The following is a 56,665-nucleotide window of genomic DNA, read 5'->3' as shown; positions in this document are numbered from 1 at the left end:
TAGCGGATACCAATCCCAAAAAGTACACGACCGCGTTCGATGCTTTTACCGATCGTGTTTTGCCGCCGGTACAGGAGGCGCTGCTGGCTGCAATGCCGAAGCTGGTCTATGCAGGGGCGGTGGATAACAATGGATATTTCCCTACCCATAATAAAAAATTCTCGCAAAAGCTGACGGGAAACTACGAAAAGGACCTGATCAATAACCGTACCAAGCGCATCTTTGACGATCGCACAGGGTCGCGCTGCGGTTCAAATACAAAACCCTTCCTGCTACAGACCTATAAGCGCGATACCGGCGAAGTGATGCATGACCTGTCGGTGCCTATCTATATAGCGGGAAAACACTGGGGCGGCTTCCGAATCGGTTACCGTTCCATGGAATAAAAGCGAAAATGGCGGACCATCTCCTCGATAGGATTTGGAGCTGGCAGATGTTCGGGCTCATAATGGCTAATTGTTAAGAATCCGGTGAGTTAAACGGGTTCCAAAAGAAGGATGGTTTTAATGACAAAGCCTTTAGAAAAAAGTAGAACTGAAACATCGAAAGAGTTCGATTTCACGCATCGCGATTTTGACCGCGTCCGCGACCTGATTTATAAAAAAGCCGGCATTTCCCTGGCGGACAGCAAACAGGAGATGGTCTACAGCCGTCTGGCGAGGCGTTTAAGGGCAACAGGCCTGAGCTCCTTTGTTACTTATCTGGATGACCTGGAAAGGGAGCCTGCGGGTGCGGAGTGGGAAGCCTTCACCAATGCGCTGACCACCAACCTGACTTCATTTTTCCGCGAAGAGCATCATTTTCCTATCCTCGCGGAGCATGTAAAGAAAAAACGCGACAACCTGACCATCTGGTGTTCTGCCAGTTCGACAGGGGAAGAACCGTACTCCATCGCGATGACGCTGTGCGAAGCCTTCGGCACAATGAAGCCGCCGGCCCATATCATCGCCACTGACATTGATACGAATGTGCTCGCGACCGCCTCCAAGGGAGTTTACAATCTGGACCGCCTGGACAAGATGTCGCCGGAACGCGCGCGCAAATTTTTCTTGAAAGGGAAGGGCGCGCAGGAGGGTCTGGTACGGGTCAGGCAGGAGTTGCGCGACATGATCACGTTCAAGCAATTGAATTTGCTGGCCGACAGCTGGCCGGTGAGTGGCGAGTTCGATGCGATTTTCTGTCGCAACGTCATGATTTATTTCGACAAACCAACGCAGGGGAAGATACTTAAAAAATTCGTGCCATTAATGAAATCGGATGGTTTACTTTTTGCCGGGCACTCCGAAAACTTTCTATATGTGACGGATGCCTTCAAGTTAAGAGGTAAAACGGTGTATGAACTGGCGAGCCTGCATGAAGCGCGTCAGAGAGCCATGCCGCGTCCAACGGATAAGGGCTAATATGAGCCAGCTAAGTGAAGAGCATTTCGCAACCAACGTCTATTACGACCGGACCTTCGATTGCGACGCCGCTAAAATTTTACCTGGTGAATTTTATTTCACCGGCAAGGATATGTTGATCGTGACTGTCCTTGGATCTTGTGTTTCAGCCTGCATCCGCGACCGTATTTCCGGCGTCGGCGGCATGAACCATTTCATGCTGCCGGATGGCGGCGCGGATACGGATAATCCGGTGTCGGCATCAATGCGTTACGGCACCTATGCAATGGAAGTGCTGATCAACGAACTATTGAAGGCCGGCGCCAGGCGGGAAAACCTGGAAGCCAAGGTTTTCGGCGGCGGCAACGTGCTGCGCGGTTTTACCGCGATCAACGTCGGTGAGCGCAATGCAAAATTTGTACTCGATTACCTGCGCACCGAAAAAATGCGGGTGATCGCTGAGGATCTGAACGACATTTATCCTCGCAAAGTGTATTTTTTTCCAAAGACAGGAAAAGTCCTGGTCAAAAAACTAAAAGTTGAACATAACGATACGCTCAAAAAACGTGAACTGGATTACGCCAGCCGCCTTAAAACGGCACCTGTTGGCGGTGAGATTGACCTGTTTTGACGTGGATGATGCGTATTGTGCGTACGTGACGGCGGAGTATTTTTTATGAAAATTAAAGTATTGATAGTGGACGATTCGGCATTGATCCGTAGCGTCATGAGTGAAATTATCGGCAGCCAGCCGGACATGGAAGTGGTCGGCGTTGCGCCGGATCCTCTGGTCGCGCGCGAGCTGATCAAGCAGACCAATCCCGACGTGCTGACGCTGGATGTCGAGATGCCAAAGATGGACGGCCTGGATTTTCTGGAAAAGCTGATGCGCCTGCGACCCATGCCGGTGCTGATGGTATCGTCGCTGACAGAGCGTGGGTCGGAGATCACGATGCGCGCCCTGGAATTGGGCGCGGTCGATTTCGTCACCAAGCCCAAGCTGTCGATCAAGAGCGGCATGCAGGAATACACCGACCTGATCGCGGACAAGATACGGGCTGCGTCCAAGGCCCGTCTCAAGCCGCGCGCGGCGCACCTGACCGAAGCCAATAAAGGGCCGCTCAACGAGTTGCCCCTGGTGCGCAATCCGCTGACCAGTAGTGAAAAGCTGATTATCATTGGAGCCTCCACTGGCGGCACGGAGGCGATCAAGAATTTCCTGGTGCAGATGCCATCGGATTGTCCGGGCATCCTGATCACCCAGCACATGCCGGAAGGTTTTACCCGTTCTTTTGCCAAGCGGCTGGACAGCCTGTGCAAGATCGCGGTGATGGAGGCCGCCGGCGGCGAACGGGTCTTGCCGGGGCATGCCTATATCGCGCCCGGCCATTCACATCTGCTGCTGGCCAGGAGCGGCGCCAACTATGTGACCAAGCTGGACGATGGCCCGCCCGTGAACCGGCATCGGCCTTCCGTTGACGTGCTGTTCCGCTCCGCCGCCACTTTTGCGGGTAAAAATGCGGTGGGTGTGATTTTGACCGGCATGGGCAAGGACGGCGCCGCAGGCATGTTGGAAATGAAGAACGCCGGTGCATACAATTTTGCTCAAGATGAAGCAACTTGTGTAGTATTTGGGATGCCGCGCGAAGCAATTGCCGTGGGCGCGACGCATGAGGTTGGGCCCTTGAACGAACTGCCTGCCAAGGTATTAAACTATCTTGCCACGCATGGAAGTCGAGCTTTACGGGTTTAATCCGGTTCAATATCCGGTATAGCACCCCTTAAGCTGACCAAATTCAGACAAATTTAACTTGTTCTGCAATTTGGACACCACTTCCCTGCAATTTGACCGATAATACTAAATACTGTCTTTAAAGAAATAATGGAGTAATTCATGGCCGATCAGAATCTCAAGTTTTTAGTTGTTGACGATTTTTCTACAATGCGCCGCATTGTGCGTAATTTGCTGAAAGAACTTGGATATTCCAACGTCGACGAAGCAGAAGATGGCGCGATGGGCCTCGCCAAGCTGAAGTCAGGCGATTTCGATTTTGTCATTTCAGACTGGAACATGCCCAACATGGACGGCCTGACCATGCTGCAGCATATTCGCGCCGACGCTGCGCTGGCCAAGCTGCCTGTGCTGATGGTGACTGCGGAAGCCAAGAAAGAAAACATTATCGCCGCCGCCCAGGCAGGCGCCAACGGTTATGTGGTGAAACCTTTTACGGCTGCGACGCTCGATGAGAAACTGACCAAGATTTTTGAGAAGCTTGAGAAGGGCGCTTAATAATAATTAAAGCAGCATTGCAGCCAGCCCTGACGGATATTCGGGTATTGCGGCAATCAAGCTGGTAATGGGGCAGGCATGGGGATGCCCCAACAAGGAGCGAAAATGAGTCCAATTAATGGCGATAGCGCCCCGCAAGACGAACTCCTGACGCGCGTAGGGCATATGACGCGCTTGCTGCATGATAGTTTGCGCGGGCTAGGTCTGGATAAGTTGCTGGAACGGGCAGCTGACGATATCCCGGATGCACGGGACAGGCTTGAATACGTAGCGCGCATGTCCGAACAGGCGGCGCAGCGGGTGTTGAATGCAACGGACGCCGCGATTCCCTTGCAGGAATCGATTGACGCTGGTGCAAAGAAAATTTCTGCCGGTCTGCAGGGCCTGCTGGATCAGTCGGCAACGGTAGAGCAATACAAGGAGGCTGCGGGCCAGACTCTGGAGTACCTGAAATCGGTAAGCGGAAGCAGTGTGGAAACCAAGTCGCATCTGATGGATATCATGATGGCGCAGGATTTCCAGGATCTGACCGGGCAAGTGATCAAGCGGGTAACTGAACTGGCGCAAAACCTGGAGCAGCAACTGGTGCAGTTGCTGATCGATTATTCTCCGAATGAGATCAAGCGCGACACGGGCGACGGACTGATGAACGGTCCGCAAATCAACCCGACAGGGAACGCCGAAGTTGTTGCGGACCAGAGCCAGGTGGACGACCTGCTGGATAGTCTGGGCTTCTAAGTCTTTATTGAGTATTTGCTTAATAGCGGGTCCTGTTTGGCCGCTATATGCTATTTTTAGATCATCCCACTATGAATGAAGTAAACTTCATTGTCAGAGAACCCCTGCTAGACCCAAAGCAGCGGGTCATCGGTTTTCAATTGTCATGGCAAAAACCGTCTGATCCTTCCGGTAGCGAAAGCGTGGAAGATCTGGATTCCCTGATGACTTTTGTCGCCGAGCAGCTTCATGACGACGACAAGGGTTTCCTGCTGGGCGATAACCTGCTGTTCCTGGAAGCGGTTCCCGCGCTGTTGCAGACCGAAGGCCTGAAACTGCTGTCGCCGAAAAATACCGTATTGATTTTGTCCAAAAGGTATTTTGTGGAAGGCCCGGAGCTGGAGCTGATCAAGGAAGTTCGGCAACAGGGATATGGCATCTCGGTGCGCGGCGGCGACCTGAGCGGCCTGGACCGTAGCCTGCTGTCGCAAATTTCGCATATCGAAGTACAACTGGGCGCCGCCAATTTCGCTGCACAGGCAAAAACCTATGCCGCGTTGAAACAGTCGTCGGTACGTATGATCGCCAGGAAGGTCGCAACCTGGCAGGACTATGATGCCTGCTCTGCGCTCGGGCTGGATAGTTTCGTTGGCAAGCTGCATCTGACGCCACGGCCGAGCACCAACCAGAAAGGTCTGAATTCTTCGCAAACTACCATTTTGCAATTGATGGAAATGGTCAGGAAGAATGCCGACATCCAGCAACTGGAAGCAGTGGTGAAGCGCGATGCGACGCTGGCCTACAAGCTGCTGCGTTATATTAATTCTGCCGGTTTCGGCTTGCGCACCGAAGTGCAGTCGCTGAAGCACGCTGTGCAGATTCTCGGTTATAGCCCACTGTACCGCTGGCTTTCGCTATTGCTGGCCACTGCCAGCACCAGCGGCTATTCTCCGGTACTGCTGGAAACGGCAATCGTCCGCGGACGCCTGGCGGAGTTGCTGGGCCAATCGCAGATGAGCAAGAGCGAAGCGGAAAACCTGTTCGTCGCAGGCATGTTCTCCTTGCTGGACAGGCTGCTGGGCCTGCCGATGGAAGAGGTGTTGTCCACGATACAATTGCCTGATGCAGTCACCGAAGCGCTGATTTCCAGGGGCGGTGTCTATGGACCCTACCTGGCGCTGGCGGAAGCTTGCGAATTGAACAGCATGCTGGTCGGCTCATTGGCCGAATCGCTGCGCATCAGTCCTGCCGACGTCAACAAGGCGCATTTGTCCGCGCTGGTTTGGGCTAAAAACATCGCATCAGCTGCCTGATGCGATAACGCAGCTACATAAATCCATAAAGCCGGAACCGCTAAGCGGTTCCGGCTTTTTTATTTGTTTGACACAAAATTCCCTTGCACACACGCAACTCATGCAATCCTCACGCATCCAGGTGCGGCATTTGCCTAAAAAAGCGACATTTTCCACATGGAAAGAAATTTTTAGTATTTTTACTGGATTGGTGCAGTGAAATAAAGGGGTAATTTTGATCCTGTTCGCTGCATGAGCTTGCGTTGCTTTCCTCAATAATCGTACCTGTAAAACTGTCATGCGACATGTTGTACGCAAGGCATGAAATAACGGGAGTCGGCAATGGCCGAAGAAAGCGATCAGGAAAGAACCGAGCCGGCCTCATCGAAGCGCCTGGAACAGGCGCGTGAAGAGGGCGACGTTCCCCGTTCGCGGGAGCTTTCCACATGCACGATATTATTGGCCGCCGGCGCTTCGCTGTGGGGGATGGGTGGCGGCTTGATCAAGCAATTGAATCACCTGCTGGTCACCGGCCTCAGCATGGATCGCGCACAGGCATTCGACCCCGCGGTGCTGTTTGCGCACATTGCCGACAGCCTGCTGGACGTGCTGATCGCATTTGCCCCTATCGCCGGGCTGCTGATGCTGGTTGCACTGGCTTCCCCCTTGCTGATAGGGGGCTGGCTGTTTAGCGGCAAGGCGCTGCAGCCGAACTTCGGCCGATTGAATCCGTTGAGCGGGCTGGGCAATATGATATCGGCCCGCGCCGGTGTGGAACTGCTGAAGGCAATCGGCAAAACCATTCTGGTCGGCGTCGTGGCATGGATCGCCATCATGGGCCAAAAAAATGCCATCTTCGGACTGGCCGTGGAGCCCCTGAAGCAGGGGCCTGCGCACGTCGGCCACATGTTGGCGGTATGTTTCCTTTCCATCGTCGGCGCACTGGTGGTGATCGCGGCGATCGACGCGCCTTACCAGATGTGGCACTACGCCAACAAGCTCAAGATGACGCACCAGGAAGTCGTGCAGGAATCCAAGGAAGCCAACGGCAATCCGCAGATCAAGGCCAAGATCCGCGCGCAGCAGCGCGAAATGGCCCGCCGCCGCATGATGTCCGAAGTGCCGACCGCCGACGTCGTCGTCACCAACCCGACCCACTTTGCCGTGGCGCTGAAGTACTCCGACGGCGCAATGCGGGCGCCGAAGGTGGTTGCCAAGGGCGCCGACGCCGTCGCCGCCAAGATTCGCGAGCTGGCCAAGGAAAACAATGTGCCCTTGCTGGAAGCGCCGCCGCTGGCGCGTGCGCTGTACACCCATACCGACCTGGGAGATGAAATCCCGGAGAAGCTGTATGCCGCCGTCGCTGAAGTGCTGGCCTACGTTTTCCAATTAAAAGCCTTCCGTCAGCGTGGCGGAAAATACCCTGAGCAGCCGAATGAAATACCTGTCCCTCCAGAGCTGGACCCGAATAATCCTGCCGCTACAAAAACTGCAGCCGGCAATGATGCTGGAGCGATAGCATGAACGGACTGAAACTGCCCAGGTGGATGAAGATATTCAACAACAAGGCCATCGCTGCGCCGTTGCTGATCATCATGATGCTGGCGATGATGGTGCTGCCGCTGCCGGCCTTCGTGCTGGATATCTTCTTCAGCTTCAATATTGCCTTGTCCATCATCGTGCTGCTGACCAGTTTGTATACGGTCAAGCCGCTGGACTTCATGGTTTTCCCTACCGTGCTGCTGGTGAGCACCATGCTGCGCCTGTCGCTGAATGTGGCCTCCACCCGTGTCGTGCTGACCGAGGGGCATACCGGACCTGACGCCGCCGGCAAGGTGATCGAGGCTTTCGGCCATTTCCTGATCGGCGGCAACTACACCGTCGGTATCGTCGTCTTTATTATCCTGACCATCATCAACTTTACCGTCGTGACCAAGGGTGCGGGCCGCATCGCCGAAGTGGGTGCGCGTTTTGCCCTGGATGCGATGCCGGGTAAACAGATGGCGATCGACGCCGACCTGAACGCCGGCCTGATCGCTGAACAGGAAGCCCGCCGCCGCCGTACGGAAGTCGCGCAAGAGGCGGAATTCTACGGCGCGATGGACGGTGCCAGCAAATACGTACGCGGCGATGCGGTCGCCGGCATCATGGTCACCGTCATCAACATCATCGGCGGCCTGATTGTCGGCATCGTCCAGCATGACCTGGATTTTGCCGCTGCGCTGAAGAACTACACGCTGCTGGCCATCGGTGATGGCTTGGTGGCGCAGATCCCGTCGCTGATCATCTCCACCGCGGCAGGTATCGTCGTGTCGCGCGTGGCCAGCGAGCAGGATATCGGCGCCCAGTTCATTACCCAGCTGTTTGCCAAGCCGCAGGTGCTGTTCATTACCGCCGGCATCGTGGGCGGCATGGGCATTATCCCTGGCATGCCGCACGTTGCTTTTATACTGCTGGCAGGCTTGCTGGGGGGCTCGGGCTACCTGATCAGCAAGCGCGGTACGGTGGTTGAAAAAGAAGAGGAGCCGGTCAAGGCAGCAGCCGCGCCGGAAATCGAAGAAGCCACGTGGCAGGACATCATGCCGGTGGATACGCTGGGCCTGGAAGTCGGTTACCGCCTGATACCGTTGGTGGACAAAGGGCAGGGCGGTGAACTGCTGCGCCGTATCAAAGGCATACGCAAGAAATTCGCGCAGGAGGTCGGCTTCCTGTCGCCGCCCGTGCATATCCGCGACAACCTGGAATTGAAGCCTTCTGTTTACCGTATTACGCTCAAAGGCGTCGAGGTCGGCACCGGCGAAGCGATCACAGGCCAATACCTGGCGATCAATCCAGGCATGGTGTCCGGTCCCTTGCCCGGCGCCGAGACCACGGACCCGGCCTTTGGCCTGCCCGCCGTGTGGATCGATGCCGGCATGCGCGAACAGGCGCAGGCGATGGGCTACACCGTGGTGGATGCCGGCACTGTCATCGCAACGCACTTGAACCACCTGATTACCTCGCACGCCGCCGAGTTGCTGGGCCGCCAGGAAGTACAGTCGCTGCTGGACCACGTTGCCAAGGACGCGCCGAAATTGGTGGAAGACCTGGTGCCGAAACTGATCCCGGTCTCCACGCTGCAGAAAGTGCTGCAAAACCTGCTGCTGGAAGGCGTGCATATCCGCGATATGCGCACCATTATTGAAAACCTGTCGGAACATGCAATGCAGACGCAGGACGCGGCAGAATTGACCACGTTTGTCCGTATCGCCCTGGGCCGCGCGATTGTGCAGCAGATCTTCCCGTCTACCAATGAGTTGACCGTGATGACGCTGGACAACCGTCTGGAACGTCTGCTGATGCAGGCGCTGCAAACCAGCGGCGCGGATGGCGCTGGCATTGAGCCGGGCCTTGCTGACACGCTGGCTACTCAGACCGAGGCAGCAGCGCATAACCAGGAAAAACTGGGCCTGACGCCGGTGCTGCTGGTGCCCGGACCGCTGCGGGCCTTGCTGTCCCGCTTCCTGCGTAGATCCTTGCCTCAGCTGAAGGTGCTGTCGCATGCCGAATTACCTGAAACAAAAACGATTAGAGTTACCAGCCTTGTTGGAGGGCAATCATGAATGTAAGGAAATTTACCGCTAACACATCACGTGAAGCGATCAGGATGCTGAAGGAGGCGCTTGGTCCCGATGCGGTGATCCTGTCGAACCGCAATGTGGGCGGCAAGGTGGAGATACTGGCGATGGCGGACGAAGCCATTTCTGCCGCCGCCACGCCCGAACATGAGCGCATGATGGTGCCGGAAGAAACCCGGGTGACGCCGCCGCGCTTTGCGCCTGCGCCGCAGCCGCTGTTCCAGCAGCCATTCCAGCAAAAGGCGCATGAGCCGCAGCCCGTTCACCGGACTGCCCAGGTCCAGCACCAGTTTGCCGCGCCTGCACAGGCTGCTGTCAGACCTGCTGCGATGCCGGGTTTCGCCGGTGCGGACATGACCGGCAATGCCAGCGCGGCTGAAATGTCGAAAATGATGGGCGAGATACGCTCCATGCGCGGCATGCTGGAAGCGCAGTTGGCAGAGTTGTCGTGGGGCAATACCCAGAAACGCCAGCCGCTGAAAGCAGAAATCCTGAAAGAAATGCTGGCCACAGGCTTCAGCGCCAGCCTGGCGCGCTACTTGGTGGACAAGCTGCCCGAGCAGGCCAGCGTTGCCAGCGGCATCGCCAGGATCAAGGCCATCCTCGCCAACAACCTGCCTACCATCGGCAATGAAAACGAAATCCTGGAAAAAGGCGGCGTATATGCCCTGGTGGGGCCGACAGGCGTGGGAAAAACCACGACCACGGCCAAGCTGGCAGCCCGCTGCGTCATGCGTCACGGTCCGGCCAAGCTGGCGCTGATCACCACGGATGCCTACCGTATCGGCGGCTACGAACAGCTGCGCATCTACGGCAAGATACTCGGCGTCATGGTGCATTCGGTCAAGGACGAGAGCGACCTGCGCATTGCGCTCAGCGAGCTGAAAAACAAGCATACAGTGCTGATCGATACGGTCGGGGTAGGGCAGCGCGACAAGATGGTGACCGAGCAGGTGGCAATGCTGTCGGCCGCCGGCAGCGATGTCAAGCGCCTGCTGTGCCTGAACGCCACATCGACAGGAGAAACCCTCAGCGAAGTGGTGCGCGCCTACCAGGGCAACGGCCTGGCCGGCTGCATCCTGACCAAGCTGGACGAAGCGGCGACCATAGGCGGGGCGCTGGACATCATGATACGCCAGAAGCTGAACGCCTATTATGTCGCCAGCGGCCAGCGCGTGCCGGAAGACCTGCACGTCGCCAACAAGCATTATCTGATCGACCGCGCTTTCAAGCTGAAGCGTGAAACCGCGCCGTTTGCCTTCCGGGATGACGAGTTGCCCATGTTGATGGCGAACGCCGCTGCAATGAACAACCGCAGGAACCACATGGAGGTGAGCCTTGGCTAGATTCGATCAGGCGGAAGGATTGCGCCGCATGCTGGAAGGCCCTAAACCCAGGGTGGTGACGGTATTATCCGCATTGCGGGAAGACGAGAAGAGCGGCATGCTGGTTAACCTCGGCGTGTCTTTGGCGCGCCAGGGTAAAAATATCCTGATGGTCGACGCCCGCGCGTCTGCCGACAGCATAGGAGCGTGGTTAAATGCAAATCCGGACCAGACGCTGTTGGACGTTGCAAGACAACAGCGTACAATGCAAGACGCGATTAAAATAGTGTCTGCTGGACTATCGGTGGCGATGCTTGCAAAATATGCCCCTGTGTCGTCCAGTATTCCAAGCGAAAATGCCCGGCGCCTGTCGCGGGTATTCGATATCGCGGTTAATCGCTCGGACTTGGTGATTGTCGACAGTGAAATCGACATCAATGACGCATTTCCTCTTGCATCCCTGGATGAAAGCGAGGTCGTAATGCAGGTATCGGCAAATCCGGCAACAATTAAAACAGCCTATGGCCTGATCAAGCGGGTGAACAGTCGGGTAGGCAGGCGCTCCTATGGAATCATCGTTTCCGGGGCGACAGAAAAAGAAGCAAAACTGGTGTATACCAATATGGCGCAGGCGGCGAGCAGATACCTGGCCGTGCCTTTGCATTTTGTGGGATATGTGCCCGAAGACGAGCATATGAAAAAAGCAGCGCACCTGGGAAGATCGGTCATCGACGCTTTTCCGCTGGCAGGTGCATCGCTGGCTTTTTACAAGCTGGCAGAGCAGATAGCGCTGACCGCCCGTTCGACTTTAAGTTTGCAAGGATTGCCAGAGATAGGTGTTCGTCTCGGAACGTAATGAATATGTACACCGCTAGCGGAAAATCGGATAAAAATTTCTTACTTACGGAGCATGCTTCGCTGGTCAAGCGGCTCGCTTACCAGCTGAAAGCCAGGTTGCCGCCCAGCGTCGAGGTGGATGACCTGGTGCAGGCCGGCATGATAGGCCTGCTCGATGCGATCAACCGCTATGAAGACAATCACGGCGCCCAGTTCGAAACCTATGCCATACAGCGGATACGGGGCGCCATGCTGGACGAGTTGCGCAATAGCGACTGGCTGCCGCGCGGCGTGCGCCAGAACATGCGCAAGATAGAAAACGCCATGAATGCCTTGCAGCAGAAACTGGGCCGTCCACCGCTGGAGACCGAAGTAGCCAAGCAGCTCAAGCTTTCGCTTGGCGATTACCAGGACATGCTGGGAGATAGCGGCGGCCACCAGCTGGTGTACTACGAGGACTTTCATGATGCGGACACCAAGGAGCATTTTCTCGACCATTACACGTCCGACCAGTCCGGCGATCCTTTGCAGGACTTGCTGCACGGCGATTTCCGCGATGCCGTCATCCATGCGATCGACAGCCTGCCGGAGCGAGAGAAACTGCTGATGGGCCTGTATTACGAGCAGGAACTGAATCTGAAGGAAATAGGCGCGGTCATGGGGGTTTCCGAATCCCGCGTATCGCAACTCCATAGCCAGGCGGTCGCCCGCCTCAGGGCATCTTTAAGGGACAGAGCGTGGACTGGTCTAGCCTAGCAGGACTTTTACTCGTCGCCGTCGGCATCCTGTTCGGCCAGGTGCTGGAAGGCGGCCGCATCTCTTCGCTGATCCAGCCGGCGGCGTTTGTCATCGTCGTGGTGGCAACGATAGGCGCCGTGATGCTGCAGAGCCGGATGCCGGTCTTCATCCGCGGCGTCAAGATGCTGCGCTGGATATTTACCGCACCCGAAGACAATACCAAGAAGACGATACAGGATGCAATGATCTGGAGCAGCGTTGCGCGCCGCGAGGGTTTCCTGAGCCTGGAGCGCTACATGGAGTCTTCCAAGGATCCGTTCATTGCCAAGGGGCTGCGGCTGGTGATTGATGGCATTGACCCCACGCGGCTGAAGGACATACTGGACGTGGACATCTCGCTATACGAGATGGAGCAGCGCCAGGCAGTCAAGGTATGGGAATCGGCCGGCGGCTATTCGCCCACGGTGGGGATCCTGGGCGCGGTGCTGGGGCTGATCCATGTGATGGAAAACCTGACCGACCCCAGCAAGCTAGGCGGGGGTATTGCGGTGGCGTTTGTGGCGACGATCTACGGTGTTGGGCTGGCCAACCTGTTTTTTATCCCGGTTTCCAATAAACTCAAGGAAATCGTCATACGTGAGGTGACGCGCAGGGAAATGCTGGCGGATATCTTCTTCAGCATCGCATTGGGCGACAGTACGCGCATTGTGGAAGAGCGGCTGGCCAACCACCGCCAAGCATAGCGCCAGGCACAGATATGGCGCGCAAAAAATACCAGGAAGAACCTGAAAACCACGACCGGTGGCTGGTGTCTTACGCCGACTTCATCACGCTGCTGTTTGCTTTTTTCGTCGTGATGTATGCAATCTCTTCCCTTAATGAAGGCAAGTACAGGGTGCTGTCGAATGCGCTGACCGGCGCCTTCGGTAAGGTGCTGATCACGACAACCGCGAAGCAGCCCGAGGTACCGCCTTCTCCCACCATCAAGTTGGACCCGCTTCCCATTGTCAGGAAAAATACCGAGGCCTTGCACAAGGAGCGCGAGCAGATGACCGGCGTTGCCAGGGACATTCTGGCTGTGCTGGAGCCGCTGGTAAGGGAGGGCAAGGTACGCGTTACCCAGACCAGCCGCGGTGTGACGATCGATATCAATGCCAGCGTGCTGTTTGCTCCGGGCGAAGCCAAGCTCAATGAAGATTCCAACCAGGCGCTGAAGGCCATCGCCTCTGTGCTGAAGAGCGATAACCACGCGATTCAGGTGGAAGGTCATACCGACAATGTCCCCATCAAGAATCCGGTCTATCCGTCCAACTGGGAATTGTCGGCGGTACGTGCCAGCACCGTCGTCAGGCTGTTTTCCGAGAACGGCGTTGACGAAGGACGTTTGACCGCGGTAGGGCAGGGGCCGAAGCAGCCTGTGGGCTCTAACGATACACCGGACGGACGCTCCCGGAACCGCCGCGTCACCGTAACGATACTCGCGCTGCTGCCGGATACTGCCGTGGATGTCCCTGTCGCGCCGCCGGCAAAGAAAGCACCCGGCCCTTAACCTGAATCGCCAGCAAGCCAGTGCAAAGCATGGCACCTTGAATCAAGCGCATTATCCCCCCCCCAAGCGGACTGCCAGCAGGATAGCAAAGCGTTGACGCAGATTGCGGCGCAGCTTTGTCAATTCAGGGTGATCTGTGGCAGGCAATGCACGGCATATTTCATGCACGTGCTACGCTCAGTGGCGCTATGCCCGCAGTGGCTTAGCGCGCGGCGAAACCGCGGCCGGAGGTCTTGTTGATAGTGGTGTGGCCGCTAGGACCATAGAGTGAGCCGGCTACCGGATCATTTTGCTGCAGTATCTTGAGCGCACTCTGTGTGTAATTCATGTGCTTGTTGATCAGGATGCCGTTGGTGCGGTTGTTTTCGTTCGCCTTCGAAGTGATTTCCAGCAGCTTGGTCCAGCAGCGCCCGGTATCCGATTCGGCCGGCACTTGTTTCAGCCACGCCTGCATGCCTTCCTTGTCGGCCTTGAAGCCCAGGGTCATCAGCTGTCTGGCGCGAATTTTTTCCAGCTCGGAAATGTCCGTGATGACGCGCACTTTATTGACGGTCACCTTGGACAGATCTTCCACTTTTCCATCGACGAGCGCAGCCTGTTCTTTCTCCAGCAATTCAGCCAAAGATGCCATCGCTTTTACTTCTTCTTCGAGGCATTGATGCAGACTGGTGATCGTCGTATTCATTATCAGCGTTTTCTAGAATTTAACAGGTCTTTAACGGTATCCAGGAGTCCGTCAGCGACCTTTTCAGAATTGACCTGGAACCGGCCCTCTGAAATTGCCTGCTTGATTTCTTCCACCTTCTTCGTCTCAAATACGCCACTGCTTGCCTGCGCACCCTGCAGGCCTTGCAATTGTGTGGACAGATTCGAAATCTGCACGTTATGAGACGGGGTAGTGGCTACCTCCGCCTTGTCGGCAGTCTTGTCGGTACGGGCTTGCGCCGGACTGCTGGCGGGCAGTCCTCCGGTTTTTTTCAGTGCGTCATCAATTTTCACAGCGTTACCCTCACTTATGGGATTCATATACATCTACAGCATGTATATCGGCTGTGTTATTTTAAACTTTAACATTACTTGCGGAAATATTTTGCCGGTTGTCCTGGTATGCATGGGGTTTTAATGTGTTTGTTACTTTTAGGAACATATCTTTCAATAGCTTACTTCTACGAGTCCACCCGCTTTTGCAACCCCGCTCAACACCGCTCCGGATGCAGTCCTGGCCTTCACCACCTGGCCTTCGCCTGCATTGTTCAACGCCAGCGCATCGGTGGAAACCTGGAAACCTGTTCCTTTGCTGGTCACCCTGACCGACTGGCCTTGCTGGATCACTGGCGCACTGCGCAGGTTGTCCACGCGCAATAAACTGCCGGATACCACTGACATCGACATGGTTTTGCCCACTGCCTGAGAGGGGGTCGTGACTGCGACGGAGGGCAGGGAGGACAGATCCCCTTTAACCTTGCTCAGATCCGACGCCGTAATGACCTGACCCTGGGAAATTGCTCCGGCGGCAACATAGTAATCGCCCGTGACCTGGACATTGGCCGTCATGTAGATGGTCCAGGAGACAGGAGCCGTGCAGCGCACGCCGACACTGATCTTGCCCCACGGTTTGCTGCCCTGTGGCAAAAAAGGCATCAGATTGGCGCATGCCGCAAGGTTCAGGCGGCTATCGATCTGGCCTAGGCTGATATTGACTTCGCCCGGTTGTCCGATAGACTGGGTTTTCAGGAACTCTTCCGCAGCTTGCCGGACGGCAGCCTTGTCCTGTGCCGGCGCAGCGGTCTGCGGCCACGCAAATGGACAAATTGCCATCAACACCAGTGTGCATAGTTTTTTCATCATTGCCTTCGATCTTGCCTTAATGCTAAATGCCGGAAACATAGATCGTGCCGGGGCAGGAGGCATGGCTAGATTCTATGATTTGCCTGCCGATTCGAACCATTGAACAGACAGGTTTTTGCGGTCTTTATCTGCCGATCAAGCTTGAGGCCGGATACTTAACATGCAAGGTATCGAAAACCGTTTGATGGTCGGCGACACAGGCAGTCTGCGGTAAGGAAACAGGGAGAAAATTATGGTGAGCAAGCTTGATGATTATCTGCGCTTTCAAACGACCGCACTGAGCGTGCGGGGCGAGCGGCAGCAGCTGATTGCATCCAACATCGCAAATGCGGATACGCCTAATTATAAAGCCAAAGATATTGATTTTGCATCAGCAATGAATAATGCGCTGGGCCGCGCCAATACCGGTGCAGGCAATGGCAACCAGGCGGCGTCGGAGCTGGCCAAGACTTCGCCGCAGCATCTCGATATCAGGGGAAGTACCGGCGGTGGCCAGCCGCAGTATCGCGGCACCATACAGGGCGCGGTGGATGGCAATACCGTGGACATGGACGTAGAGCAGAATCAGTTCACCGACAATGCGCTGCGCTATGAAGCCAGCCTGACGATGATCAGCGGCCAGATCAAAGGCATGCTCGCCGCAATTCAAGGGTAATCATCATGTCGCTATTTAATGTGTTTAACGTCGCCGGTTCTGCAATGAGCGCTCAGTCGCAGCGCTTGAACGTGGTTTCCAGCAACCTGGCCAATGCGGACAGCGTCACGAGCTCCAATGGCCAGCCTTACAAGGCCAAGCAGGTCGTGTTCAGTGCCACGCCAATGGCCGGTACGCCCTCCACTGGCGTCGCGGTAAAGGAAATTGTCGAAGACGGCACGCCGCCCAAGCTGGTGTACGACCCCAAGCATCCGTTGGCGGACGAAAAGGGCTATGTGGCGATGCCCAACGTGAATGTAGTAGAGGAAATGGTCAACATGATTTCCGCATCGCGCTCGTACCAGACCAACGTTGAAACGATGAATTCCGCGAAAACCATGCTGTTGAAAACCCTGACTATCGGTCAATAAGCTTAAAAGGTAAATAATATGTCCGTACAATCCCCAGGCGCCGTCGATCCAGCTTTGCTGGCAGCCATGAACGGCAAGCCCGCCGCTACCAATACGACGCAGGATGCGCAGGATACCTTCCTGAAGCTGCTGGTCACGCAGATGCAGAACCAGGATCCATTGAATCCCATGGACAATGCACAGGTGACAACCCAGCTGGCGCAGTTGTCGACCGTAACCGGCATCGACAAATTGAACACGACCGTGCAGTCGCTGGGCACCAACATGCAGTCGGCCCAGATTCTGCAGGCGGCCGGCATGATCAACCACGGCGTACTCGCTGCGGGCTCTGCGATGACGCTGGCCAAAACCGGCACGGCCGACGACAGCCCAAGCGCCGCGATCTACGGCGTCAGTCTGCCGCAGGATGTCAGCGACGTCACAGTCACCATCAAGGATTCAACCGGCGCGGTCGTTCGCAAGCAAGACCTGGGCGCGATGAACGCCGGTGTCAACGCATTGACCTGGGACGGCAAGAACGATGCCGGCACGGCCGCCAAGGATGGCTCCTACACGTTTGAGATTTCTGCGACGTCGGCGGGAAAATCGGTGGATGCGACTTCGCTGGGATTCGGCGTGGTCTCCAGCGTATCGTCCAGCACTTCCGGCGTGAAATTATCCGTCGCCAATATCGGCGAAATCGGCTTGTCCGACGTGATGCAGGTTTATTGATCAGTTTTTATCCGTCTTGTTTGGTTTATTGAATTATCCGCGTGCCTGCCGGCATGCAAATTAAAGGGAGTTAATCATGGGTTTTGGACAAGGCTTGAGCGGCCTGAACGCATCTTCCAAATCATTGGACGTCATTGGCAATAACATTGCCAATGCGCAGACTGTAGGTTTCAAGGCGGCGCAGGCACAGTTTGCCGACGTCTATGCAAACTCCCTGAATGGATCGGGAGCGGGGCAGGTCGGTATCGGTGTGAAAGTTGCAGCGATTGCGCAGCAGTTCACGCAGGGGAACATCACGCCTTCCGACAATCCGCTGGATATCGCGATTAGCGGCGCGGGCTTTTTCCGCATGTCGGACAATGGCGCGATCAGTTATACGCGCAATGGCCAGTTCCATCTGGATGACGACGGCTTCATTACCAATGCACAGGGTTTGCAACTGACCGGCTATCCAGTATCCAGCACAGGCCTGATCCTGGCTGGTACGCCGGTGCCGCTGCATATCGACACCAAAGACCTGGATCCGAAAGTGACGACAGAGGCCGATACGCAGGTCAACCTGGATTCCCGGGCGACTCTGCCGACGGTAACCCCATTTAATTCGGCTGATCCGAACAGCTATACCCAGTCCGAACCGGTGGATGTCTACGATACCTTGGGCAATAAGCATAGCCTGCAGGTTTTTTACGTCAAAACCGGCCCAGCCGTTGGCGCAACTGGCCCAGGAACCTGGGATATGTTCGCCACACTGGATGGGGTTGCAGTTCCATCCACGGACCCCGCTGCTCCCGCTGGTGGCCAGATCGGACAACTGTCCTTCGATACCCTGGGCAAGCTGGATCCCGCCGCTACGGTGCCGGTTACCTCGCCTTTGTATAACTTCGGCATGGACCTAAGCGCGATTACGCAGGCATCGGGCGCTGCGGCACAGCAAATCACGTTTAGCGTCAACAACAGTACGCAGTTCGGTGCGGCCTACAGCCTGAATGCGCTGCATCAGGATGGTTTCACCTCGGGTAAATTGTCCAAGTTCAATACCGGCAAGGACGGCACCATCTTGGGTACCTATACCAATGGCCAGACCGCCAAACTGGGCCAGGTTGTCTTGTCCAATTTTACGGATGATAACGGCCTGCAGTCTATCGGTAACAACCAGTGGCTGGAAACCTCGGAATCCGGACCTCCATTGTCCGGTGCGCCTTCCGTCAGCGGCCTCGGTAGCCTGACTTCTTCAGCCACTGAAGATTCCAATACCGACCTGACCGGCGAACTGGTCAACATGATCACGGCGCAGCGCAACTACCAGGCGAATGCGCAGACGATCAAGACCGAAGACCAGATCATGCAGACACTGGTCAATCTCAGGTAATCCGGCTGGATCAGGTTAGATAAGTAAGCTAAGCAACAGGCAATGGCCAACAGCAAAGGGGAGGCAGGATGGATCGCTTAATTTATACGGCGATGACGGGTGCGAAGCACATCATGGAGCAGCAGGCGACGACTTCGCACAATCTTGCCAACACTTCCACTACGGGTTTTCGCGCACAGCTGGATTCTTTCCGGGCGGTTCCCGTCATCAGCGATGGCCTGCCCACGCGCACCTTTGTCGTTGATTCCACCGTGGGCACCGACTTTTCCACGGGCGGCATGCAGATGACAGGGCGCACGCTGGACGTCGCCATTCAAGGCAAGGGCTGGCTCGTCGTGCAGCAGCCGGACGGCAGCGAAGCCTATACGCGCAGCGGCAGTCTCAAGCTGAATGAGAACGGCGTGCTGCAAACACAAGGCGGCCTCAACGTCATGGGCGATACCGGTCCGATCACGATACCGCCGGACGTCAACCTGACGATAGGTGCAGACGGCACGATTTCCAGCATACCCAATACCGGCCAGCAGAATGCAGTCAATGTGCTGGGCCGGCTGAAGCTGGTCAACCCGGATGAAAACAACCTGGTGCGCGACGACGACGGCCTGTTCAAGACCAAGGATGGCGTGCCTGCACAGGCCGATGCCAATGTCACTGTTGCAGACGGCACGCTGGAAAACAGCAATGTCAATATTGTCGAGGCAATGGTGTCGATGATCAACCTGGGCAGATCCTTCGAAATGCAAATGAAGATGCTGACAAACGCTGAGAGTAACGCTGCAAAAGCAGATCAGATCCTCGCTTTGAGCTGAACATAAGCGGGTTACAGTAAGGTGTCGTCATGGCTCGGCTTTCCGGCAGCAATTGTTCTCGCAGCGGCCTGTCGATAGTAGTAATGAGGCAATTTGAAGCAATCGTGTTAGCGGTGTACTTGCAGAAGCAACAAGGAGAAAGAAAATGATACGTTCACTATGGATAGCCAAAACAGGGCTGGATGCGCAGCAGACCCAGATGGACGTTATCAGTAACAACTTGGCTAACGTCAGTACGACCGGCTTCAAGCGTTCGCGCGCGGTGTTTGAGGATCTGCTATACCAGAACATACGCCAGCCCGGCGCCCAAAGCTCGCAGCAGACGCAGCTGCCTTCCGGTTTGCAAATCGGCACCGGCGTGCGTCCGGTAGCGACTGAACGTATCCATACGCAAGGCAACCTGCAGGCCGCCGGAAGCAAAGACATGGCGATCCAGGGCGAGGGTTTTTTCCAGGTGCTGATGCCGGACGGTACAACCGCCTATACCCGCGACGGCTCCTTCCAAACCGATAACCAGGGTCAACTGGTGACTTCCAGCGGTTATGTGATCCAGCCGGCGATCACCATTCCCGCCAATGCGCTGACGATTACCGTCGGGCAGGATGGCACGGTATCGGTGACGCAGCCGGGTACAGTTGCTTCCACCCAGGTAGGCTCCATCCAGGTCGCAACCTTTATTAATCCCACCGGCTTGCTGTCGCTGGGACAAAACCTGTACACCGAAACATCGGCTTCTGGCGCTCCCAGCACCAATACGCCCGGCACCAACGGCGCGGGTTCGGTCGCACAGAATTATGTCGAGTCATCGAACGTCAACGTGGCGGAAGAGCTGGTCAACATGATACAGACGCAGCGCGCCTACGAAATCAACAGTAAAGCGATCACGACGTCCGACCAGATGCTGCAGCGCCTGACGCAAATGTAATGTGAGTGTGCCATGAAATTATTTTCATCTTTTTCCGCAGGCGCAGGTTTTGCTCAACTCGCCGTAGTGCTGGTTGCAGGACTGGTATCAAGCGCATGCTCCACTGTGCCTGAACCTATCGTGCGTCAGCCAATGACGGCAACGCCGCCCAGCGCATTGCCGCAGCGTGAAATGAATGGCGCTATCTTCCAGAATGCTTCTTACCGTCCATTGTTTGAAGATGCGCGGGCAAGGCTGGTCGGCGATACACTGACCATTTCGATCAGTGAAAATACTTCGGCGGGCAAGACAGCGGCGAGCTCCGGCAGCAAATCCGGTTCGGTGTCCATTGGCGCGCCGTCATTGCTGGGCTTGCCCAGTTCCATTACGTCCAGGGCGAGCGCGTCCAGCACCGGTTCCAACCAGTACAGCGACAAAGGCGCCCAGACTTCCAGCAATACCTTCAACGGCGTCATTGCAGTGACAGTGATCGATGTCATGTCCAACGGCAACCTGATGGTCAGCGGCGAAAAACAGCTGGGCTTCGACAAGGGGGCCGAATACGTGCGGTTTTCCGGCGTGATCAATCCCCGGACCATCGCCGCCGGCAACGTGGTCGCGTCGACACAGGTCGCCGATGCCCGCTTTGAATACCGTTCTACAACCAAGGTGGATAAGGCGGAAATCAATTCCATGCTGAACAGGTTCTTCCTGAGCTTTGTTCCGCTATGACAATGTTTGCTGATGTGCCACGGTTTAATTGAGAATGATGATGAACGCTGTAACCCCTTCCAGATTGATCAAGCTCGCCATCCTCGGTTTGGGGCTGGTTTGCGCCGTCGCCGGCCCGTTTGCGCATGCCGAACGCCTGAAGGATCTGGCCGGCATCCAGGGGGTACGCCAGAATCAGCTGATCGGTTACGGTCTGGTCGTAGGCCTGGACGGCAGCGGCGACCAGACCACACAAACTCCGTTTACCGTGCAGAGCGTGGTCAATATGCTGCAGCAGATGGGTGTCAGCCTGCCTGCAGCGACGAGCCTGCAGTTGAAAAACGTGGCAGCGGTCATGGTGACGACGTCGTTGCCGCCGTTTGCGCAGCCGGGCCAGGCGCTGGATGTAACCGTATCTTCAATGGGTAATGCAAAAAGCCTCAGCGGCGGCACTTTGCTGCTGACACCGCTGAAAGGCGTGGACGGACAGATCTATGCGATGTCGCAGGGGAATATTGTCGTTGGCGGGGTAGGCGCTTCCGCCAACGGTAGTTCCGCGCAGGTCAACCACCTGAGCGTAGGCCGTATTTCCGCCGGCGCCACGGTGGAAAGGGCTGTTGCATCGCCGCTGGGACAGGGCAACTTGGTGCATCTGGAATTGAATACTACCGATTTTTCTACCGCCAGCCGCGTCGTTGATGCGATCAACCGCCGCTTCGGCCCCGAGACTGCGGCGGCACTGGACGGCCGCGTGATACAGGTGCGTGCACCGGTGGCCAATGACCAGCGCGTCAGCTTCCTTGGCAACCTGGAAAGCATAGACGTCACACCGGCGCAGATGCAGGCCAAGGTAATCCTCAATGCGCGTACCGGCTCCATTGTCATGAACCAGGCGGTCACGCTGGATTCCTGCGCGGTCGCGCATGGCAATTTATCCGTCGTGATCAATACCGACAATGCCGTCAGCCAGCCGAATGCACTGGCCGGCGGCCAGACTGCCGCCACGGCAAATTCCACTATTTCCATCAACAAGGAAGCCGGCCAGCTGGTCGTGCTGAAAGCCGGCGCATCGCTGGCGGAAGTGGTCAAGGCCCTCAATGCCATCGGCGCCAAGCCGCAGGATTTGCTGGCGATTTTGCAGGCGATGAAAGCCTCCGGCGCCTTGCGCGCCGATCTTGAAATTATCTAAGGACGGGAGCACAGGATGATTTCTCGCGCAGACATCAGCGACAAGGCCGCCTTCGACAGCAAAAGCCTGGACAGCCTCAAGCAATCGGCCAAGGACAATTCGCCCGATGCGCTGAAAGCCGCCGCGAAGCAGTTCGAAGGCCTGTTCATGAATATGATGTTGAAATCCATGCGCCAGGCCAGCGCTTCGACCGAGAGCCCTTTCGAAAACGAACAGACCCGCATGTATACTTCCATGCTGGACCAGCAACTGTCCCAAAACATGGCAAGCAAAGGTGTCGGTCTGGCCGATGCACTGGTCAGGCAGCTGTCGAACAATGCGGCCAGCAAGATGATGCAGCCCGGCAATGCCGCTGACAGCAGCACCAATGCCAAAGCGATAGAGTCTTACCTGACCAGCCAGAGAGCAAGTTCGACCGCAACGACCAGCGTTACTGATATTTCAGGCAAGTCGGCGCGGCTCAGCCACGTAAGGGAATTCCAGAACAAGCTGGCCGACGACGCCGAAGCCGCCAGCCAGGAAACCGGCATTCCTGCCAAATTCATGATAGGCCAGGCGGCGCTGGAAAGCGGCTGGGGCAAGAAGGAGATCAAATCCGCCGACGGCAGCGCCACGCACAACATTTTCGGCATGAAAGCAACCAAGGACTGGAAGGGCAAGACCGTTGACGCCGTCACCACTGAGTACGTGAATGGCGTGGCACATAAGAAAGTGGAGAAATTCAAGGCCTATGATTCGTACAGCGACGCCTTCAAGGACTATGCAAAGCTATTGACGACGAATCCGCGTTATGAAAATGTCATTGCAAATGCCAAAGATGCCACCAGCTTTGCTTATGGGCTGCAAAAAGCCGGTTATGCAACTGATCCGCAATATGGGAATAAACTGAGCAAAATCATCAATCAAACCTTGTCGGCGTGACATCTATTTGCAAAAAAATAAGATGGTTTAACAAGGCTTATTAAAGTTTTCGTGGATCAGGCCGAAAACTCGTATGTAGGTTACCGAGAGAACGCAACAATATTATGTCAAACATTTATAGCATTGCATCCAGTGCGTTACAGGCCGCCCAGATCGGCATTGCCACCACCGGCCATAATATTGCCAATGCATCAACTCCAGGATATAACCGCCAAGTCGTTATCCAGGCTTCCAATCCAGCGCAACAATACAGTTTTGGCTTTGTAGGCCAGGGCACGCAGGTTGCCACTGTCAAACGCGTCTACGACCAGTTTCTGCAGCAGCAGGTCAACGCTGCAACTTCTTCCAAGAGCGAACTGGATACCTACGCCAGCCAGATTACCCAGGTTGCCAACCTGGTTGCAGATGCTTCTGCAGGCCTGTCGCCGGCTGTCAGCGATTTTTTCAGCGCTTTCAGTACGACGAGCTCGTTTAACAGGACCGATATCATTTCCAAGGCGCAGACGCTAGCCTCGCGCTTCCAGAGCCTGCAAGGCCGCCTGAATGAAATCGGCGCCGATACCAATGGCCAGATTACCAGCAGCATTACCACCATCAACGGTTATGCGCAGGGGCTTGCGCAGCTGAATGACGCAATCCAGAAAGCAGAAGCCGGCGGCTCCAGCAACGGCCCGCCGAATGATTTGCTGGATCAGCGCGACCAGTTGGTGACCCAGTTGAGCCAGATCGTCAACGTCAATGTCGTCAAACAAGGAACTGCCTACAATATAACGATAGGCACCGGCCAGCCATTAGTGCTTGGCTCCGATGCGCAGGTCTTGCAGGCAACGACTTCGCCGACCGATCCGCAAAGGGTGGAGATCGCGATTTCCGGAGCGAATGGAAGCTTTACCCAACTGGGTGAAAATGCGATCCAGGGTGGATCGCTCGGCGGTTTGCTGCAATTCCGCGCCAACACGCTGGATGTGGCGCAGAACCAGCTTGGCCGCGTGGCAATCGGCCTGGCGACCCAGTTCAATAATCAGAACAAACTGGGCCTGGACCTGAACGGCGTTCCGGGCGGCGATATTTTCTCGGTTGCCCAGCCTTCCGTGGCACCGAGCAGCCTGAATACCGGTACCGGCGCGCTGACCGCGAGTTTCGAGCCGACCACTGGCGGCAATACCGGTGTCAATGCCTTGACCGGCAGCGACTATAGCGTGCGCTTTGACGGCACCAACTTCAAGATCACCCGGCTTTCCGACGGCAACGCCACGACCACGGCCACCTTTCCTGTGACAGTGGACGGCGTGGTGTTCGATATGCCCAGCGGCACGCCTAATGCCAATGACAGCTACCTGGTAAGGCCTACTGCGAACGGTGCATCCGCTTTCAGCGTGGCGTCAACCGATCCGGCAAAGATTGCCGCAGCGGCCCCTATCAGCACCTCCGTTCCCTCCACCAATACCGGCACAGGCAAGATCAGCGCCGGTTCGGTCGATTCCACATTTGTGCAAGGCAGCGTGGTGGCCGGCACACCGCTGGAATTCAGCTTTGACTCGGCGACCAATACGCTGGTGCCGAATGCCGCCATGGCGGCCTATCCGATCACTGCGACAATCAACGGTACTGCTACCACCTATCCAGCAGGCACCAGCGTCCCGTATGCCAACGGCGCGACCTACAGCTTTGGCGGCATGACCGTGAGCCTCTCCGGTACGCCGGGCGATAAGGATGTGTTCGATGTATCGCTGAATGCCAATCCCGTCGGCGATCTGCGCAATTCCAATCTGCTGGCGGGCCTGCAGGACAAGAAGGGTTTGATCGGCGGCACGGCAAGCTATACGGATGCCTATGCGCAGATGGTTGCGCAGATCGGTAACAAGACTGCCGAAGTACAGACGACCGGTGCTGCCCAGACGGCCTTGCTGGCGCAGGCGACGGCAGCGCAGCAGTCGGAATCCGGGGTCAACCTGGATGAAGAAGCAACTAATTTGCTGCGTTATCAGCAGACATATCAAGCAGCGGGAAAAGTGATGCAGATTGCAAGCCAGATGTTCCAGACGCTCCTCACCATCGGCGGTTGATTGGCGTTAATCGTTGATGCATCGTTGATCAAGCAAGACGGCAGTTGAAAAGGTTTTATTATGCGCATCAGTACGAACACGATTTTTGAAACAGGCGGCTCCCAGATCAGCAACCTGCAGTCCAATCTGTACCGGACGCAGCAAATGATCTCCGCCAATACCAAGATACTCAATCCGGGCGACGACCCGATCGGTTCTGCGCGCGCATTGGTTATTTCACAATCCGAAGCCATCAACGATCATCTGGCTGCAAACCGCAATACCGTCAAAGGTAGCCTGAATACAACGGAAGGCGCGCTGGCCAGCGTGACGACGCTGCTGCAGAATGCCAAGGGCCTGGTCGTCAGCGCCGGTAGCGGCGCGTTGTCCGCCAGCGACAGAGCGTCTTATGCGACACAGCTGCAAAGCACCATGAACGACTTGCTGGGCCTTGCCAATTCTCGCGACGGCTTTGGCGACTATATGTTTTCCGGCTATGCGACGACCACCCAGCCGTATACGCAGACGGCCGGCGGCGCTACATACAACGGCGATCAGGGACAGCGTACGCTGCAGGTGGATACCTCAAGACAGCTGGCGCTGAGCGATATCGGCCCAGCAATTTTCGGCAACATCCGCGCTTCTGCAGGCAGCTTCAATACACGCGCCAATGCCGCCAATACCGGCACGCAGACGATTGCTGCAGTCAATACCGCGACCCCAACGGTTCCGCCCGCCGTATTGACCGGTCATAACTACAGTATCGTATTTACGGACCCGGCGACCTTTAACGTCACCGACACGACGACTGGCAATGTCGTTGCTTCTGCACAGGCATATACCAGCCCCAGCACAACGGTGACGGTGGATGGCATCGACATGACGCTGAGCGACACCACAGGGCCAGGCGGTACGACAGTGCCACCGGCAGCAGGAGACCGTTTCTCAGTGCAGCCGGGTAACCAGAATATTTTTGAAACCTTCCAGGACATCATCAATGCATTGAACGGGCCTGGAACCAATCCCCAGGACAAGGATGACCTGCAGGCTGCGCTGGCGCAGGCGAATACGAATATCGACAAGTCGCTGGACAATGTCAGCAATTCGCGTACGACGGTAGGCTCCAGCCTGGCTGAGATCGATGCGCTGGACGATGACGGCTCCAGCAAGAATATCAATTACAAATCTGCGTTGTCGGACATCCAGGATCTGGACTACGCAAAAGCCATTACATTGCTGACGCAGCAGCAGATTACGCTGCAGGCTGCACAGAAGTCGTTTATCTCAACGTCTTCGCTGTCGCTGTTTGCGCTGCTGTAAAAGACGCCGTTTTCTTTTTTGCTACGGCCCGGACTGAACATCCGGGCCGTTTGCTTTTTTGGATGGCCAGCCGACTTTCAAGAGCGCCGTAGTACCGCTTCCACCGCCAAAGCCACGGCGAGGATGCGGCTGTCCGCATTGGCCGTTCCCGCGATACTCAGTCCCACGGGCAGGCTGCCGGCTTCATGGCAGGGGATGGAGATGGCGCAGCCGTCGAGGATATTGATGGTTGCGGTATTGCGCAGCAGCAGTGAGTTCGCGGCAAAGAAGGCATCGTCGGAAGCTTCCAGTTCCGCAATCAGCGGCGCGACGATGGGGACGGTGGGCATGATGACTGCGTCGAACAGCGAGAACTCCGCTTCCATGGCTGCGATCCAGCGTTTTCTTGCTGTGTGCAGATCGATATAGTCTGCTGCGCTCAAAGCCGCCCCCAGCTTGATGCGTTTGGAGACGCGCCGGTCGTAGCCTGTTTCCCGGCTGGCCAGCAGCTGCCTGTGCCATGCATAGGCTTCTGCGGCAGAGAACATGCCTAGCGGACGGTAATCCGGCAACATCGCCATCGTTGCTTCAATGATGACGGCGCCAGCAGCGGACAGACGCGACAGCGTGCGCGCAAAGGTAGAGGCTACGTGGCTGTCCAGGTCATCCAGCATCAGGGTTTGCGGCACCGCCAGCCGCAGACCTTTTAGCGGAAGTACCGGGATGTCCAGAACCTTGTCGGCGATGATGCGGTCCATGGCGATGCAGTCGCCGACGGTATGCGCCATCGCGCAAATCGTGTCCAGCGTGGTGGACAAGGGCAGGGCGCCCGTGGCGGGAACCCTGCGCGCAGTCGGTTTGAAGCCGGTCAGCCCGCACAGTGCCGCGGGAATACGTATTGAGCCGCCGGTGTCTGAACCGATGGCAGCAACGCAGATGCCGGCGGCTACCGACACCGCTGCGCCGGAAGAGGAACCGCCGGGTATGCGCTGCGCTTGCCGGTCTGCTGGATTGGCGGCGGTGCCGTAATGCGGGTTTAGCCCCACACCCGAAAATGCGAATTCCGTCATATTGGTTTTGCCGACGATTGCCGCCCCCGCGCGGCGCAGGCGGCTGACCACCGCGGCATCTTTTATGGCAGGTGCCGCATCCTTCAGAACGACAGAGCCCGCCAGCGTGGGTTCGCCTGCGACATCCAGCAAATCCTTGATCGAAACCGGCAGGCCCGCAATGGCCGACAATGGCGCTGCACCGGCTGCCTGCATGTCGTCCGCATAGACGGCGGCAGCTGTTGCGGCTTCGGGGTACAGCCTGGTGAATATGGACTTGCTTTGCGCGGCGGCATGCAGGCTGGCTTCAATGCCGGCCTGGCGCGAATTCCCGCCTGGTGCGTTGATGGTAGGGAGGGGAAAAGTGGTCATGGAACGCCTGACGGAAAAGGGAAAAGGAAAAAGAAAAAATAGCGGATGCCAAAAATATACCGGATTTCCGCCGGCTTCGGTAGAAGCCCGGCAAGTTAGTCTCAACAGCCTGGGGGTACAACTGTTTGCTTTGGCAGCAGCCGGATTGGCTATGTCAATCCCGGCAATATTGGCTCTTTCATCCTGCGGCCTTTGCGTTTATCGTCTGCCTCACGATGCTCCTCTCCACAGGGCAAGGGCAGTGTCGAAGACAATATTCTTTAGAGAGAAAGCAGGCACTATGAATGACCACGTCACCGTGCGCCCGGCGCAGGAGTCAGACTACCCATGCTGGAAAATCCTATGGGAAAAATACAATGCGTTTTATGGGAGGCATGGCGACACTGCGTTGCCGCAGGAAGTGAGCGACATGACGTGGAACCGTTTCTTCGATTCCCATGAGCCCATGCATGCCATCGTGGCTGAGCTGGACGGCAAACTGATCGGCATTGCACATTTCCTGTATCACCGCAGCACTACACACATTGCCCCGACCTGCTATCTGCAGGATCTGTTCACGCTGGAAACGGCGCGCGGTAAAGGCTTAGGCGGCGCCCTTATCGCCCATGTATACGCACACGCAAAAAATGCAGGTTCCCAGCGCGTCTACTGGCAGACGCATGAAACCAATGTACAGGCGATGCGTCTGTACGATCAGGTCGCCGAAAAATCCGGTTTTGTCGTTTACCGCAAAATGCTATGAGCCTGCGAGTGTCGGCGATATTCGATGACATCCGGCGATACTATCCAGTCGGTGATTTTGGTATCAAAATTGCACCTTTAATGCCAGGAGTCCGCTAAAAGCCGCCAATGCAGGCGATTTTTAGGACGAGTTTGCCCGCCACGGGGTATTTCACCTGACAGCGGGTGGAGCTTAGGGGCGTCGTCGCGGTATAATCCCGGTTTCTGATCCAACCCGCGATGTTGCTTGCTGCAGGCTTATGTTTTACCCGCGCTGCTTTGCCCGGCTGCAAGCACCTTGCATCACTTTCTCTCTCGCCATGTTGATATTGCCAGGTTCTAATGCCCTGTCTGCCTTCCGTACCCAAGGTCTCTTGTCCAAATTGCAAGCTGTCGATGCCAATATTAACGGCGTCACCGGACGCTATCTCCATTTTGTCGATAGCGCCGCTGCGCTGAGCGCCGATGACCAGGGGCGCTTGAATGCCCTGCTGACCTACGGTGATGCGTTTTCTGCCATTGAAGACGTTGAAGCCTTCATCGTCATTCCCCGTTTCGGCACGATTTCTCCATGGGCGAGCAAGGCGACTGACATTGCCCATAATTGCGGCATGTCGCACATCAAGCGGATAGAGCGTGGCGTCAGCTATGCGGTGCAGTTGAAAACCGGCTTGCTGGGCGGCGCCAAGAAATTGACTGAAGAGGCAAGGCAGGCCGTCATGGCGATCCTGCATGACCGCATGACCGAGATGGTGCTGCAAGATAAAAACGCTGCTGCCGGCCTGTTCAAAGAACTGGAAGCCAGGCCGCTGGAGTCTGTTGACGTGCTGGGCGGCGGCAAGGGCGCGCTGGTTGCCGCCAATACCGATCTGGGCCTGGCCCTGTCTGATGACGAGATCGATTATCTGGCGGATGCATTCATCCAGGCAAAACGCAATCCTACCGACGTCGAACTGATGATGTTCGCGCAAGCCAATAGCGAACATTGTCGCCACAAGATATTCAATGCGGACTGGACCATCGACGGCGAAAAGCAGGACAAGTCGCTGTTTGCAATGATCAAGAACACCCATCTGCTGCAGCCCAAAGGCACAATCGTCGCCTACAGCGACAATTCCTCGATCATGGAAGGCGCCAGTGTGCAGCGCTTTTATCCGCGCGGCGCGGAGCAGGGCAATACCTATGCTTCGTCGGAAGAGCTGACACATACGCTGATGAAGGTGGAGACGCATAATCACCCGACTGCAATTTCGCCTTTCCCCGGCGCGTCCACTGGCGCCGGCGGCGAAATCCGCGATGAAGGTGCGACAGGGCGCGGCGCCAAGCCCAAGGCCGGGCTGACCGGCTTTACCGTTTCCAATCTGATGTTGCCGGATGCCTTGCAGCCCTGGGAAAACGCAAGCGACACAGTCTCCGGCGAAGCCGGTAAAGCCGTGTACGGCAAGCCTGACCGCATCGCCTCGGCATTGCAGATCATGATAGAGGGCCCCCTGGGCGGCGCAGCGTTCAACAATGAATTCGGCCGGCCCAACCTGGGCGGTTACTTCCGTACGTATGAGCAGAACGTGGGCGGCCAGGTGATGGGCTACCACAAACCGATCATGATTGCCGGCGGTATCGGCAGTATCTCGGACAAGCACACGAAGAAAAATGACCTGCCTGTAGGAAGCCTGCTGATCCAGCTGGGCGGCCCCGGCATGCGCATAGGCATGGGCGGCAGCGCCGCTTCGTCGATGGCGACGGGCACCAACACAGCCGACCTCGACTTCGATTCGGTACAACGCGGCAATCCAGAAATGGAAAGACGCGCGCAGGAAGTGATCAACGCCTGCTGGCAACTGGGTGATGCCAATCCCATCCTGTCCATCCATGACGTAGGGGCGGGCGGCCTGTCGAATGCTTTCCCTGAGATCACCAACGACGCCAAGCGCGGCGCGATTTTCGACCTGCGCAAAGTGCCGCTGGAAGAAAGCGGCATGGCGCCTAAGGAAATCTGGAGCAATGAATCCCAGGAACGTTATGTGCTGGGCATCGCGCCCGAAAGCCTGCCGCTGTTCCAGTATTTTTGCGAACGCGAGCGCTGCCTGTTTGCAGTGGTCGGCACGGCGACCGAAGAACGCCAGCTGAAAGTCATCGATCCCGAGCATGGCAATTCACCGGTGGATATGCCGATGGATGTTTTGCTGGGCAAACCGCCGAAAATGCACCGCGACGTCAGCCACGTCAATACTGCGTTCCCGGCGATAGACCTGACCGGCATGGACCTGCTGGACGTATCGCAGCGCATCCTCAGCCTGCCTACCGTGGCCGACAAATCTTTCCTGATCACGATAGGTGACCGTACCGTCGGTGCGATGTCGGTGCGTGACCAGATGGTGGGGCCATGGCAGGTTCCGGTGGCGGATTGCGCCGTCACTGCGATGAGCCTGGAAGGCTATCTGGGCGAAGCGATGTCCATGGGTGAACGCACGCCGCTGGCGGTGATTAACGCCGCTGCGTCGGGCCGTATGGCAGTCGGCGAAGCCATCACCAATATCGCTGCCGCGCCTATCAGGGATATCTCCGACATCAAGCTGTCCGCCAACTGGATGGCGGCTTGCGGCCAGCCGGGCCAGGATGCCGCATTGTTCGATACGGTGAAAGCAGTCGGCATGGAACTGTGCCCTGCACTGGGCATCAGTATTCCGGTCGGCAAGGATTCGCTGTCCATGCGTACTACCTGGAAAGACGGCGACCAGCAAAAGTCCGTGACGTCGCCGGTATCGCTGATTATTTCCGCATTTGCGCCGGTCTATGATGTCAGGAAGTCGCTGACGCCGCAAATACGGCTGGACGCAGGCGATACCAGCCTGATCCTGATCGACCTGGGCCGCGGCAAAAACCGCCTCGGAGCATCTGCCTTTGCACAGGTCATGCAAAAACTCGGTGACCAGACGCCGGACGTGGATAGTGCAGAAGACCTGAAAGCCTTCTTTGCCGCCATCCAGCAACTGAACAGCGAACAAAAGCTGTTGGCCTACCATGACCGTTCCGACGGCGGCCTGTTCGCCACTTTGTGCGAAATGGCGTTCGCCGGCCGTAGCGGCCTGGCGATCAACCTGGATATCCTTGCAATGGAAAGCGAACATGCTTCCGACTGGGGTGACTCCAAGAACTGGGCAGGGCAGGTGGCTGAACGCCGCAACGACCTGACACTGCGTGCGCTGTTCAATGAGGAACTCGGTGCAGTCATACAGGTGCGCACTGAGCAAAGGTCGGAAGTCATGGACGTGCTGCGCACCCACAAGCTGGGCGCTTGTAGCCATATCATCGGCAAGGCCAATGACAGCGGCGTGATCGAGTTCACGCGTGACGCCAAGCAGATCTATAGCCAGCCGCGTGTCAAGCTGCACCAGCTGTGGAGCAAGACCAGCTGGCAGATTGCGCGCTTGCGCGACAATCCCGCCTGTGCGGACGCTGAATATGCTCGCCTGCTGGACTCCAAGGATCCTGGCATACAGCCGAAGCTGACTTTCGATCCGCAACAGGACATCGCTGCCCCTTACATCGCTACAGGTGTGCGTCCAAAGGTCGCCATCCTGCGCGAGCAGGGCGTCAATTCGCATATAGAAACCGCCTACGTCATGCACCAGTCCGGTTTCACTGCTGTCGACGTGCATATGAGCGACCTGATCGCCGGGCGTGCAAGGCTGGCCGATTTCAAGGGCCTGATTGCAGTGGGCGGATTTTCCTATGGCGACGTGCTGGGCGCTGGTGAAGGCTGGGCAAAGACCATTTTATTCAATGCAAAAATGGCGGAGCAGTTCTCTGAATTCTTCCATCGCGGCGATACCTTTGGCCTTGGCATCTGCAACGGTTGCCAGATGATGAGCAATTTGAAATCCATCATCCCTGGCGCACAGGCCTGGCCTAAATTCACGCGCAATAAATCGGAGCAGTTCGAGGCCCGCTTTGCCATGGTGGAGGTCATGGAGTCTTCGTCCATCTTCATGCAGGGCATGTCCGGTACGCAAACTGCGATTGCCATAGCGCACGGTGAAGGCTTTGCCGATTTCTCCACGACCGGAGATATCGCGCGGGCGAACGTGGCAATGCGCTTCGTCAATAACCAGGGCCAGGCGACCGAAGCCTATCCTTACAATCCTAACGGTTCGCCGCAAGGCATTACTTCCGTCACTACCGATGACGGCCGCTTTACGGTATTGATGCCGCACGCTGAGCGCGTATTCCGCTCGGTGCAGCAATCCTGGCATCCGGACTCATGGGGCGAGTATTCGCCATGGATGCGCATGTTCCGCAATGCGCGCCAATGGGTGGCTTAAGCTCAGCAAGGGAAAGGCGCCGCAAGGCGCTTTTTTTATGTGTTTTTATTTTTTGCCATCGTGTTCAGGCATTTTGAGCCGATACTCTTGAAATACGGCAATATTCTTTTTGCTGTGCGGAATGTAGGCACGATGGTCTGTCAGAGAATGTTAAGTTCACATAAAGACACTTGCCTAACAATGCGGAAAGTCTTAACTTTCGGACATGGCGGCAAATCGGCGGCAACACCCCGGCCCGATGGCGGACCAGGAGCTTCAGGCAATGCCTGAAAATGTCCTTAAAAAATGAAATGGTGATTTTCCGGATTACTGATACTGCATGCGTTTTTTTGTAATCATCTTTTTTTGCCTGCTTGCGTTTCAGGCTGAACCTGCCCGCGCGCAAGCCATGAAAGCCTGTGGCGGCGACGGCAACTGGCCGCCCATGTCTTACGTGGCGTCTGTCAGCCAGCATGTCGAGGGCTTGTCTGTCGATGTGCTGCGGGCGATCTTTCCAGAGCCGTCAGTCGCGCTGCGGCCATGGGCGCGCTGCCTGCACGAAGTACAGACCATGGAGGGCTATGATATTGTCATGTCGGTATTCCGAACCCCGGAGCGCGACAAGGTCTTTCTTTTTTCCCATTCCTACCTGAGCCTGACCCCCTCATATCTGTATGCCACCGCGCGCTATGCGGAACCGCCGGTGAAAACGCTGGCGGATCTGTCGCATCTGAAGGTATGCGCACTGCATGGCGCCTCCACTTTTTATACCCGGCTGCCAACGACCACGATAGAAAGCGGCGCAACGAATTACTCCAGCCTTATCAAGAAAATTGACCGCGGCTATTGCGACGTTATTGTCGATATGCGGGAGGTCTTCCAGGGATTTTCCAACCAGGGCATGCTGCCGTTTAATAATGGCCAATACCGTATTTTTCCTCTGCCGGGCACCGACAAGTATCCATTGCATTTCGGCATCAGCCGCGATCATCCGCAAGCGGCGCAACTGATAGATCAGATTGACCGCGGGCTGGCGGACATGCAAAAAAACGGAAAGCTTGCCCTGATCATTGCCCACTACCAGTTATAGAACAAGCGTCAATGCCGGCGGCTTCTAGCCGGATGTTCATACCTTAGCTTACTCTCTCAAGGCACTTGCCGGGTCGGCCGGAACAGGATTTCGTTCACGTCCATGTCTTCGGGCTGGTCGATGGCGAAGGCCACGGCCCGTGCGAAAGACGCGGCTGGGATGGCAACTGCCTGGTAGAAATCGCGCATGCCTTGCGCGATGTCCTGCTCGGTGACGCTGCCCTTCAGTTCGCTGTCCACCGCACCTGGCGACACGATGGTGGTGCGGATGTTCCAGGCCTTGGTCTCTTGCCGCAGGCCTTCCGACAAAGCCCGCACGGCATGCTTGGTTGCACTGTAGACGGCGCCGTTGAGCATGACCTTGTGGCCAGCTACTGACGACACGTTGACGAACTGGCCGGACATCTGGCGCTGCATGTGCGGCAGGGCAGCCGCGATACCGTATAGCACGCCCTTCAGGTTCACGTCGATCATGCGGTCCCATTCGTCAAGCTTCAGCCTTTCAAGCGGCGACAGCGGCATGAGGCCTGCGTTGTTGACCATCACGTCGATACGTCCGAAGGTCTGTACGGCGGTATCGACCAGGCGCTTTACCTGGTCGCGCTCAGTGACGTCGGTGGCGATGGCGATTGCCTGTTGCCCGGAGTGATTCAGTTCGTCGGCCAGTTGCTGTAGACGGTCGGTGCGGCGCGCGCCGAGCACGAGGTGCGCGCCGTGCGCACTCAACAAGCGTGCAGCTGCTTCGCCGAGGCCGCTGCTGGCACCTGTGATAGCGATGACCTTGCCTTTGATATTGCTATTCATGAGACTCTCCTGATGGTAGTGACGGGGATTGAGGTGGTGGCGCCGGAATCAACTATAGGCGGTATACTGTCAAGCCACTAGACGGTTGTCTCTTGATCCAGTCGCAAGTTCAAGTTGATACTGCCGATTCACATTTTCCGGAGGACCACATGCCCATCAGCGACTTTCGCGCCATTGAGACCTTCACCAAGGCTATCGAACTCGGCAGCATCCGGCGTGCTGCGGCGGCCCAGGGCGTCAGCCCGCAGGCTGCGAGCCAGGCACTCGCAGCGCTTGAGGCAAGGCTGGGCGTACGTCTGCTGCATCGCACGACGCGCAGTATCGCGCTCACTTCCGAAGGGCAGCAATTCCTTGAGGCCACCCAGCCTGCATTGGCGGCACTGGAGCGTGCTGTCGACCGCGCCCGCACCGCGAAGGACGAGATCGCCGGGCCGCTGCGCATCGTCGCCCCAAAATATTCGTTCCTGCCCTTGCTCTGGCCCCTGGTCGACGAGTTTTGCCGCCGCTACCCCGAGGTCCAGCCGGATGTGAAGCTCGACGACCGCATCGGCAACTGGGTGCAGGACCGTGCCGACATCGGCTTTCGCATCGGCTCGGCGCCGGAAGACGGCCTTGCCGCTCGCCGTCTCTTTGCCATGCAGCTGATTGTGTGCGCCGCGCCGGCCTATATTGCGGCACGCGGCGCGCCGAACTCGATCGAACAACTGGCCTCGCACCGATGCAGCGTGTTCCGGCATCCCGGTACCGGCCGTGTGCTGCCCTGGCTTCTTAAGGTCGGTGGCGAAGTGGTTTCGCATGACCTGCCACCTGCCTTATCAACGAATGATGCGCAGCTTGAGACCGAGGCGGTGCTTTCGGGTCATGTGATCGGCCTGTTGTCGGGCCTGTCGGCGGCACCCCTGATCCGTGCAGGACGGCTCGTACCGCTGCTTGCGGACCACGCCAGTGATCACATGAGTGTGCATATCTATTATGGAAGCCGCACGGCGCAGCCTTCGCGCGTGCGGGCTTTCATCGACATGGCGGTGGAGCGGCTGGCAGGATCCTCAGACTACGTGCTGGATGCCAAAGAGTTGGCCGTGGCTGAAGCGAAAGGGCGCAGAAAGATGCGGCGGGGATGAGGCGGGGTTGAGGTGGTATTCGATACGGCATCCTGTGCCGGATGTGCTCCGCTTCGGGAGGGAGCGATAAAAAAAGGGCGCTATTAATAATTAATAGCGCCCTTTTTGTGTCTGGCGGAAGTTCCGCCAGAACTGGTCCAATTACTGGATTTTTGCTTTTTTCAGCAGTGCTTGCTGGTAAATCTGAACCTTCTGGTTTTGCAAGCCTTCGGTGATTTGCGGCTTCACTTCTTCCAGCGTAGGGAACTTCGCAGTGCGGACGTCTTCCAGCTTGATGACATGGTAGCCGAACTCGGTCTTCACAGGCGTTTCAGTGATCTGGCCTTTTTGCAGGGCGACCAGCGCTTGCGAGAAAGGTGCTACGAAAGTACCTGGGGAAGCCCAGTCCAGATCGCCGCCTTTAGCTGCGGAACCGGTATCCTTGGATTGCTTGGCCAGTTCTTCAAACTTGGCGCCGGCTTTCAATTTGGAAATGATGGCTTTTGCGTCGTCTTCCTTGTCCACCAGGATATGGTAGGCGTGATACTCTTTATCGCCAGCCTGTGCTTTTACCTTGTCGTATTCAGCCTTGATATCCGCATCCTTGACCGGGTTTTTTTCGACGTAGTCACGCAGCAAGGCGTTGATCAGGATGGACTGGCGGTTCATTTCCAGCTGGGTTTTCACTTCAGCATTTGCGGCCAGGCCGGATTTTTCTGCTTCCTGGGTCAGCACTTCGATGCCGATCAGGCGTTCCCTGACCGCGGCGCGCAGTTGGGGGCTGTCTTGCTGGCCTTGCGCTTTTGCCTGCTTCAGCATCAGGTCCAATTTGGCAGATGGGATTGCCTTACCATTGACGACGGCAACGTTTTGCGCCATTGCAGGAAGAGCAACTGCAAGAAGTACTACCAGCAAATGAGCAGGTTTAAAAGTCATTATCTGTTCCTAAAATAACAAAGTAAATAAAAACTAAACGGTTAGGTTGGCATCTCTGAGGGAGCCAATGCAACGATCGCAAGGGCATGTATTTCCGTATGCATCATATCGCCAACGGCATCATACACTAGACGATGACGGGAAATGCGATTTAATCCCTCAAATTGCTTGCAAACCAATTTGACGCTGTAATGACCTCCTCCAGAGGCGGCACCGGCATGTCCGGCGTGCGCAGCGGAGTCATCCTGTAACTGACAGGCGAGAGGCTGAAAAGTTTCCGTCAGGCGCGCCTGGATGCGGTTAAAGCGGTCGTCAGGGGGAGTGCTCATGCTGTTTCCTCCATGTATTTGGACAGGAACAGGCTTTGTGCGACGACAAAAGCCGGCATGATCGCCACGATGGAAATCAGCTTGAAATTCACCCAAGTGTCTGTACTGAAGTTGAAAGCAACAAATATATTCGCAAAACCCATGATGATGCAATAGCCTATCCATACGATCCCCAGCCTGCTCCATATAAGGTCGGGCATCTTGATCTGCGATTCCATCGCAGTGCGGATCAGGTTTTTCCTGAAAATATATTGCCCCATGAACAAGGCGGCTCCATAGCACCAGTAGAGCACGGTAGGCTTCCACTTGATGAAAGTTTCGCTATGAAAATAAATGGTGAGGCTGCCGAATACGCTGATAATGATAAAAGAGATCCATAGCATCGCATCGACTTTCTTCCTGCGTGCCAGCAGGTAGCCGATCTGCAGCACCGACGCCAGCATCGCAATGGCGGTTGCCAGCAGGATAGGAGCCTGGTCCGGCGTAGCGATGCCGCCGGAGATCAGGCCTGACAAATAGTGCGATGCCAGGTCTTGCGCCTGGGGTACATGGCTTTCGCCCCATTTGAAGGTGACGAAAAACAGGATGACGGGAAACAGGTCAAACAAAAATTTCATGACTTGGGCTCGAATCTCAGTGACGCGGAATTGATGCAATAGCGCAGGCCGGTCGGCGGCGGTCCATCCGGAAACACATGGCCCAGATGGGCATCGCAGACATTGCAGATAATCTCGGTACGGACCATGCCGTGCGTGCGGTCCACTTTTTCGCGTACGTTGGCGGGGTCCAGTGCCTTGAAGTAGCTGGGCCAGCCGCAGCCCGAATCAAATTTGGCGTCGGATTCAAACAGGGGCGTGTTGCAACAGACGCAAGTATAAATACCGGCCTCGTGATGGTCCCAGAATTCGCCGGTGAACGCGCGCTCGGTCGCAGCGTGGCGGGTGACTTCGTATTCCATTGGCGTCAGTTCTGAGCGCCATTCAGCGTCGGTTTTGGTGACTTTGCTCATCATTGTTTCCTTTATTTATTCCACTCTGATCCCGGATGCCGGTATCGGTGCATTCAAAAAAACCGTTAAGAAGAACAGCTTACTTCCAGATGCAGGGCCCAGTCCGGCGGCAGGTCGGCATAGGCTTCATGCTCCTCCTGTTCGTCGAAAGGCGAGCGCAGTATTTGCAGCAGCTTTTCCACTTCCGAAAAATCTTTGTTCTCTGCCTTTTCTATTGCGACCTGGGCGAGATAATTCCTCAGTATATATTTGGGATTGGCAGTGCGCATCGCCTGCATGCGTTGCTCGTCACACCTGTCTTCGAACGCCAGACGTTCTTTATAAGCGTTAAGCCAGACGTCCAGTGTATTTCTGTCAATAAACAGATCCCTGAGCGGCTCGTCCGGCACACTGCTGTCGCGCTGCACCTTGCATAGCGCCCTGAAAGTCTGCGTGAAATCGGCATGGCTTTCTTGCATTAGCGCAAAGAAACGGTCGAACAGCTCGCCGTCGGCGGCTTCGCTAGTGGCAAGCCCGAATTTGCGGTGCAGCAGTTCATCCATCTTCCGTTTGTAGCTGTCCTGGTAGACGGACAGGGCTGCCTGGGTATCCTCCACACTGCCAATCAGCGGTAGCATGGCTTGTCCGAGCGCGTGGCAATTCCAATGGCCTATCGTCGGCTGCATACGGTAGGAATAACGGCCCTGGCTATCGGTGTGGTTGCAGATATGGCCTTCATCATAGGCCTCCATGAAGCCGAAAGGGCCGTAGTCTATTGTCAGGCCGAGGACGGACATATTGTCGGTATTCATGACGCCGTGCATGAATCCCACTGCCTGCCAATGCGCCATCAATTCGGCTGTGCGTCGCGTGACTTCGCCCAGTAGCGCCTGATAGGGATTGGCGTCCTCCCGCAATTCGGGGTAATAGTGTTCGAGCACAAAATCAGCTAGAGCTTGCAGCTCTTCCGGCTTATTGTTGTAATACCAATGCTCAAATGAGCCGAAGCGGATGAAACTGGGCGCCACGCGAGTGACTACCGCGCTGGTTTCCGGCTTTTCACGCATCACATATTGGTCCGATCCGGTAATGCACAAGGCACGCGACGTCTGGATGCCGAGCGCGGCCATGGCTTCCGAACACAGGAATTCACGGATGGAAGAGCGCAGCACCGCGCGGCCGTCGCCCATGCGGGAGTAGGGTGTCAACCCTGAACCCTTCAACTGGATTTCCAGGCGGGCAGACGGTCCCTTCGAGGCTACGTCCCCCAGCAGGATGGCACGGCCATCACCGAGCTGACCTGCCCAGACGCCGAACTGATGGCCCGAATAGACTGCGGCCAGTGGACGGCTGCCCGCCAGTAGCTGGTTGCCGGTAAATGCCTCGGTGAAGTTATCGCCAGACAAGGCGCTTGCCTCCAGCCCGATCAGTTCAGCGACAGGGGCGCTGCTGCAAACCAGGTAAGGGGACGGAAGAGGGGTCGGCTTCAGCGCAGTGTAAAAAGCGGAAGGCAGGCTGGCAAATCGGTTATCCAGCGTCAATGCATGCAGAGGAGTGGCCGCCTGCGGATCAATTACAGTCATTAGCTTGGTGCCGGCACTCTTGTGAAAGGAATCGCAGCATATAAAGAAGAAGTTAGCGCTATTGTGACAGAGTTTTATCTTATTCGTTCCGGCTTGCAAATGCGGCTGCCACCGGATTTGTTACTTATTGTAATGGCCAGTTTGCTGCGGTGGCTAAGAGAAAGGCCGGAATTCCTTGCGGGAAATCCGGCCTTTCGCGTGCGGCCTGCCTGCCGCCGCCATTACTGCAATTATTGTCTTACGCGGTCATTCTTTCGTGGTCATGGATCTTGCAGCCGTCGAGCAGGAAGGACAGGCCTATCACCAGCACCAGCTCTCCCTCGGCAGAGCGTGCGGTACCGGTAATTCCCGGCGTAGTGATACAGGTCAGCGGCTTGATCACCAGGTCGGCAGTGCCGTCCACGGAATCGACTGCGAGGATATACGGATTCGGCGCCGCGATGACGATACCTACGCGTTCGCTGCTCTTTTCGTAGCCCAATATCTGTCCCAGCGATTTGACCGGCAATGGCCGCCCCAGATCCCTGAGCACAGGCTGGCCGCCAACGCTTTCAAATGTATCGGGCAATTCCACCACGCGCTGCACCGTAGCCATTGGCAAGGCCAGCGAGGCCTCGGCAGTGCGCACCAGCATGGTAGGAACGATGGACAATTCAATAGGCAGCCTGATCAGGAAGGTGGTGCCTGTTCCCAATTGCGATGCAATGCGGATGGCGCCCCGGTGCCGTTCGACGGCGGTCTTGACCACGTCCATGCCGACGCCGCGGCCGGAAACGCTGGAAGCCACGTCCTTGGTAGAGAAACCAGGCAAGAACACCAGCTGGAAGGCTTCATCATCAGTACGCGCATCAGTGGGATTGATGAGACCCTTGGCGATCGCTTTTTCCCGCAGACGGTTGGCGTCCATGCCTTTGCCGTCATCAGTCACTTCGATCATGACGCTGCTGGCTTCCTGCCACGCTTTCAATGAGATCGTTGCTTTCAGCGGCTTGTTGGTGCCGGCACGTTCTTCCGCGGTTTCAATACCATGATCTAGCGCGTTGCGCAGCATGTGGACCAGGGGATCGTACAGGCTGTCAACGACGACGCGGTCGACTTCTGTTTCAGCACCGGAAATATTCAGGTCAACTTCCTTGCCCAAATCCTTGGCCAGTTCACGAATCAGGCGCGGGAATTTCTGGAACAGGCGGCCTACCGGCTGCATGCGTGTTGCCAGCGTGGCCCTTTGCAATTCGGTGGAGTAGCGCGAAGCCCTGGTCAGGGTTTCGGTCAAGGCCGACATCAGCGGTGCTGCCTGGCCATCGAATTTGAACTGCGACAGTTTTTCCAGCAGCACGGCAGCCTGGTTGGCGGCCTGCACGGACTCGCCGGCAACTTCCAGCAGCACGTCCAGCTTGACCGCGTCAATACGGATGCTTTCTTCCTTGGCCGGTGCGTTTTGCTTGACGTCAGGGCTGGACAGCGAGGACTTGACAGCTTCCTGTTCTTCCGCCGCTACGGCGACTTCCGGCAAAGTGCCCTCTGGAACGACAGCCCGGTAGTAGGCTTCCCAGTCCAGGCCGTCTTCACCTGCCGGCGCAGCAGCAGCTTGTTCCTTGACGGGCTCGGCTGCTTTTGCTTTTGCCGCAGGCTTTTTGGCTGAATTGGCTTTGCCTTCAATCGCGTCGGTCAGTATCTGTTCCAGCGATTTTGGCATCGTGGACAGCTGTTCCGGCGGTGTGCCGTTGTTCAGTGCGGTAAGCTGGTCGGCGACAAAGCCGCTGGCTTCCAGTGCTGCTTCAATCGCTACCGGCGTAACCGGCGCCTGGCCGGTGCGCAAGGCGTCGAACAGGTTTTCCGTCAGATGGCAGGCCGAGACCATCGCGGTCAGGTTCATGAAACCGGCGCCGCCCTTGATCGTATGGAAAGACCTGAACACGGCGTTCAGCGTATTCATATCGCCTGGATTGCGCTCAAGGGTGAGCAGATGTTCTTCTACATTTGTCGCCAGGTCCAGCGCCTCAACGACAAATTCTTTGAGCATGTCATCCATTAAAAGCCCAGACTATCAAGTAGGTTGTCTACGTCGTCCTGTTCTAATGCCGTCGTGGGGACGGAAGGGCCTTCCATCAGTTCTACTGCTTTTTCCTTGAAGTTCGCAGGGGCGTTGTCAATCAGTATCTGCGCCAGCTCATGTTCGACGGCCTTCGTGATCGCGACTACTTTCTTGATCAATTGCCCTGTCAGATCCTGGAAGTCCTGCGCCATCATGATTTCCAGCAGGCGGGCTTTTTCGGAGTCTGTCGACGCAATGACCGCATTGGCAAAGCCCTTGGAGTCATTCGCCAGTGCCTTGAATTCATCGACGCTGAGTTTCCCCGCAAACAGGTTCTGCCAGCGCGCATCCATTTCCTTGGCGCTTTTGGCCAGCGCATCCTGTTCAGGCATGCCGACGTCGGTGGCGTTGAGTACTTTGTTGGCGGCCTGTTCCGTCAGTGTGGCGACATATTCAAGCCTGCCCTGTGCATCGGTAATCTGCGACGCTACATCAGAAAGGGAGCGGTCATAGCCTAGCTCGCGCATGGAGTCGTGCAGCATGCGGACAATGCCGCCCAGCCTGTCGAACATCGGTTTGCCGGACTGGTCTTCACTGCCCTGGAAATTGAGTTTGGCCGCTGCCGGTTCGGGCGCTGCCGTTGCGACAGCAGCGGGCGCTGCAGCGGTTTCTACGCGCTGGTTTGCCATTTCTTCAAACAATGCATCCAGGTCATCTGCTGAATCGGTCATAGTCCTTCATTCTCCATAATCGCTGTGATTGCTTTGCAGACGGCTACAAATATCACGACTTACTTTACGTTCGTCACTTCATTCGGCTGCTGTTGTGGAATTGGTACGGCTACTGCGCGCAAGGACATCGGCGCACAGTGCAACAGCCCCTTTTACTCACACAGGCTTGATAGCGCCATAGTACAGGACTTCAATAAGCATAGGATAACCCTGAGCAACAAAATTTGTCATCTTTTAATTGTCAGGAATGGTTAAGCGGGATATTCCGCGACAAATTTTTCCGGCGTTTGTATCGTGTACAATCCGGCCTGCTTTGTTTTTCTTGCCAGCTTCAGCAACGCCTTGTCCTTGGTCACCAGGATGGCGGCGCCGGCATCGCGTGCCAGTTCCAGAAATTTCTGGTCATCCTTGTCACTGCAGACCGGCAGGCGCAGCGTGGATTTCGCGGTGGGGGCGATGCACTCGATATGCAGGTCAAACTGCTGTGCAATGCCGTCGCGCTGATCGTCGGCGATGGGCAGGTGCGGATAGTGCAAAACCGCCAGCCATTCTGCGCGGCAGTCGCTGCGCGTGACGGCCTTGATGCTGCCGTCCTTCAGGCCGCTCAGCAGGGTTGCCCAGCGCGGATCATGAAACACGAATAAATCCAGGCATACATTGGTGTCCAGCACGATGAGCCTGGACGGGGCCGGCAGGGTGTCGGTTGGAGTCGTCATTTTTATGTAGATATTATGTTAATTGTATTGTCGCCTGCGAAGTCGCTTGATTATGAAACGCCAGCCAGAAGCAGAACACATAGTTTACCGGTGTTTATGCAGGATGCAGAGCAATTAATTCAGGTCAGCCGGACTCTGAGCGTGGAACGGATTGCGGAACTGATGGCGATTTCCCCGGCGCTGGCGCAACTGAATGCGGAGCGTTTTGCCGCCTGGTCGCCCGAAGCCACCAAAGAAAATGCCCGCCAGGCTGTGTTCGCTTTTAATGGCGATGTGTACGAGGGGCTCGATGCCCGCAAGCTGGATGCCTCGCAGATCGCCTACCTGGAAAAACACTTGCGTATCCTGTCCGGCCTGTACGGCCTTTTGCGTCCACTGGATCTGCTGCAGCCTTACCGGCTGGAGATGGGTACGCGGCTGCCTAACCCTCGCGGTGCCAACCTGTATGCGTTCTGGGGCGAAAAAGTGACCGATGCGCTGAACGAGCAACTGGTGCAGCAGCGTAGCAAGCTGTTGCTTAACCTGGCGTCTGAAGAATATTTCAAGGTGGTCAAGCCTGCTTTGCTGCAGGCGCCTGTCGTCAGCCCGGTATTCCTGGACTGGAAGAACGGCCAGTACAAGGTCATTTCATTCTACGCAAAACGCGCGCGGGGCTTGATGGCGCGCTATTGTGCGGTGAATAAAATCCGCAAGCCGGAAGATATCAAGGGGTTTGACGTGGAAGGTTATCGTTTTGACGCGGCTGAATCCGGTCAGGACAGCTGGGTATTCAAGCGCAGGATCGCAGACTAGCACGGCGTGGAAAATAAGAAGGCCCCTGAATCAGGGGCCTTTTAAGATGCTAATACTATAGTGCGCGGATACTTATTTGCTCCAGAACTTCCACCATGGCGCTTTTTTGCCTTCGCTGTTTCCCAGGAAGGCGCTTTTCGGAAAGCTCTTCACGAATACGCGGTTGGCATCATCACGCAATTCAGTCATGCCCATATAGTCGTAGGCGCGCACCAGGATGAACAGCGCTTCTTCATTGGCCGGCGCGTCCGGATATTCCTTGATCGCGGACTGGGCACGGTTGGCGGCCGCCAGGAAAGCGCCGCGACGCAGATAATATTTGGCGACGTGCACATCGTATTGCGCCAGGGAGTTGACCAGGAACTTCATCCTTGCGGTTGCATCGGGCGCGTACTTGCTGTCGGGGAACTGGACAACGAGCTGTTTGAAAGCGTCAAACGCATCGCGGGCCGCTTTGGGGTCACGCTCGGTAATATCCTGGTTGGCGATAAAGTTCAGCAAGCCGAGATTGTCGTTGAAGTTGATAAGGCCGCGCAGGTAGTACATGTAGTCGACGTTAGGATGGTTGGGGTGCAGCTTGATAAAGCGCTCCACGGCAGCCAGCGCCTGGGCCTGATCGTCCTGTTTATAATAGGCATAGGCAACTTCCATTTGCGCTTGCTGGGCGTAAGTACCAAAAGGAAAGCGCGATTCCAGTCTTTCAAAATATTGAACGGCTTTTTCGTAACCACCATTATTCAGTTCGTCTTTGGCTTCAGCGTATAATTTTGCGGCGGACCACGTCCTTGTTTCATCGTTCTTGTCGCCTGTCGAGTTGCAGGCCGACAATGCGAGAATCAGGATGAGGCCAAGGAATTTTAAAGATTTAATTTGCATAAGTTTTTTGCATGAGCAGTAGAACGATTTACGGATTATAGCCGATGGGAATTAATGTGATACCAAACGAAGCAGCGATTTTGTCAGAACCCTTGATCGAACCACCGGACGGCGAGGTGGAAGAGGGGGATGATTTTGTTCCTCAGGCCGCACCGATCGAGTTGAAATTGACTCCCCAGGCTTGCGGGGAGCGGCTGGACAAGACACTGTCCAAGCTCGTGCCGCAATATTCCCGGAGCCGCATTCAGCAATGGATAGAAGCCGGATTCGTCACTGTGGACGGTCAGCCTGCGCGTGCCAAGATGACTGTGCTCGGTGATGAGAAAGTGAGCATTCTGCCACAGGCAGCGCCTGATGAGGGTGCTTATCAGCCGGAAAACATCCCTTTGGACATTATTTATGAGGATGAAGCACTGCTGGTGGTGAACAAGCCTGCCGGCCTGGTTGTCCATCCTGCCGCCGGGAACTGGTCAGGCACCATGCTGAACGGCTTGCTGTACCACTATCCTGCGCTGCTAGGTGTGCCCAGGGCCGGCATTGTGCACCGGCTGGACAAGGATACCTCCGGACTGATGGTCGTAGCCAAGACGCTCATCGCGCATACTGAACTGGTTCGCCAGTTGCAGGACCGTACCGTGAAGCGCGAATATTATGCCCTGGTCTGGGGCACACCCAAGCCTTCGGGCACGGTGGATGCCGCCATGGCGAGGCATCCGCGAGACCGCATCAAGATGGCGGTTTCGGAGAGCATGCTGGCCAAGCCGGCCATCACGCATTATCAGCGCATCGGCGCCGGCATGCTGGAGCGCTTTCCGGTCAGCCTGGTGGCTTGCCAGCTGGAAACCGGCCGTACTCACCAGATCCGCGTGCACATGCTGTCGCTTGGCTTTCCCCTGGTGGGCGATACTTTATATGGCAAGCAGCATCTTGCCCGCTTTTTCCCGCGCCAGGCATTGCAGGCCCGCAAGCTGGGCCTGATCCACCCGGTAACGGAAGAGCATGTCGAATGGGAAGTGCCTCTGGCTGCTGATTTCGCGGAATTGCTGCAGCAAGCCGGCATGAGCCTGCCTGCATGAGCTTGCGCGCTTCTGGCCTGCGCACTCCCTATCCGTTTGACGTGATAGAGCCCGGCTGGGAGGGCTTGCCGGCGTGCGTGCGCGCGTTTTCAACGACACGCTCCGGCGGCATCAGCCGGCAACCCTATGGAGGTGCTGGCGACAATGGTAGCGATGGCGGCGGAGGTTTGAATCTGGGTGATCACGTCGGCGACGATGCCGCTGCCGTAGCCGCCAACCGTGCCATCGTAAGGAATGCGATTTCTCCGGATGCCGACATCAGGTGGCTGTCGCAAGTACATGGCGTAGCCGTCTGCGATGCGGCGGCCGCTGCCGATGGCGCCAAGGCCGACGCCAGCAGTACGGCGCAAAAAAATACTGTCTGCGCAGTGATGACAGCGGATTGCCTGCCTGTGCTGTTCAGCGATTGCGAGGGCAAAGTCGTGGCCGCCGCGCATGCCGGCTGGCGTGGCCTGGCGGCTGGGATACTGGATAACACCGTAGCGCACATGCGTGAGTCCGGCGCCGGCGACATCGTCGCCTGGCTGGGGCCCGCCATCGGGCCGACCCGGTTTGAGGTCGGCGAAGACGTGTTGCAGGCATTTGCCGCACTGCCCGGATCCGGCGCATGCTTCGTGCCATGCGCAACGGCGCCAGGAAAGTATTACGCCGATATCTATGCGTTGTCGCGACAGGTGCTGGCGCGTGCAGGTGTGCAAAAAGTGGTTGGCGGCGTGCATTGCACCGTGATTGAAAAAGAACGCTTTTATTCTTACCGCAGAGATGGAGTCACTGGACGCATGGCAAGTTTTATCTGGCTGGAATAAATGAGGCTGTTAGTCACGCTGAATCTCGCTGGTTGACACTATTTCTGGCTGTTGCCGCATCAGTCTTTTTTAATTTCCACATCCGGTTCCGGACTGGCACCGGCAAGCGCAGTAGCGGCGTCATTCTGCGTTGCCTCATGTTGCGCTGCCGCATACCGTGCCTGCATTTCTGCCTTGCGCTGCTTTTTTCGCTGAGGGCTGCGCGCAAGATAGAAAATTATTGCTAAAGGCAACACACAGTACATTAAAAACGTCATAATTCCTGCAGTCACCGAAGACTCTGTGATGGACATCATGAAGACTACATAGATCCAGGCGATGGCGACGATATACATAAAGAAGTAGACTGGTGAAAGAAGGCCGGCAGATGGACCCGGAGCCGACAGTAAGTGCAAAGTTGGTTAGCCGGTCAGGAACAAACGGGCGCTGAGCCCGATTCGAGATGCAACGATACGCGAAAAACAGGAGGCACGCATGAAGACTTACGATCCTCAAGCTATGTACTCCGAATGGATGTCACAGCTGTCGAACCAAGGGCAATTGCAAGACTGGATGAAGCCGGCAACCGCCTTTACCGATGGCAGCATCATGGAGACATTGAAGGAAGTCGGCGCCCAGATCAGTCCAGCCGCCATGAGCAAGCTGCAAAGCGAGTACATGCAGGAGTTCGGCAAGCTGTGGCAGGATTTTATTGTGTCCAAAGTGCCGGATTTCACCGACAGGCGCTTTGCCTCGCCCGACTGGCATAACCATGCAATGCATGCCTACAGCGCGGCATCCTATCTGCTGAACACCCGGTTCCTGATGGCGATGGCGGAGGCGGTAGAAGCTCCTGAAAAGACGCGGCAAAAAATCCGTTTTGCAGTACAGCAAATGACGGATGCCATGTCGCCGGCCAATTTCCTGGTGACCAATCCCGAAGCGCAGGCGAAGCTGATAGAAAGCAAGGGCGAGAGCCTGGCCAAGGGTATCTCGCAGATGCTGGCCGACATGCAAAAGGGTCGCATCTCGCAAACAGACGAGTCGGCCTTCGAGGTGGGCCGCAATGTTGCCACGTCCGAGGGCACGGTCATCTTCGAAAACAAGCTGTTCCAGCTGATTCAATACACGCCTCTGACCAAAACAGTGCACCAACGGCCTCTGCTGATGGTGCCGCCTTGCATCAACAAATTCTACATCCTGGATCTGCAGCCTGAAAACTCCGTCGTGCGCTACGCGGTGGAGCAGGGGCATGCGGTATTCCTGGTGTCGTGGGCCAATCCGGACGAGAACATGGCCGACGTCAGCTGGGACGACTACATCGAAGATGGCGCCATCAAGGCAATCCACCTGGTGCAGGAAATCAGCAAGCAAAAAGAAATCAACGGCTTCGGCTTCTGCGTGGGCGGCACCATTATTTCCACTGCGCTGGCGGTGCTGGCCGCGCGCGGCGAACATCCCGTCAGCAGCCTGACGCTGCTGACCACCTTGCTGGATTTCTCTGATACCGGCGTGCTGGATGTATTTGTCGACGAGGTGCAGGTGTCCATGCGCGAGCAGACGATAGGCAAGCACGGGCTGCTGCCGGGCAAGGATCTGGCCAGCACTTTTTCCAGTCTGCGCGCGAACGATCTGGTCTGGAATTATGTGCAGTCCAACTACCTGAAAGGCGAGAGTCCTACGCCTTTCGATCTACTATACTGGAATGCAGACAGTACCAATTTGCCCGGCCCGATGTTTTGCTGGTACCTGAGGAATACCTACCTGGAAAACAGCTTGAAGGTGGCGGATAAACTGCACGTTGCAGGAGCCGCCGTTGACCTGGGCAAAATCGACGTGCCTACCTTTGTCTACGGGTCGCGGGAAGACCATATTGTGCCGTGGCAGGCTGCGTATGCATCCTGCAATATCCTGAATCGCAAGAGCAAGGGGAAAAACCGGTTTGTGCTGGGGGCATCAGGCCATATTGCCGGTGTGGTGAACCCTCCCGCCAAAAAGAAAAGGAGCTACTGGACTAATGACAGCTTGGGGACGGATCCCGAAAGCTGGTTGAAAGGTGCGACGGAGCATGCTGGAAGCTGGTGGCCGGTATGGGCCGGTTTCCTGGCCGAGCATGGCGGCAAGATGATCAAGGCGCCCGGAAAACCCGGGAACGCCGAGTATCAGGCAATAGAGCCGGCACCTGGACGATATGTCAAGGTACGAGCGGATTAAGCAGCGCAGGCGAGACCAATATGAATAGACCAATAAGGAGACAAGTATGTCAAAACGTATAGCATATGTAACTGGTGGCATGGGCGGTATCGGAACTCCTATCTGCAGGCGCCTTTGCGCGGACGGATTTGTCGTCGTCGCGGGCTGTGGCCCCAATTCTGCGCGCAAGGAGAAATGGCTGGCTGACATGCGCGCTGAAAATTGCGATATCCACGCATCCGAAGGCAATGTGTCGGATTGGGATTCGACCAAGACTGCGTTTGAGAAGGTCAGGGCGGAGATCGGCGAGATCGACGTGCTGGTCAACAATGCCGGTATCACGCGCGATGGCCAGTTCCGCAAGATGAGCAGGGAAGACTGGTATGCGGTCATGGATACCAACCTGAACTCCCTTTTCAACGTCACCAAGCAAGTCATTGACAGCATGGTTGACCGCGGCTGGGGTCGTATCATCAATATCTCTTCCGTCAACGGCCAGAAAGGGCAGTTCGGGCAAACCAACTATTCCACTGCAAAAGCCGGTATCCACGGTTTTACTATGGCGCTGGCGCAGGAAGTAGCCACGAAAGGCGTGACGGTAAATACCGTGTCTCCAGGTTATGTGGGTACCGATATGGTGCGTGCAATCCGTCCTGATGTACTGGAAAAAATTGTTGCCGGCATCCCAGTCAAACGTCTGGCGGAGCCTAGCGAAATTGCTTCCATCGTTGCCTGGATTGCGTCCGATGAAGGCGGCTATGCAACCGGTTCAGACTTCTCCATCAACGGTGGCCTGCACATGGGCTAAATTTGATGTTGCTTTTATGTAAAAAGCCACATCATAATGATGTGGCTTTTGCATGTTTGATTTATATTCAGGAATCGGTATTTTCTGCGAGATTTCTTGGCTGAAATAAAACGATGTAATATCCGTCGATATGCGTGCATAATCAACAGGCAAATATATTAGAATTAAAAAAGGGACAAGCCGGACAAGGTTGCTGCCACTCTACGCAACTACCGGTTTATTTGGATGGATTTGGCGTGACAGGCAGGCTTTCTTGCAAGCTGCCTGATCGACTCAAGCGCTAGGATGTCACTAATTGAGAATTCGATGAATAGTGTAAAGAAAACGACACAGCACCTGATCAAGAAATATCCGAATCGCCGTTTGTACGATACGCAGACCAGCAGCTATATTACGTTGGTCGATGTAAAACAATTTGTTTTGGAAAATGATGATTTTGCTGTCATCGATGCCAAGACCAACGAAGATTTAACCCGCAGCATCCTGCTGCAGATCATCCTGGAAGAAGAAGCCGGCGGAGCTCCCATGTTTTCCAGCGTGGCCCTGTCGCAGATCATCCGCTATTACGGCCATGCAATGCAGGGCATGATGGGCTCTTATCTGGAGAAAAACATCCAGGCGTTCATTGACATCCAGAACAAGCTGGCTGAAAACTCCAAGGGCGTCTATGAAGGCAAGCCTTTCAGCCCGGAAATGTGGGCGCAGTTCATGAGTGTGCAGGGACCGATGATGCAGGGCATGATGGGCAACTACATTGAGCAGAGCAAAAATCTGTTCGTGCAGATGCAGGAGCAGATGCAGAGCCAGACCAAGAACATCTTCGGCGTTTTCCCGTTTGTTCCTGAAGATAAGAACAAATAAGCAATAATCAGTGGGCAATAACGTTGATTCTGCTTAATTATTGGGCAGTTGCCAGGCAATGAAGAACATGAAAGGGGTACAATAGCGGATTCGTTTATCCGCTTTGTACTCCTTTTTTTATGTCTATTGAACAAATAACAAGACCGGGCGCTGCCGCCAACCCTAAAGTGGGTTTTGTCTCCCTCGGCTGTCCAAAAGCGTTGGTCGACTCAGAGCAAATCCTGACGCAACTGCGCGCCGAAGGCTACGACACTGCCAAGTCCTATGACGGCGCCGACCTGGTCATCGTCAATACCTGCGGCTTCATCGACGCTGCGGTGCAGGAGTCGCTGGACGCCATCGGCGAAGCGCTGAGCGAAAACGGCAGGGTCATCGTGACCGGTTGCCTGGGCGCCAAGAAAGACGCCAGCGGCAACGATATCATCATGGCCGTGCATCCAAAAGTGCTGGCCGTGACCGGTCCGCATGCGCTGGGCGAAGTCATGGACGCCGTGCATATTCACCTGCCTAAACCGCATGCGCCGTTCCTCGACCTGGTGCCTGCGCAAGGCGTCAAGCTGACGCCTAAGCACTATGCCTACCTGAAAATATCCGAAGGCTGCAACCATCGCTGCAGCTTCTGCATCATTCCATCCATGCGCGGCGATCTGGTGTCGCGTCCGATTGCAGATGTGATGATGGAAGCAGAAAATCTGTTCAAGGCCGGCGTCAAGGAGTTGCTCGTCATTTCCCAAGATACCAGCGCCTACGGCGTGGACGTCAAGTTCCGCATGGGTTTCTGGAACGGCAAGCCGGTCAAGACTCACATGACGCAGCTGGTGGAGGCCCTGGGCTCGCTGGCGAAGCAATACGGCGCCTGGGTACGCCTGCATTACGTGTACCCCTATCCGCATGTAGACCAGATCATTCCTATGATGGACGGCAATGTGCTGCCTTATCTGGACGTGCCGCTGCAGCATGCGCATCCGGCAGTACTGAAACGTATGAAACGCCCGGCCAGTGGCGAGAAAAATATAGAGCGCATCCGCGCCTGGCGTGAAATGTGTCCGGACATCACGATACGCTCGACCTTCATCGCGGGCTTCCCAGGTGAAACCGAAGAAGAATTTGAATACTTGCTGGACTTCCTGAGAGAAGCCGAAATCGACCGCCTGGGATGCTTTGCCTATTCCCCGGTGGAAGGCGCGACAGCAAATGAACTGGACAATCCCGTGCCGGAAGAAGTGCGCGAAGACCGCCGCCGCCGTGTGATGGAACTGCAGGAAGGCATTTCCAAAAAGCGCCTGCAGGCCAAGGTCGGCAAGACTGTACGCGTACTGATCGATTCCCTGGACCGCAGCGGCGGCGTGGGACGTACGTCGGCGGATGCTCCTGAAATCGACGGCGTGGTGTATGTCAAGCCGCCTTATGAGCCGAACCGAAAACTGAAAGTCGGCGAATTCGTCGATGTCACCATCACCGCTGCCGATGCGCATGATTTGTGGGGCGAGGCGGTCTGATGCGTGTAATGCTTGGCAGGATCTTGCTGTCGGCAACGCTGGCAGCCTTGCTGCCGCTGGCGGCAATTGCGCAGCAAACATCAGCGGCGCCTGCATCCAGCACCGCGTCCGGCACTTCGTCCAATACAGCAACGCCTTTTGCTGCTCCGGTCGTGTTGCGCGGCAAGCTCGGCAATGAGTCTGTACAAATGCGCCTGCAGCCCAAGTTGGAAGATCCCGATAGCGTGGAAGGTGACTACTTTGTTTTCGGTAAGGGTAGCAAGATATTGCTGGCAGGCGAAGCCTCCGGCAAAGCGCTGACGATGGAAGAGTCGGAAGACGGCATTGACGTCTCCGGCCAGTGGGATGGCAAGCTGGATGGCAAGACCTTGCGTGGTACCTGGGTGTCCGATGACGGTTCCATCAGCAAGGAGTTTGTGCTGGATATCCAGCCTGCCAGCGCCAAACCGGCCAAGCCCGGCAGCAAGCCGGTTAAAAAATCCACTCCCTAGTGTCAGCCGGGTCGCGGCCCTGTTACCATAGCAGATAGAAACATTGCCGCACCCGGTGCGGCAAACCTTGATTTATCTGATATGAGCTAGCATGACAGACAAACTCCACCTCAATACCTCCCTCGTCCACAGCAACTATTCCGCTCCTCCCAATTTTGGCGGACTGCAACCCCCGGTGCAGCATGCGTCGACGGTGATCTTTGATAATGTGGCTGCCATGCGCTCGCGCAGCTGGGAGGACAAATCCTCCTATACCTACGGCCTGCACGGCACGCCGACCAGCTTCACGCTGGAAGCCAGGCTGGCGGAAATAGAGCAGGGCGCTTATTGCCTGCTGGCTCCCAGCGGTCTGGCGGCGATTGCAATGGTGGATTTTGCGTTGCTGCAATCGGGCGATGACGTGCTGTTGCCGGATAATGTGTATAACCCCAATCGCGAGTTGGGCGACTGGCTGACCAGGAGCTTTGGGCTGACAGCGCGTTATTATGACCCCTTGGTCGGTGCGGGAATTGCGGAACTGATACAGCCGAATACCCGGCTGATCTGGACCGAAGCGCCCGGTTCGGTGACGATGGAAGTGCCCGATATTCCTGCCATCTGCGCGGCGGCCCATGCGAAGGGCGTGCTGGTGGCAATCGATAATACCTGGTCCGCCGGCATTGCCTTCCCGGCCTTTGAGCATGGCGTGGACATCATCATGCAGGCGCTGACCAAATACCAGTCCGGCGGCTCCGACGTATTGATGGGCGCCATCATCACGCGCGACCAGGCCTTGAACGCCCGGCTGCAGGCGGCACACATGCGGCTGGGTTTCGGCGTGGGCATGGATGACGTGTATCTGGTGCTGCGCAACCTGAGTTCGCTGAAGCTGCGTTTCGACGCGCATGACCGCAGCGCGAGAAAAGTCGCCGCCTGGCTGCAAACCCGGCCCGAGATCAGCAAGATGCTGCATCCCGCCTTGCCGGGCTGTCCCGGCCATGAATTGTGGCAGCGCGATTTCAGCGGCGCAGGCGGCCTGTTCTCGGTGATGTTCAATCCTCGCTATACCGAAGCGCAGACCGACCGTTTTGTTGATACGCTGAAGCTGTTCAAGATCGGGTTCAGCTGGGGCGGCGCGCACAGCCTGTGCGTGCCTTACCGCATCAGGCAGATGCGCCAGAATTGGCCCTACGAGGGCACCCTGGTGCGCTTCAACATCGGGCTGGAAGACGCGGATGACCTGATTGCAGATATTGAGCAGGCATTTTCGGTGCTGGACACATGAGGCTATCCGCCGGGAGGAAAATGAATCCGCATCTGACAAAATTCTTTCTGGCGGCAACTGCGGCGCTGGGATTGCTCGCAACCACGGGCGGTGCTGAGGCCGCGGTGACAAAATCACTGTGCGTAGGCACCTTTTCCAACCTCGCGATCAATCCTGTGGGCGGCGAATTTACCGGCATGGAAATCCGCGTGGCGCAGACCGATATCGGCTACCGCGCGACGGTTCAGATTGCGGAAGGCGGCGCGGGTATTTTGTTGCTGGTGGATGTCGAATGCGATGGAAACGAAATGAGCTTTCATCTGCCGGCCACCAATACGGACGTGCATGGCAAATTCACCGGCACCGTCAGCAAGCAGAATCTGAAAGGCGATATCAGCTTTGACGATAAAAGGACAGATCGCGTCTTCCTGCTGCGGCGCAAAAGTTACTGGGATTAGTATGCCGGACGAGTTTCCGATGCGCGGGTAGCCCCGATTCATTGCACATCCTTGCGTATGCTGCCATCGCCGGCGCTTGACCGGCCTGATGGCAGCGACGCAGCTGCGTCTTGAAAAGTTCTCCCTTATGATGCATCAATCATAATTTTGCGGCCTTTGGCTGCGGATTGTTCGATCGCGTCAATCAGGCGATGCAGTGTGACTGCGTCGGCAAAGCTGGGGGCTGTGTGCGTGCCATTTTTGAGGTCGGCAGCCAGCAGCGCATAATTATTCGCGACATTTGTCCCCATGCCGAGTTCCGAGCCGACGAGTTTGTATTCTGCAGGTATTTCCAGCTCGTGTATAAGGGCATCATCGTCGCGACCGCCGTGAACGGTTGTCGCGCCTATGCCCGGATAGCCTAGCGAACTCGTAACGACGAGATCGCCGCGCGTGCCGTTGATTTCCAATCGGAAATTGGTGCCGCGCGACATGCCGCCGCGGACATGCGCGGATACGACGGTGCCGTTTTCAAGAGTTCCATTGACGGCAATCTGGTCGGGCGTCTGCATGGCGAGGATTTCTCCTGTTTCGATCACCTGGGCAGTTTTGCGCCGGCTCTCCAGTGTAGCCGCGACGTCGGCAAAGCGGGTATCCAGTGCAAAGCATAGCGCATCAGCGGCATGCGAAAATGCGACGTTGAGTATTCCAGCGCCGTTTTTAGGATCCAGGGTATAGGCAAATCCCGCCGGGATCATGGCTCCGCCGATAATGCCGGAACCGACCAGCGTAGCGGACAGCACTTCACCGACATAGTCTTGCCGCACCATGTCCCGGACGAAATTCATTTCCGGCGTCGCGCGCGATTGCAGGCCCACGGTCGCGGATACCTTGTGCTGCTCAGCCAGTCGCTGCAATTCCAGTGCTTCCTGCAAGCCATTCCCGAGCGGCCATTCGCAGTACACGGATTTGCCGGCTTTGATGGCGGCGCTTACCAGCTCAAAATGGTAGGGTACCTTGACGGTGACGACGACCAGGTCCACGTCCGCGCAGTTCAACAGGTCTTCATGCCGTTGAAAGAAGTGTGGCACTTTGAATTTTCGTGCCGCCTCTTCGGCGGATGCCAGTGTTGAATTGGTCAGGGCGACGACTTCAAAGTCAGGCGATGCCTGCAGTGCAGGGAGGTGGGCTGTTGTCGCCCAGCCTTGCGTTGGGTGGACACCGATGATGCCCACGCCGATTTTTCCGTTTTTCATTTTATTTCCTCGTTGGTTAGAACTCATCTTATTAATAAGGAGTGAGATGCGTTTTAAATGGTAATGACGACACGGCCGAGAATTTCGCCCGCTTCCAGCGCCCTGTGCGCTGCGCCTGCCTCGCTGAGCGGATAAGTCCGGTCAAGATGGACCCGTAGTTTGCCGGCATCCACGAGCCGTGAAATTTCTTGCAGCACCCTGGTCTGGCGCATGCGGTAAGCGTGATTTGCCGTTACCTGCGGCAAGCCTATATTCACGAATTTGACGCTGATGTTTTTGTATTCTGCCGCCATGTTGTTTCCGGATGGCCAGTCGGCAACCACGGTGTTCACCAGTGTGCCGTAGGGTGCTACCAGATCCATGCTGCTTGCAAAATTATCCCGGCCCACGTAATCAAGCACGACATCGGCACCGTCCTTGCCGCTCCATGCGGCTACGGCCGATGCCACGTCTTCGTTCCTGTAGTTGATCACCAGTTCTGCGCCCAGTGAATGGGCCAGTGCCTGTTTGGCGCCACTGCTGACGGTGGTTGCCACCCGCGCACCGCGCAACAGAGCCAACTGGATGCTGATGTGGCCGACGCCGCCGGCGCCACCGTGCACGAGCACAAAATCTCCTGGTTTCACGTCGGCACGTTCCATCACTGCTTCCCATGCAGTCAGCGCGACTACTGGCAGTGCGGCCGCGGTGATAAAGTCCAGTGTCTCAGGTTTTTTTGCAAGATAGTGGCCGTTGATCAGTTTGTATTCAGCGTAGCTGCCATGCCGGTCGGCGTAGCCGCCGTCGTAATACCAGACCTCGTCCCCGGGACGGATGTCGGTGATGCCGGGGCCGACGGCTTCGACGATGCCTGTGCCGTCCATACCGGGTACGCTGAATTGCTGGCGGCCGTCGCCAGCGGCATAGGGTGGGGCACCGGCTTGCCGCACCTGGCAATCGCCAGGATTCACGCCGGCCGCGATAATTTTCACCAGCACATC

General features: G+C 56.4%; 56 protein-coding genes (2 of these 56 cut by a window edge). 39 read left to right on the top strand and 17 right to left on the bottom strand.

Translation table 11 applies throughout. From position 1 onward, the window contains the following. The 14 genes from ACO0LO_RS00750 to motD form a co-directional block, all read left to right on the top strand. On the top strand, positions 1–386 hold the 3' end of the coding sequence (locus tag ACO0LO_RS00750) for a methyl-accepting chemotaxis protein (RefSeq protein ID WP_422962283.1). It extends 1,165 nt beyond the left edge of the window; the window shows 386 of its 1,551 coding nt (coding positions 1,166–1,551); its start codon lies off the left edge, out of view; its stop codon occupies positions 384–386. A gap of 120 nt (positions 387–506) precedes the next feature. Further along, positions 507–1,400 (top strand): CheR family methyltransferase, encoded by an 894-nt coding sequence (locus ACO0LO_RS00745; RefSeq protein ID WP_422962282.1) that lies wholly within the window; start codon positions 507–509, stop codon positions 1,398–1,400. A 1-nt stretch (position 1,401) separates the two neighbouring features. Continuing rightward, positions 1,402–2,010 (top strand): chemoreceptor glutamine deamidase CheD, encoded by a 609-nt coding sequence (cheD, locus tag ACO0LO_RS00740; RefSeq protein WP_422962281.1) that lies wholly within the window; start codon positions 1,402–1,404, stop codon positions 2,008–2,010. Positions 2,011–2,055: 45 nt separating this feature from the next. Further along, a complete protein-coding gene (locus tag ACO0LO_RS00735) occupies positions 2,056–3,132 on the top strand; it encodes a protein-glutamate methylesterase/protein-glutamine glutaminase (RefSeq protein WP_422962280.1) in 1,077 nt (358 codons plus the stop codon). A gap of 141 nt (positions 3,133–3,273) precedes the next feature. Further along, the gene (gene cheY / locus ACO0LO_RS00730; protein WP_188568307.1) at positions 3,274–3,669 is read left to right on the top strand and encodes a chemotaxis response regulator CheY; all 396 of its coding nucleotides are present in this window, start codon (positions 3,274–3,276) and stop codon (positions 3,667–3,669) included. A gap of 105 nt (positions 3,670–3,774) precedes the next feature. Continuing rightward, a complete protein-coding gene (gene cheZ, locus ACO0LO_RS00725) occupies positions 3,775–4,407 on the top strand; it encodes a protein phosphatase CheZ (RefSeq protein ID WP_422962279.1) in 633 nt (210 codons plus the stop codon). Between the two features lie 71 nt (positions 4,408–4,478). After that, entirely contained in the window at positions 4,479–5,699 is a 1,221-nt protein-coding gene (locus tag ACO0LO_RS00720; RefSeq protein ID WP_422962278.1) for an EAL and HDOD domain-containing protein, read from the top strand. Positions 5,700–6,020: 321 nt separating this feature from the next. Continuing rightward, positions 6,021–7,202: a flagellar biosynthesis protein FlhB gene (flhB, locus tag ACO0LO_RS00715; protein ID WP_422962277.1), complete on the top strand. Its 1,182-nt coding sequence runs from the start codon at positions 6,021–6,023 to the stop codon at positions 7,200–7,202. Next, the gene (flhA, locus tag ACO0LO_RS00710) at positions 7,199–9,280 is read left to right on the top strand and encodes a flagellar biosynthesis protein FlhA (RefSeq protein WP_422962276.1); all 2,082 of its coding nucleotides are present in this window, start codon (positions 7,199–7,201) and stop codon (positions 9,278–9,280) included. Before flhB ends, flhA begins: the two co-directional genes overlap by 4 nt. After that, positions 9,277–10,641: a flagellar biosynthesis protein FlhF gene (gene flhF / locus ACO0LO_RS00705; protein ID WP_422962275.1), complete on the top strand. Its 1,365-nt coding sequence runs from the start codon at positions 9,277–9,279 to the stop codon at positions 10,639–10,641. The genes flhA and flhF overlap by 4 nt, the downstream gene beginning before the upstream one ends. A 28-nt stretch (positions 10,642–10,669) precedes the next feature. After that, positions 10,670–11,476: a MinD/ParA family ATP-binding protein gene (locus ACO0LO_RS00700; protein WP_422962274.1), complete on the top strand. Its 807-nt coding sequence runs from the start codon at positions 10,670–10,672 to the stop codon at positions 11,474–11,476. A gap of 5 nt (positions 11,477–11,481) precedes the next feature. Then, complete coding sequence (locus ACO0LO_RS00695) at positions 11,482–12,213, top strand: RNA polymerase sigma factor FliA (RefSeq protein WP_422962805.1); 732 nt, start codon at positions 11,482–11,484, stop codon at positions 12,211–12,213. After that, on the top strand, positions 12,195–12,938 hold the full coding sequence (locus ACO0LO_RS00690; RefSeq protein ID WP_422962273.1) for a flagellar motor protein: 744 nt from the start codon (positions 12,195–12,197) through the stop codon (positions 12,936–12,938). The genes ACO0LO_RS00695 and ACO0LO_RS00690 overlap by 19 nt, the downstream gene beginning before the upstream one ends. Positions 12,939–12,952: 14 nt before the next feature. Then, a complete protein-coding gene (motD, locus tag ACO0LO_RS00685; RefSeq protein WP_422962272.1) occupies positions 12,953–13,744 on the top strand; it encodes a flagellar motor protein MotD in 792 nt (263 codons plus the stop codon). A 202-nt stretch (positions 13,745–13,946) separates the two neighbouring features. Here motD and ACO0LO_RS00680 read toward each other — a convergent pair whose 3' ends face one another. The 3 genes from ACO0LO_RS00680 to flgA form a co-directional block, all read right to left on the bottom strand. After that, entirely contained in the window at positions 13,947–14,429 is a 483-nt protein-coding gene (locus tag ACO0LO_RS00680) for a flagella synthesis protein FlgN (protein ID WP_422962271.1), read from the bottom strand. A gap of 2 nt (positions 14,430–14,431) precedes the next feature. Further along, positions 14,432–14,743, bottom strand: a complete 312-nt coding sequence (flgM, locus tag ACO0LO_RS00675) for a flagellar biosynthesis anti-sigma factor FlgM (protein WP_422962270.1) — start codon at positions 14,741–14,743, stop codon at positions 14,432–14,434. A gap of 153 nt (positions 14,744–14,896) precedes the next feature. Next, the gene (flgA, locus tag ACO0LO_RS00670; RefSeq protein ID WP_422962269.1) at positions 14,897–15,592 is read right to left on the bottom strand and encodes a flagellar basal body P-ring formation chaperone FlgA; all 696 of its coding nucleotides are present in this window, start codon (positions 15,590–15,592) and stop codon (positions 14,897–14,899) included. 232 nt (positions 15,593–15,824) lie between these two features. On the opposite strand from flgA, the gene flgB reads away from it, so the two are divergent. The 11 genes from flgB to flgL all read left to right on the top strand — a co-directional run bounded on the left by flgB (position 15,825) and on the right by flgL (position 26,636). Then, the gene (gene flgB / locus ACO0LO_RS00665; RefSeq protein WP_422962268.1) at positions 15,825–16,247 is read left to right on the top strand and encodes a flagellar basal body rod protein FlgB; all 423 of its coding nucleotides are present in this window, start codon (positions 15,825–15,827) and stop codon (positions 16,245–16,247) included. A 5-nt stretch (positions 16,248–16,252) separates the two neighbouring features. Beyond that, the gene (flgC, locus tag ACO0LO_RS00660; protein ID WP_422962267.1) at positions 16,253–16,657 is read left to right on the top strand and encodes a flagellar basal body rod protein FlgC; all 405 of its coding nucleotides are present in this window, start codon (positions 16,253–16,255) and stop codon (positions 16,655–16,657) included. Between the two features lie 18 nt (positions 16,658–16,675). After that, positions 16,676–17,368, top strand: coding sequence for a flagellar hook assembly protein FlgD (locus tag ACO0LO_RS00655; protein ID WP_422962266.1), 693 nt, complete (start codon positions 16,676–16,678; stop codon positions 17,366–17,368). Between the two features lie 76 nt (positions 17,369–17,444). Next, entirely contained in the window at positions 17,445–18,737 is a 1,293-nt protein-coding gene (gene flgE, locus ACO0LO_RS00650) for a flagellar hook protein FlgE (protein ID WP_422962265.1), read from the top strand. 68 nt (positions 18,738–18,805) lie between these two features. After that, a complete protein-coding gene (gene flgF / locus ACO0LO_RS00645) occupies positions 18,806–19,546 on the top strand; it encodes a flagellar basal-body rod protein FlgF (RefSeq protein ID WP_422962264.1) in 741 nt (246 codons plus the stop codon). A gap of 145 nt (positions 19,547–19,691) precedes the next feature. Continuing rightward, a complete protein-coding gene (gene flgG, locus ACO0LO_RS00640; RefSeq protein ID WP_422962263.1) occupies positions 19,692–20,471 on the top strand; it encodes a flagellar basal-body rod protein FlgG in 780 nt (259 codons plus the stop codon). Positions 20,472–20,483: 12 nt separating this feature from the next. After that, positions 20,484–21,182: a flagellar basal body L-ring protein FlgH gene (locus ACO0LO_RS00635; RefSeq protein WP_422962262.1), complete on the top strand. Its 699-nt coding sequence runs from the start codon at positions 20,484–20,486 to the stop codon at positions 21,180–21,182. Between the two features lie 37 nt (positions 21,183–21,219). Beyond that, positions 21,220–22,350: a flagellar basal body P-ring protein FlgI gene (locus tag ACO0LO_RS00630; protein WP_422962804.1), complete on the top strand. Its 1,131-nt coding sequence runs from the start codon at positions 21,220–21,222 to the stop codon at positions 22,348–22,350. Between the two features lie 15 nt (positions 22,351–22,365). Next, positions 22,366–23,271, top strand: coding sequence for a flagellar assembly peptidoglycan hydrolase FlgJ (gene flgJ, locus ACO0LO_RS00625; protein ID WP_422962261.1), 906 nt, complete (start codon positions 22,366–22,368; stop codon positions 23,269–23,271). Positions 23,272–23,375: 104 nt separating this feature from the next. Beyond that, a complete protein-coding gene (gene flgK, locus ACO0LO_RS00620) occupies positions 23,376–25,337 on the top strand; it encodes a flagellar hook-associated protein FlgK (protein ID WP_422962260.1) in 1,962 nt (653 codons plus the stop codon). A gap of 60 nt (positions 25,338–25,397) precedes the next feature. Further along, entirely contained in the window at positions 25,398–26,636 is a 1,239-nt protein-coding gene (gene flgL, locus ACO0LO_RS00615) for a flagellar hook-associated protein FlgL (RefSeq protein WP_422962259.1), read from the top strand. 77 nt (positions 26,637–26,713) lie between these two features. On the opposite strand, the gene ACO0LO_RS00610 is transcribed toward flgL, so the two are convergent. Further along, on the bottom strand, positions 26,714–28,036 hold the full coding sequence (locus tag ACO0LO_RS00610) for an amidase (protein ID WP_422962258.1): 1,323 nt from the start codon (positions 28,034–28,036) through the stop codon (positions 26,714–26,716). A gap of 280 nt (positions 28,037–28,316) precedes the next feature. Here ACO0LO_RS00610 and ACO0LO_RS00605 point away from each other — a divergent pair, with 280 nt between their 5' ends. The 3 genes from ACO0LO_RS00605 to ACO0LO_RS00595 all read left to right on the top strand — a co-directional run bounded on the left by ACO0LO_RS00605 (position 28,317) and on the right by ACO0LO_RS00595 (position 34,147). Beyond that, positions 28,317–28,778, top strand: a complete 462-nt coding sequence (locus ACO0LO_RS00605) for a GNAT family N-acetyltransferase (protein WP_422962803.1) — start codon at positions 28,317–28,319, stop codon at positions 28,776–28,778. Between the two features lie 298 nt (positions 28,779–29,076). Further along, a complete protein-coding gene (gene purL / locus ACO0LO_RS00600) occupies positions 29,077–33,078 on the top strand; it encodes a phosphoribosylformylglycinamidine synthase (protein ID WP_422962257.1) in 4,002 nt (1,333 codons plus the stop codon). 319 nt (positions 33,079–33,397) lie between these two features. Then, on the top strand, positions 33,398–34,147 hold the full coding sequence (locus tag ACO0LO_RS00595) for a substrate-binding periplasmic protein (RefSeq protein WP_422962256.1): 750 nt from the start codon (positions 33,398–33,400) through the stop codon (positions 34,145–34,147). Positions 34,148–34,203: 56 nt separating this feature from the next. Here ACO0LO_RS00595 and ACO0LO_RS00590 read toward each other — a convergent pair whose 3' ends face one another. Beyond that, entirely contained in the window at positions 34,204–34,950 is a 747-nt protein-coding gene (locus ACO0LO_RS00590) for an SDR family oxidoreductase (protein ID WP_422962255.1), read from the bottom strand. Between the two features lie 149 nt (positions 34,951–35,099). Between ACO0LO_RS00590 and ACO0LO_RS00585 the strand changes: the two genes are divergently transcribed. After that, positions 35,100–36,071: a LysR substrate-binding domain-containing protein gene (locus ACO0LO_RS00585; RefSeq protein ID WP_422962254.1), complete on the top strand. Its 972-nt coding sequence runs from the start codon at positions 35,100–35,102 to the stop codon at positions 36,069–36,071. A 141-nt stretch (positions 36,072–36,212) separates the two neighbouring features. On the opposite strand, the gene ACO0LO_RS00580 is transcribed toward ACO0LO_RS00585, so the two are convergent. From ACO0LO_RS00580 to ACO0LO_RS00545, 8 genes are all read right to left on the bottom strand, one after another. Further along, positions 36,213–36,986, bottom strand: coding sequence for a peptidylprolyl isomerase (locus tag ACO0LO_RS00580; RefSeq protein ID WP_422962253.1), 774 nt, complete (start codon positions 36,984–36,986; stop codon positions 36,213–36,215). Between the two features lie 41 nt (positions 36,987–37,027). Further along, the gene (locus ACO0LO_RS00575; RefSeq protein WP_422962252.1) at positions 37,028–37,315 is read right to left on the bottom strand and encodes a BolA family protein; all 288 of its coding nucleotides are present in this window, start codon (positions 37,313–37,315) and stop codon (positions 37,028–37,030) included. Beyond that, positions 37,312–37,932 (bottom strand): septation protein A, encoded by a 621-nt coding sequence (locus ACO0LO_RS00570; RefSeq protein ID WP_422962251.1) that lies wholly within the window; start codon positions 37,930–37,932, stop codon positions 37,312–37,314. The genes ACO0LO_RS00575 and ACO0LO_RS00570 overlap by 4 nt, the downstream gene beginning before the upstream one ends. After that, positions 37,929–38,327: a peptide-methionine (R)-S-oxide reductase MsrB gene (gene msrB / locus ACO0LO_RS00565; RefSeq protein ID WP_422962250.1), complete on the bottom strand. Its 399-nt coding sequence runs from the start codon at positions 38,325–38,327 to the stop codon at positions 37,929–37,931. The genes ACO0LO_RS00570 and msrB overlap by 4 nt, the downstream gene beginning before the upstream one ends. Before the next feature lie 62 nt (positions 38,328–38,389). Continuing rightward, positions 38,390–39,886 carry a protein adenylyltransferase SelO gene (locus ACO0LO_RS00560; RefSeq protein WP_422962249.1) on the bottom strand — a complete coding sequence of 499 codons (1,497 nt, stop codon included), beginning with the start codon at positions 39,884–39,886 and terminating at the stop codon, positions 38,390–38,392. A 238-nt stretch (positions 39,887–40,124) separates the two neighbouring features. Next, the gene (locus tag ACO0LO_RS00555) at positions 40,125–41,918 is read right to left on the bottom strand and encodes a chemotaxis protein CheA (protein WP_422962248.1); all 1,794 of its coding nucleotides are present in this window, start codon (positions 41,916–41,918) and stop codon (positions 40,125–40,127) included. Further along, entirely contained in the window at positions 41,918–42,652 is a 735-nt protein-coding gene (locus tag ACO0LO_RS00550) for a protein phosphatase CheZ (RefSeq protein WP_422962247.1), read from the bottom strand. The genes ACO0LO_RS00555 and ACO0LO_RS00550 overlap by 1 nt, the downstream gene beginning before the upstream one ends. A gap of 251 nt (positions 42,653–42,903) precedes the next feature. Next, positions 42,904–43,368: a putative toxin-antitoxin system toxin component, PIN family gene (locus ACO0LO_RS00545; protein ID WP_422962246.1), complete on the bottom strand. Its 465-nt coding sequence runs from the start codon at positions 43,366–43,368 to the stop codon at positions 42,904–42,906. A gap of 15 nt (positions 43,369–43,383) precedes the next feature. On the opposite strand from ACO0LO_RS00545, the gene yaaA reads away from it, so the two are divergent. Beyond that, on the top strand, positions 43,384–44,160 hold the full coding sequence (gene yaaA / locus ACO0LO_RS00540) for a peroxide stress protein YaaA (RefSeq protein WP_422962245.1): 777 nt from the start codon (positions 43,384–43,386) through the stop codon (positions 44,158–44,160). Positions 44,161–44,232: 72 nt separating this feature from the next. Here the strand turns inward: yaaA and ACO0LO_RS00535 are convergent, their stop codons facing one another. After that, positions 44,233–45,036, bottom strand: coding sequence for an outer membrane protein assembly factor BamD (locus tag ACO0LO_RS00535; RefSeq protein WP_422962244.1), 804 nt, complete (start codon positions 45,034–45,036; stop codon positions 44,233–44,235). Positions 45,037–45,080: 44 nt separating this feature from the next. Here ACO0LO_RS00535 and ACO0LO_RS00530 point away from each other — a divergent pair, with 44 nt between their 5' ends. After that, entirely contained in the window at positions 45,081–46,112 is a 1,032-nt protein-coding gene (locus ACO0LO_RS00530) for an RluA family pseudouridine synthase (RefSeq protein ID WP_422962243.1), read from the top strand. Beyond that, a complete protein-coding gene (pgeF, locus tag ACO0LO_RS00525; protein ID WP_422962242.1) occupies positions 46,109–46,918 on the top strand; it encodes a peptidoglycan editing factor PgeF in 810 nt (269 codons plus the stop codon). The genes ACO0LO_RS00530 and pgeF overlap by 4 nt, the downstream gene beginning before the upstream one ends. A gap of 59 nt (positions 46,919–46,977) precedes the next feature. Here pgeF and ACO0LO_RS00520 read toward each other — a convergent pair whose 3' ends face one another. Further along, positions 46,978–47,253: a hypothetical protein gene (locus tag ACO0LO_RS00520; protein WP_422962241.1), complete on the bottom strand. Its 276-nt coding sequence runs from the start codon at positions 47,251–47,253 to the stop codon at positions 46,978–46,980. A 139-nt stretch (positions 47,254–47,392) separates the two neighbouring features. Here ACO0LO_RS00520 and phaC point away from each other — a divergent pair, with 139 nt between their 5' ends. The 7 genes from phaC (at position 47,393) to ACO0LO_RS00485 (ending at position 54,450) form a co-directional block, all read left to right on the top strand. Continuing rightward, entirely contained in the window at positions 47,393–49,111 is a 1,719-nt protein-coding gene (gene phaC, locus ACO0LO_RS00515) for a class I poly(R)-hydroxyalkanoic acid synthase (protein WP_422962240.1), read from the top strand. Between the two features lie 46 nt (positions 49,112–49,157). Further along, positions 49,158–49,898: a 3-ketoacyl-ACP reductase gene (locus ACO0LO_RS00510; RefSeq protein ID WP_422962239.1), complete on the top strand. Its 741-nt coding sequence runs from the start codon at positions 49,158–49,160 to the stop codon at positions 49,896–49,898. A gap of 306 nt (positions 49,899–50,204) precedes the next feature. After that, positions 50,205–50,759: a polyhydroxyalkanoate synthesis repressor PhaR gene (phaR, locus tag ACO0LO_RS00505; RefSeq protein ID WP_422962238.1), complete on the top strand. Its 555-nt coding sequence runs from the start codon at positions 50,205–50,207 to the stop codon at positions 50,757–50,759. A 119-nt stretch (positions 50,760–50,878) separates the two neighbouring features. Then, positions 50,879–52,258, top strand: a complete 1,380-nt coding sequence (gene rimO, locus ACO0LO_RS00500; protein ID WP_422962237.1) for a 30S ribosomal protein S12 methylthiotransferase RimO — start codon at positions 50,879–50,881, stop codon at positions 52,256–52,258. Next, positions 52,258–52,749, top strand: coding sequence for a hypothetical protein (locus ACO0LO_RS00495; protein WP_422962236.1), 492 nt, complete (start codon positions 52,258–52,260; stop codon positions 52,747–52,749). Before rimO ends, ACO0LO_RS00495 begins: the two co-directional genes overlap by 1 nt. 91 nt (positions 52,750–52,840) lie before the next feature. Then, positions 52,841–54,013 (top strand): cystathionine beta-lyase, encoded by a 1,173-nt coding sequence (locus ACO0LO_RS00490; protein WP_422962235.1) that lies wholly within the window; start codon positions 52,841–52,843, stop codon positions 54,011–54,013. A gap of 20 nt (positions 54,014–54,033) precedes the next feature. Beyond that, a complete protein-coding gene (locus ACO0LO_RS00485) occupies positions 54,034–54,450 on the top strand; it encodes a hypothetical protein (RefSeq protein WP_422962234.1) in 417 nt (138 codons plus the stop codon). A 125-nt stretch (positions 54,451–54,575) separates the two neighbouring features. Here ACO0LO_RS00485 and ACO0LO_RS00480 read toward each other — a convergent pair whose 3' ends face one another. Both ACO0LO_RS00480 and ACO0LO_RS00475 read right to left on the bottom strand, forming a co-directional pair. Further along, positions 54,576–55,685, bottom strand: coding sequence for a Gfo/Idh/MocA family protein (locus tag ACO0LO_RS00480; protein WP_422962233.1), 1,110 nt, complete (start codon positions 55,683–55,685; stop codon positions 54,576–54,578). Between the two features lie 53 nt (positions 55,686–55,738). Continuing rightward, positions 55,739–56,665, bottom strand: partial view of a zinc-binding dehydrogenase gene (locus ACO0LO_RS00475; protein WP_422962232.1) — the 3' portion only. The gene runs 99 nt beyond the window's last position; only the last 927 of its 1,026 coding nucleotides appear in the window; the start codon falls outside the window, past its right edge; it ends in the stop codon at positions 55,739–55,741.

It is taken from the genome of Undibacterium sp. TJN25, from assembly GCF_049339885.1.
Classification (GTDB): domain Bacteria; phylum Pseudomonadota; class Gammaproteobacteria; order Burkholderiales; family Burkholderiaceae_D; genus Undibacterium.
Note: the sequence above shows the minus strand (reverse complement) of the source record. Positions and strands in the feature narration are given on the sequence as shown.

What these genes read in the sequence shown, in the direction of transcription:
- ACO0LO_RS00745 (WP_422962282.1), top strand. Translation starts at nt 507, where the DNA reads ATGACAAAGCCTTTAGAAAAAAGTAGAACTGAAACATCGAAAGAGTTC.
- cheD (WP_422962281.1), top strand. Translation starts at nt 1,402, where the DNA reads ATGAGCCAGCTAAGTGAAGAGCATTTCGCAACCAACGTCTATTACGAC.
- ACO0LO_RS00735 (WP_422962280.1), top strand. Translation starts at nt 2,056, where the DNA reads ATGAAAATTAAAGTATTGATAGTGGACGATTCGGCATTGATCCGTAGC.
- cheY (WP_188568307.1), top strand. Translation starts at nt 3,274, where the DNA reads ATGGCCGATCAGAATCTCAAGTTTTTAGTTGTTGACGATTTTTCTACA.
- cheZ (WP_422962279.1), top strand. Translation starts at nt 3,775, where the DNA reads ATGAGTCCAATTAATGGCGATAGCGCCCCGCAAGACGAACTCCTGACG.
- ACO0LO_RS00720 (WP_422962278.1), top strand. Translation starts at nt 4,479, where the DNA reads ATGAATGAAGTAAACTTCATTGTCAGAGAACCCCTGCTAGACCCAAAG.
- flhB (WP_422962277.1), top strand. Translation starts at nt 6,021, where the DNA reads ATGGCCGAAGAAAGCGATCAGGAAAGAACCGAGCCGGCCTCATCGAAG.
- flhA (WP_422962276.1), top strand. Translation starts at nt 7,199, where the DNA reads ATGAACGGACTGAAACTGCCCAGGTGGATGAAGATATTCAACAACAAG.
- flhF (WP_422962275.1), top strand. Translation starts at nt 9,277, where the DNA reads ATGAATGTAAGGAAATTTACCGCTAACACATCACGTGAAGCGATCAGG.
- ACO0LO_RS00700 (WP_422962274.1), top strand. Translation starts at nt 10,670, where the DNA reads ATGCTGGAAGGCCCTAAACCCAGGGTGGTGACGGTATTATCCGCATTG.
- ACO0LO_RS00695 (WP_422962805.1), top strand. Translation starts at nt 11,482, where the DNA reads ATGTACACCGCTAGCGGAAAATCGGATAAAAATTTCTTACTTACGGAG.
- motD (WP_422962272.1), top strand. Translation starts at nt 12,953, where the DNA reads ATGGCGCGCAAAAAATACCAGGAAGAACCTGAAAACCACGACCGGTGG.
- ACO0LO_RS00680 (WP_422962271.1), bottom strand. Translation starts at nt 14,429, where the DNA reads ATGAATACGACGATCACCAGTCTGCATCAATGCCTCGAAGAAGAAGTA.
- flgA (WP_422962269.1), bottom strand. Translation starts at nt 15,592, where the DNA reads ATGATGAAAAAACTATGCACACTGGTGTTGATGGCAATTTGTCCATTT.
- flgB (WP_422962268.1), top strand. Translation starts at nt 15,825, where the DNA reads ATGGTGAGCAAGCTTGATGATTATCTGCGCTTTCAAACGACCGCACTG.
- flgC (WP_422962267.1), top strand. Translation starts at nt 16,253, where the DNA reads ATGTCGCTATTTAATGTGTTTAACGTCGCCGGTTCTGCAATGAGCGCT.
- ACO0LO_RS00655 (WP_422962266.1), top strand. Translation starts at nt 16,676, where the DNA reads ATGTCCGTACAATCCCCAGGCGCCGTCGATCCAGCTTTGCTGGCAGCC.
- flgE (WP_422962265.1), top strand. Translation starts at nt 17,445, where the DNA reads ATGGGTTTTGGACAAGGCTTGAGCGGCCTGAACGCATCTTCCAAATCA.
- flgF (WP_422962264.1), top strand. Translation starts at nt 18,806, where the DNA reads ATGGATCGCTTAATTTATACGGCGATGACGGGTGCGAAGCACATCATG.
- flgG (WP_422962263.1), top strand. Translation starts at nt 19,692, where the DNA reads ATGATACGTTCACTATGGATAGCCAAAACAGGGCTGGATGCGCAGCAG.
- ACO0LO_RS00635 (WP_422962262.1), top strand. Translation starts at nt 20,484, where the DNA reads ATGAAATTATTTTCATCTTTTTCCGCAGGCGCAGGTTTTGCTCAACTC.
- ACO0LO_RS00630 (WP_422962804.1), top strand. Translation starts at nt 21,220, where the DNA reads ATGATGAACGCTGTAACCCCTTCCAGATTGATCAAGCTCGCCATCCTC.
- flgJ (WP_422962261.1), top strand. Translation starts at nt 22,366, where the DNA reads ATGATTTCTCGCGCAGACATCAGCGACAAGGCCGCCTTCGACAGCAAA.
- flgK (WP_422962260.1), top strand. Translation starts at nt 23,376, where the DNA reads ATGTCAAACATTTATAGCATTGCATCCAGTGCGTTACAGGCCGCCCAG.
- flgL (WP_422962259.1), top strand. Translation starts at nt 25,398, where the DNA reads ATGCGCATCAGTACGAACACGATTTTTGAAACAGGCGGCTCCCAGATC.
- ACO0LO_RS00610 (WP_422962258.1), bottom strand. Translation starts at nt 28,036, where the DNA reads ATGACCACTTTTCCCCTCCCTACCATCAACGCACCAGGCGGGAATTCG.
- ACO0LO_RS00605 (WP_422962803.1), top strand. Translation starts at nt 28,317, where the DNA reads ATGAATGACCACGTCACCGTGCGCCCGGCGCAGGAGTCAGACTACCCA.
- purL (WP_422962257.1), top strand. Translation starts at nt 29,077, where the DNA reads ATGTTGATATTGCCAGGTTCTAATGCCCTGTCTGCCTTCCGTACCCAA.
- ACO0LO_RS00595 (WP_422962256.1), top strand. Translation starts at nt 33,398, where the DNA reads ATGCGTTTTTTTGTAATCATCTTTTTTTGCCTGCTTGCGTTTCAGGCT.
- ACO0LO_RS00590 (WP_422962255.1), bottom strand. Translation starts at nt 34,950, where the DNA reads ATGAATAGCAATATCAAAGGCAAGGTCATCGCTATCACAGGTGCCAGC.
- ACO0LO_RS00585 (WP_422962254.1), top strand. Translation starts at nt 35,100, where the DNA reads ATGCCCATCAGCGACTTTCGCGCCATTGAGACCTTCACCAAGGCTATC.
- ACO0LO_RS00580 (WP_422962253.1), bottom strand. Translation starts at nt 36,986, where the DNA reads ATGACTTTTAAACCTGCTCATTTGCTGGTAGTACTTCTTGCAGTTGCT.
- ACO0LO_RS00575 (WP_422962252.1), bottom strand. Translation starts at nt 37,315, where the DNA reads ATGAGCACTCCCCCTGACGACCGCTTTAACCGCATCCAGGCGCGCCTG.
- ACO0LO_RS00570 (WP_422962251.1), bottom strand. Translation starts at nt 37,932, where the DNA reads ATGAAATTTTTGTTTGACCTGTTTCCCGTCATCCTGTTTTTCGTCACC.
- msrB (WP_422962250.1), bottom strand. Translation starts at nt 38,327, where the DNA reads ATGATGAGCAAAGTCACCAAAACCGACGCTGAATGGCGCTCAGAACTG.
- ACO0LO_RS00560 (WP_422962249.1), bottom strand. Translation starts at nt 39,886, where the DNA reads ATGACTGTAATTGATCCGCAGGCGGCCACTCCTCTGCATGCATTGACG.
- ACO0LO_RS00555 (WP_422962248.1), bottom strand. Translation starts at nt 41,918, where the DNA reads ATGGATGACATGCTCAAAGAATTTGTCGTTGAGGCGCTGGACCTGGCG.
- ACO0LO_RS00550 (WP_422962247.1), bottom strand. Translation starts at nt 42,652, where the DNA reads ATGACCGATTCAGCAGATGACCTGGATGCATTGTTTGAAGAAATGGCA.
- ACO0LO_RS00545 (WP_422962246.1), bottom strand. Translation starts at nt 43,368, where the DNA reads ATGACGACTCCAACCGACACCCTGCCGGCCCCGTCCAGGCTCATCGTG.
- yaaA (WP_422962245.1), top strand. Translation starts at nt 43,384, where the DNA reads ATGTTAATTGTATTGTCGCCTGCGAAGTCGCTTGATTATGAAACGCCA.
- ACO0LO_RS00535 (WP_422962244.1), bottom strand. Translation starts at nt 45,036, where the DNA reads ATGCAAATTAAATCTTTAAAATTCCTTGGCCTCATCCTGATTCTCGCA.
- ACO0LO_RS00530 (WP_422962243.1), top strand. Translation starts at nt 45,081, where the DNA reads ATGGGAATTAATGTGATACCAAACGAAGCAGCGATTTTGTCAGAACCC.
- pgeF (WP_422962242.1), top strand. Translation starts at nt 46,109, where the DNA reads ATGAGCTTGCGCGCTTCTGGCCTGCGCACTCCCTATCCGTTTGACGTG.
- ACO0LO_RS00520 (WP_422962241.1), bottom strand. Translation starts at nt 47,253, where the DNA reads ATGTATATCGTCGCCATCGCCTGGATCTATGTAGTCTTCATGATGTCC.
- phaC (WP_422962240.1), top strand. Translation starts at nt 47,393, where the DNA reads ATGAAGACTTACGATCCTCAAGCTATGTACTCCGAATGGATGTCACAG.
- ACO0LO_RS00510 (WP_422962239.1), top strand. Translation starts at nt 49,158, where the DNA reads ATGTCAAAACGTATAGCATATGTAACTGGTGGCATGGGCGGTATCGGA.
- phaR (WP_422962238.1), top strand. Translation starts at nt 50,205, where the DNA reads ATGAATAGTGTAAAGAAAACGACACAGCACCTGATCAAGAAATATCCG.
- rimO (WP_422962237.1), top strand. Translation starts at nt 50,879, where the DNA reads ATGTCTATTGAACAAATAACAAGACCGGGCGCTGCCGCCAACCCTAAA.
- ACO0LO_RS00495 (WP_422962236.1), top strand. Translation starts at nt 52,258, where the DNA reads ATGCGTGTAATGCTTGGCAGGATCTTGCTGTCGGCAACGCTGGCAGCC.
- ACO0LO_RS00490 (WP_422962235.1), top strand. Translation starts at nt 52,841, where the DNA reads ATGACAGACAAACTCCACCTCAATACCTCCCTCGTCCACAGCAACTAT.
- ACO0LO_RS00485 (WP_422962234.1), top strand. Translation starts at nt 54,034, where the DNA reads ATGAATCCGCATCTGACAAAATTCTTTCTGGCGGCAACTGCGGCGCTG.
- ACO0LO_RS00480 (WP_422962233.1), bottom strand. Translation starts at nt 55,685, where the DNA reads ATGAAAAACGGAAAAATCGGCGTGGGCATCATCGGTGTCCACCCAACG.